Source organism: Cryobacterium frigoriphilum (assembly GCF_004403305.1).
Classification (GTDB): domain Bacteria; phylum Actinomycetota; class Actinomycetes; order Actinomycetales; family Microbacteriaceae; genus Cryobacterium; species Cryobacterium frigoriphilum.
Genome location: NZ_SOHE01000036.1, coordinates 57,672 through 100,901 on the forward strand (window position 1 = coordinate 57,672; position 43,230 = coordinate 100,901).

Sequence of the window (43,230 nt, forward strand, 5' to 3'; positions counted from 1 at the left end):
CCCTGGACCAGGCCCAGAATGATCGCATTGATGATGTCCACGCGCGCTGCTTCCGCTTCGGTGTCGAACGAGTTGCCGGACGCTGATGCGCTAGTAGCTCGTGAGCAGGTCGGTCAGAACCTGCCTGCCAAAGACTAGTGCGTCGAGCGGAACTCTCTCGTCAACGCCGTGGAACATCGCCGGAAAGTCCAGATCGGCCGGCAGCCGCAGCGGAGCGAAGCCGTAACCCTTGATGCCGAGTTTGCTCAGCGCCTTGTTGTCGGTTCCGGCCGAGAGCAGGTAGGGCAGAACCGGCGCGCCCGGATCGTGGCGGCCGAGCGTGTCGACGACCGCATCGATCAGCGGACCGCTGAACTCCGTTTCGAGTCCCACGTCGCGGTGCACGATGACAATCTCGATGTCGGGGCCGACCAACTCGGCGATTTCGGCCAGAACCTGGTCTTCTTCTCCGGGCAGAGAACGGATGTCGATGAGAGCTTCGGCCGTATCGGGAATCACGTTGTGCTTGTAGCCGGCCGTGAGCTTGGTCGGGTTCGTGGTCGTGCGCAGGCTCGCCTGGATGAACCCCGACGCGGTACCGGTCGCGAGGGCGAGCTCGTCGGGGCCGACCCGTTGCGGGTCGACTCCCAGAATGCGAGCCAGTTCGGCGAGGAGCTGCGTCGTCGTGTTGGTCAGGCGGATCGGCCATTCCCGACGCCCGACCGCGGCGACGGCCTCGGCGAGGCGCGTCACGGCGTTGTCGTGAATGAGGCGGGAACCGTGGGCGGCGCTGCCGCGCGCGACGAGCTTGATCCAGATCAGTGCCTTCTCACCCGTCTGCAGCAGGTACGCTCGCTGGCCGCCGAGGGTGATGGAGTAACCGCCGACCTCGCTGATGGCCTCGGTGGCACCGGCGAAAAGTTCGGGCCGCGAGTCGACGAGGTAGTGCGAGCCGAAGACTCCCCCGGCCTCCTCGTCGGCGAAGAACGCGATGACCAGGTCCCGTTCCGGAGCCTGGCCGGCACCCACGATGTCGGTGAGCGACGCGAGGATCATGGCGTCCATGTTTTTCATGTCGACGGCGCCGCGGCCCCACAGCAGGCCGTCCTTGATCACGCCCGCGAAGGGGTCGACCGTCCAGTTGGTCGGATCGGCCGGTACGACGTCAAGGTGACCGTGCACCACGAGGGCCGGCTTGTCGGGGTTGCGGCCCGCTACCCGGGCGACGACACTCGTTCGGCCCGGTTCGGAGTCGTACAGTTCTGGACTGAGCCCCAGGCCGCGCAGCTTTTCGGCAACGTACTCGGCGGCATCCGTTTCACCGTTGCTGCGCCCCTCGCCGTAATTCGTGGTGTCGAATCGAATCAGGTCGCGGGCGATTCGCGCCGTCAGGTCGAGCTCAGTCGGGTTCGCATCCTCGGAAAGCGCGGAATCCTGCGGGACGGACGTGCCGGCGGAGCTGGTGTCGGTGGGAGTTGAAGGAGCCATAAGTTCACGCTACCCGGCGCGCTTGGCCCGGTGTGTACAAAGCGGGGTTCTAAGCGTGCTAGATTCTTCTACGGCAGCCAGAACAACGGCGGCCATCATCACCCGGTCCGGGTGGCGGAATTGGTAGACGCGCTGGCTTGAGGTGCCAGTGCCCGTTAAGGGCGTGTGGGTTCAAGTCCCATCTCGGACACGGAGATTGCACCAGTAACTGGAGCAGTTAACGAGAACTGGTTGAGACAGTTCACAAGATAAGGCCGAATCGAAAGATTCGGCCTTTCTTGGTTTAACGCTCACCCTGCTGTGATCACCAATCACGAGGGGTGCACTCACACGACGTTGATGTGGGCGCGGGCTAGGCTCGGCCCATGAATTCTGACACCCCGGCTGTTCCCATTCTGCTGGTGCACGGCATCCGTGCCTCCAGAACCATGTGGGCGCACCAGGAGCGGCAGCTGACCGCGGCCGGCCACCCAGTGCTCGCGATCGATCTTCCGGGCCACGGCGAGCGGATGGGCGAGGAGTTCACGGTGCGCGGCGCCCTCGCCGCCATCGACGCCGGGGTCAACGCCCTCGGCGGCCGGGTGCTGCTCGTTGGTCTGTCTCTCGGCGGCTATTACGCGATCGCCTATGCGGCAGAGCACCCCGATCGGGTCGCCGGGCTGGTTGCTGCCGGCTGTTCGGCGGTGCCGCGCGGCGTCTTACTCTACGGCTATCGGCTGCTGGCGCGGGGCATCCGTCGCCTGCCCGATCGTGGCCTGTGGCTGCACGAGACCATGGCACGCCGACTGTTGCCGCCTGACGGGGCGAGAGACGTGCTCGCCGGCGGCGCCGCGCTCGACGTGATGGACTCCGGCCTGCGCGCCACGTCGACCCTGACCCCGCTGCGGAGCCTCGCCGCCTATCCGGGTCCGGTGTGGCTCGTGAATGGCGCCCTCGACCACTTTCGACTGAACGAACGACGCTTTCTGGCCGCCTGCCAGAACGGCCGAGTCGTGGTGGTCGCCGGGGCAACCCACCTGTCCAGCCTCGCTCAACCCGATCGTTTCACGGCCGTTGTCGCGGAGATAGCCGCGCAGCTGCCCACCGACTGACGATGATTGTCGGTTCTGGGTGATTACTGGTATCGTTGGCCGTTGACTTGCGTGATGGGTCCCACCCCACACGATTATCGCCGCAGGAGCGCCCTCTACCGCTCGCGGCTGTCCAAACAAATTGTTCGGTGCAAACCGTGCAGAACCCAACGAAAGCGTAAAAAACGTGGCAAATATCAAGTCGCAGATCAAGCGAATTGGCACCAACAAGAAGGCTCAGGAGCGCAACAAGTCGGTCAAGAGCGAGTTCAAGTCCGCGATCCGCGTGACTCGTACCGCCATTGCCGCCGGCGACAAGGACAAGGCTGTCGCCAGCCTCGCCTTCGCTTCCAAGAAGCTCGACAAGGCTGTCAGCAAGGGTGTAATTCACCAGAACCAGGCAGCGAACAAGAAGTCGGCCATCGCGAAGGCCGTGTCCGCACTCGTCTAATCGCGTCGCGCTCCACGCGCTCAAAACAGCCCCCGTCACCGCGACGGGGGCCTTTTTGTACCTTTTCGGGGCGCACGAACACGGGTTGCCCCGCGAGAGCCCCCCGCTATACTGACCGCGTGATGAGCCCCGAGGTGTCCGAAATCGCCCGAACCCAACCCCAGCGCAGCCCCGAACCCGCGGGCGAACGATCCGACGCAGCGGCAGCATCCGCTCGGTTCCTGACCGGACTGGCGGCCGCCGCTGCCACGGTCGTCGCCGCGGCCCTGCTCGCCGAGCCCGAGATCATTCCCGCGGCGCCCTGGACGATTGTCGGGATTGTCGCGCTCGTGCTGTTTCTCGTCAGCCTCGTGGGGTTCGCCGCTGCGGCCTGGGGGCCGACGAGTCGACGTCGGCGCCTGATGCGGGTCGGCGGTCTGAGCGGCGTCGCCGGGCTCGCTGTCGTCTGTGTCGCCCTCGCGATGCGCCTGTTCCTGCCGTTGCCGCTGCAGACGGTGCTGGTTCAATTCAGCGATCTGGCCGGCCGCGTGCAGATCGAGTACTGCCCGACCCTCCCGCAGTCCTTCGCCGGCAGCGCGACGGCCGCCGAGCTGCAGGGCACCGCGGCCGTGGTTGCGGTGAAGGTGACCGGCGAGGTCTGCGGCAGCGAAGAATTTGCCGACGGCGTGTGGCTCTACCTGACCCGGTCGTCGATCACGCTCGGCGCCGAGTAGCGAGCCCCGCGAGAGCGGGTTAGAGTTCGCCGCGGCGCGCGATGACGCCGACGAGCCGCTCGAGGGCGAAAACCGGATCCCGAACGGCGCCCTTGACGCCGGCATCCGCTTCGGCCAGGGCCTCGATGCAGCGCGCCAGGCCCTCGTCGGTCCAGCCGCGCAGGTCGCGCTGAGCACGCTCCACCTGCCACGGGGCGAGGCCGAACTTGCTCGCGAGCTGAGCGCTGCCGCCGTGGGCACCGTAGAGCTTGGCCATGGTTCGAATCTTCATCGCGAACGCGGCAACAATGGGAACCGGATCGGCCCCGGATGACAGGGCGTGGCGCAGGGTGATGAGTGCCTCACCGCGACGCCCGGCAATCGCCGAATCGGCGACCTTGAAGGCGTTGGTCTCGACCCGGCCGCCGTAATAGCGGTCGACGGTGGCCTCGGTGACCTCGCTCGTGGCATCCGCGATCAGCTGCTGGCAGGCCGCCGACAGCTCCGCAAGGTCGTCGCTGAAGGCGCCGACGAGGGAGCGCAGGGCACCGGTGCTGACGCGCTTACCGCCGGCCCGAAACTCGGCCACGGCAAAGTCGTACTTGTCGGTGTCTTTCTTGAGTTCCGCGCAGACTACTTCGATGCCGCCGCCGAGGCCACCGCGCACGGTGTCGAGCAGTTTTTTGCCGCGCACTCCCCCACCGTGCCGCAACACCACGTAGGTGTCTTCGGCGGGGTTCTGCAGGTAATCGAGCGCCTCGGCGAGAAAGGTGTCACTGCACTTCTCGACCGCGCTGACTCGAATCAGGCGAGGTTCCCCGAACAGGGATGGGCTCGCGAGGGTCAGCAGCTCGCCGGGCGCATAGCTGTCTGCCTGAACGTCGCTGATCTCCAGGCTCGGATCTTCGAGCTTCAGAAAGTCCCGCAGCTGACGGATGGCGCGCTCGGCCAGAAAGGATTCGGTACCGGAGACGAGCACGATGGGCGCGGGACGCACCTGATGCCACGCCAACTGAGCGATCGTGGTCTTGGCGCTGGCTTTCGGGGCGGTCTTGGTGGCGGGTCGTGCGGCGGGTCGTGCGGCCACGGGTGTCCAATCGTTGATGTGCTCGAACCAGCCTATCCGGCACCCGCCCCGGCATCGACGGCACCGAGCGCGCCGGAGCGATGGCCTCGCTCGGGACGGTGCGGCGGTTGTCGGCGTGTTCGGTCCAGATGCGCAGGCCGCCGCTCGGAGCCGACGCGATCACGACTAGGCCCTGCCGGTCGGTGCGCAGGGCCTCGGTGCCCGCCGCAGCCAGCAGGTTCAGCAGCGACGCCGTCGGGTGCCCGTACCCGTTATCCGTCCCGACCGAGATCACCCCGACGCGCGCCTGAAGCTCGGTGTAGAACTCCGCGCTCTGGTCACCCGAGCCGTGATGAGCGACCTTCACCACGTCGACCTCGGGCAGCGTCCCCTGGGCCCGCAGGGCGCGTTGGGAGTCTTCGCCGAGGTCGCCGAGAAAGATCGATCGAATACCGCGCCCGTCGAATCCGATCGTGACGCTGCCGTCGTTGCCGACCTGCATCAGGCTGGAACCCCGCACCGGCCAATAGATGTCCCAGCGCAGGTCGCCGAGCATGCCGCTGTCACCGCGGGCCGCCTGTCGCACCTGGGCGCCGCCGTCGGTCAGACGGGTGTGGAGGGCCGCGTCCTGCGCGTTTTCGGGCTCACCCACGAGAACCGAATCCACCCGGCCGATGATCGCGTCAAGACCGCCAATGTGGTCGAGGTCGTAATGGGTGAGCAGCAGCAGAGCGATCCGACCGATGCCGAGTGTCTTCAGGCAGGCGCGCAGCGCTGCCGGGTCAGGACCGACATCGACGAGCGCGTACCGGGTCGCCCCGAGGGCGTCGGTGTTGCGCACCACGACGGCGTCACCCTGCCCGATGTCGCAGGCCGCGATCTGCCAGTCGCTCGGGAAGGCGAGGGCGCGGCCGACTCCCGCGCCGATGAGGGCGCCGGCGTACATGCCGAACCCGACGATGAGCAGGGCGAGGGTCGCGGTGCGCCAGAGCGGGCGCGGCGGGCGCGCGGCCGCTGTCGTCACCGACGGACTGTGTTCGGCTGGCCTGCGCACGGTCCGCCGACGTTCGGCCGGCGCCTGCCGATCCGTCGGTATCCGCTCTCGACCGGGGACGGTGAGCAGCAGTGCGAGCACGGCGGCCGTGACGGCCGCGATTCCGAGTGCTCCCGGCAGCCCACCGAGCCACGGCAGGGTGGTCGCCGGCAGCCCGGCAGTTGTCTGAGCGACCGCGGCGATCCAGGCCGAGGGCAGCCAGGCCGCCGACATCAGCGCACTGCCGACCGGCGGCAGGATCGGCAGCAGCAGGCAGGCCAGCAGGCCGACGACCGTCGCGATCGGCGCAGCGGGAGCCGCCAGCAGGTTCGCCGGCACGCCGTAGAGCGGCAGCGTCGGACTCAGCAGCACGAGCACGGGCTGGCACGCCAGCTGGGCGGCGAGGGGGATGGCGATAACCGCGGCGAGGGGAGCCGGCATCCACCGGCTCAGTACCCGGGCCAGGGGCCCGCAAAGCAGCAGCAGCCCCCCGGTCGCGAGCACCGACAGCGCAAAACCATAGTTGCGCGCAAGCCAGGGGTCGAGTGCGATCAAAACGATGACGGAGAGTGCGAGGGTCGGCACGCCGCGGCCGGGCCGTCCGACACCGACCGCCAGCAGCGTGACCGTGGCCATCACGGAGGAGCGCAGCACACTCGGCTCGGGCGTCACGAGCACAACGAAGCCCAGCAGCGCGATCAGCGACAGTGCGATGCGCCACGGTCGGCGCAGCCGCAGGTAGCCGCCGAGCAGCATGATGGCGGCAATCACGATCGCGCAGTTCGCTCCGGAGACCGCGGTGAGGTGGCTGAGCGAACTCGTCTTCATCGCGGTATCGAGGGAGGCACTCACCGACGCGGTATCGCCGATCGCGAGTCCCGGCAGCAGGTCGCCACCGTCTCCCGGCAGGGTCGAGGCGGCCTGCGCGAATCCGGCCCGCAGATCGCCGAAGAAGCCGAGCCAGCCGGGTGGCTCGCTCAGCAGCTGCGGGGGCCCTCGGCCGAACATGAGCGCCGCTGCGCCATCTCCCGGCTCGGTCAGGTGCAGGGTACCGGCCAGCCGGAGGGTGGTTCCGATCCGCATCCGCTTGGACTCGGCGAGCTCGGCGAAGACGACCACGGGCACCGCAACCTGCTCCGCAGCCGACGTGGAGTTGGCACGGTCGACGGTGATGGCGTCGAGCGTCGCCCGAAATCGGGAGCGCTCGCCGAAGGCCGCTCCGGCAGCACCGGAGCGCGTTGACGGCACCGGAGCCGAGGTGACGGTCAGCACTCCGGTCAGGTCGGCGTGTTGCTCGGCCGCGGCCCGCACCGCCTCCGGCAAGCGCTGCGGGGCAGCCACCGCGACGACGGAGGCCACGAGCGCCGCCGCCGCGCAGCTCACCGCGACGAGGGGCAGCAGCGTGACGACCCGGTTCGCGCGCAGCAGGCGCGAACGCCGCGGAACGTTTCGTGCAGCTCGTCGAGCCTGCACGAAGGCGACGGCCGCCGCGAGACAAGCCGTCGACCAGAGTCCCACGCCCACGCCCACGGCCCAGTCGGGGATGCCGATGAGCACACCCGCGACGAGCCAGCCGGCCACTGCCGGCACGGCGAGTCGCAAATCGACGCTCAGGCCCGTCGCCCGCGGAAGGCCCGTCGCCCGAGGATGGCCCGTCACCCGAGTCATACCGTCACGAGGTCTTTCAGCGCCTCGAAGGTCTTGTCGCCGATTCCGGTGACGTTGCGCAGGTCATCGGTCGAGGTGAAGGGTCCGTTCGCCTCGCGATAGTCGAGAATGCGCTGGGCCATCGCCGGCCCGATGCGCGGCAGGGTATCGAGATCGGCCACCGTCGCCGTGTTCAGGTTCACGATCGTGGCGGCCGAGCCGCCGGCACCGGCATCCGCACCGGCCGACACCCCGGGCGGCACTCCGGCCGGTACTTCTCCTACCCGCGGCAGGTAGAGCTGTTCGCCGTCGCTCAGCAGGCGGGCCAGATTCGCTCCGGCCGGATCGGCCGTGTCGGTCAGGCCCCCGGCAGCCGCGACGGCGTCGATGACCCGCGCTCCGTCGGGCAGTTCGAACAGCCCCGGCCGCTCGACGGCCCCGAGAACATGCACGAAGATGATCGCGCCCGCAGCCGATGCGGTGCCACCGGAATCGGCGGGTGCGTCGCTCGCCGCCGCTGCGCCCGGCTCGTCGTCCCCGAGCGGTACGGCGCCCGAGCCGGCAGCATCCGCTGCGACGACGCGGCTGCCGGACTGCTGACCGACCGCCGAGACGACGACGGTGATCACGAGCGCGGCCAGCAGAAGCACGATAGCCGCGCCGACGCCGACACGCAGGTGCACGCGTTGCGGTGGCCGCTCCGGCAGCCGGGCGGCCGGCACAAGAAGTTGGAGTGCGCCGGAGTCGTCAGGAACGTCGTCAGCGTCGTCGGGTGAGGGTGCGGCAGGCACGGGCATAGCGGCAGGTTAGAACGCCCCGGCCTCGGCCCGGGCCGCTAATGCCTAAATGGGGCATAACTCGCCGGCGCGCGGCCCTGTGGAGGGACCGCGCCCGGGCGAACCCGATGCTAGATCGCGCGCGTGACGAACGAGACGAGCCTGGGAGCCCGCACGATCACCTTGATGATCTGACGATCGCCGATCGAACGGATGATCGCCGCCGACTCCCTGGCGAGCTTCTCGAGGTCGTCGTTGCCGACCTTGGGGCTGACTTCGAGTTTGTCGCGCACCTTGCCGTCAACCTGCACGACCGCGGTGACCGACTCGGCAACGAGCAGGCTCGGGTCGGCCTTGCGCCACTGCACGAGGGCCACGCAGGGCTCGTAGCCGAGCAGCGACCACATCTCCTCCGAGGTGTAGGGCGCGAAGAGGTTGAGCGCGACCGTGGTGACCTCCGCGGCCTCGCGCACCGCGGCATCCGCTGCCCCGGCGCCGGTATCGATGACCTTGCGCGTGGCGTTGACCAGTTCCATCAGTCGGGCGACGACCACGTTGAATTTGAACGATTCGACGAGGGCCGGCGCATCGGCCAGGAACCGGTGCGTGACGCGGCGCAGCGCGGCATCGCCGGTGCTCCAGTCGATTTCGGGGGCACTCGTCACGTCGCGGGCCATGCGCCAGGCGCGGGCCAGAAACTTGGCCGAGCCGACCGGGGACACATCGTGCCAGTCGATGTCGTCTTCCGGCGGACCGGCAAAGGCCATCGTCAGGCGCACGGCATCGACGCCGTGGCGCTCGACCTCTTCGGTGAAGTAGACCAGGTTGCCGCGGCTCTTGCTCATCTTGGCACCGTCGAGAATGACCATGCCCTGGTTGAGCAGGGCGGTGAAGGGCTCGGTGAAGGTGACGTAGCCCTCGTCGAAGAGGAATTTCGTGATGAAGCGGGCGTAAAGCAGGTGCAGGATGGCGTGCTCGACGCCGCCCACGTACTGGTCGACCGGCGCCCATTTCTCGGCCTCGCGGGGGTCGAAGGCCTGGGTGTCGTCGTTCGGGTTGAGGAAGCGCAGAAAGTACCAGGAGCTGTCGACGAAGGTGTCCATGGTGTCGGGGTCACGGCGTGCCGGGGTACCGTCGATCGGGTTGGGCACGTTGACCCAGTCGGTCGCTCCGCCGAGCGGCGAGGTGCCCTTGGGCTTGAGGTCGAGGCCCTCGGTCGACGGCAGGCGCACGGGCAGCTGGTCTTCGGGAACCGGGATCTCGGCGCCGTCGGCGCCGTGGATGATGGGGATCGGGGTGCCCCAGTAGCGCTGGCGGGAGATGAGCCAGTCGCGCAGCCGGTAGTTCTTGGCGGCGCGGCCGGTGCCGGCAACGCTCAGCAGCTCGATGATGCGCTTGATCGCATTGTTCTTGCTGAGGCCGTTGAGGGTGCCGGAGTTGATCAGGCGGCCCTCGCCGGTCAGGGCGAGTCCGGTGCTGACCGGGTCGAGGGCGGGGAGTTCTTCGGTGCCGTCGAGCATCTCCTGGGTGATGACGGGGATGACGCCGGTCACGGCGGCATTGGTGTCGATGACCACGGTGACGGGCAGGTTGAACTTGCGGGCGAAGTCGAGGTCACGCTGGTCGTGGGCGGGAACGGCCATGACCGCGCCGGTGCCGTAGTCGGCGAGCACGTAGTCGGCCGTCCAGATCGGCAGGCGCTCGCCGTTGACCGGGTTGATCGCGTAGCGGCCGAGAAAGATGCCGGTCTTCTCGCGGTCGGTGGCCTGGCGTTCCATCTCGGTACTGCGCTGAACCTGCACGAGATACTCGCGGAAGGCCTCCTGCACCTCGGGCGTCGACCCCTCGGCCAGTTCACCGGCGAGGTCGGAATCGGGCGCGACGACCATGAACGTCGTGCCGTAGAGAGTGTCGGGGCGGGTGGTGAACACGGTGACGCGTTCGGTGCGACCCTCGATGACGAAGTCGACATCCGCTCCGATGGAGCGTCCGATCCAGTTGCGCTGCATGTTGAGAACCTTGGCCGGCCAGCTGCCCTCGAGCTGGTTCAGGTCATCGAGCAGGCGGTCGGCGTAGTCGGTGATTTTGAAGTACCACTGGGTCAGCTTCTTCTTCACGACGACGGCGCCGCTGCGCTCGCTCGTGCCGTCGGGCAGGACCTGCTCGTTGGCGAGCACGGTCTGGTCGGTCGGGTCCCAGTTGACCCAGCTGTCCTTGCGGTAGGCGAGGCCCTTCTTGTGCAGCTGCAGGAACAGCCACTGGGTCCACTTGTAGTACTCCGGGTCGCTCGTGTGCAGCTCGCGATCCCAGTCGAAGCTCGTCGCGTAGAGCTTCATGCTCTTCTTCTGCTGGGCGATGTTGTCGTAGGTCCAGCCGCGCGGGTCGATGCCCCGCTTGATGGCGGCATTCTCGGCGGGCAGCCCGAACGAGTCCCAGCCGATCGGGTGCAGCACGTTGAAGCCCTGCTGGCGCCAGTAACGGGCCACGACGTCGCCGAGCGCGTAGACCTCGGCGTGTCCCATGTGCAGGTCTCCCGACGGGTACGGGAACATGTCGAGCACGTACTTGCGTGGCCGGGTATCGGTCGGATCGCTCGTGGCGAACGGCTTGATGTCTTCCCAGACGGGAGCCCACTTGGCCTGGGTGGCGGCGAAGTCGTAGTGGTCGTCGTCGCGCTCGTCGCGCTCCTGGCCGGCTACGCGGTCCGCAGAAGAGGCGTCGACGATGGTGTCGGCGCTGATGGGCATGCTGTCGTGCTCGTGTGCCACGGGACTCTCATTCATTGCAGGAAATTTCAGTGCGGAAACAGTTTCAGTGCGAAAAACAGTGCGAAATCAGTAATCCGTGCGGGTGCGAAGCTCAGGCGGATGCGTGGCTGCGCGCCGTCCACCCCTCTAGATTACCCATCCCGGAGCCGCTCACCGGCTCCGGGGGCGGCGGAACGCCCAGCGCGCGCAGCAGTGCCGCGGCCTTGAGCCTCGTTTCCTCGATCTCCTCCGCTGGGTCGGACAGAGCGGTGATGCCGCCGCCGGTGCCGATGGAGACACCGTCAGGGGTGATCACGATACTGCGAATGACCATGGCCAGGTCGATCGCGCCGTCATGGCCGAGGTACCCAAAAGCGCCCGCATAGATGCCGCGCGCACCGCCCTCAAGCGAATCGAGAAGCGTCATCGCACTGCGCTTGGGCGCGCCGGTCATCGACCCGGCCGGAAAACAGGCTTCCACGGCATCGATACCGCGGATGCCCGCGGCGAGTCTGGCCTCAATGGTGCTGACCAGCTGGTGCACGGCCGGATAACTTTCGACGCCGAGCAGGGTGGTGACGCGCACCGAACCGAGCCGGGCGATGCGGCCCAGGTCGTTACGCATCAGGTCGACAATCATTAGGTTTTCGGCTCGTTCCTTGTCGCTCGCAAGAAGTTCGTCGCGCAGCGCCCGGTCACGTTCCGGGTCGGTACCGCGGCTACGGGTGCCCTTGATCGGTTTCGTCGTGACGACACCCTGCCGGGTGACGGCGAGAAACTGCTCGGGTGAGGAGCTCAGCAGGGACACCGTTCCGAACCGCAACAGCCCGCCGTGGTGGCTGGGATTCTCGGCGCGGAGCCGGGCATAGACCACGGCGGGGTCGGGGTGCAGGTCGAGGCTAATCTCGTTGGTGAGGCAGAGCTGGTACGCATCGCCGGCATGGATCGCGGCCTGACACCGCTCAATGAGCTTGGCGTAGGCACGTGGACCGTGACGCCAGCGGGCTGCCGATGCCGGTAGCCCCGGCTGTGACGGTGACGGTGGCACAGGTGGCACAGGTGGCACAGCATCGAGCAGTGCCTGCACCTCGACCGCCCAGGCCGCGACGCCCTCACGGGCCAGCAGCGTCACGGTTCTGCTCTGGTGATCGAATGCGATGGCGCGGTCGAGGTCGAGCAGGGCGGCATCCGTCGTGCGCGCTTCGTGCGCGGGAGCGCCCACGGCTCCGGCGCCGAGTTCATACCCGAGCCAGCCGACCCAGCCCAAAGCGAAGCCGTGGGATTGCTCGTTGACAACGGGCGAATCAGATTCGGCATCGGCATCACGCGCGTCGCTGTCGCTGCGGAGAAAGTCGAAGATGGTTCCCGGCATCGTGACGGCCGGTACCCCCGGGTCGCCGGGAACGCACACGGTGACCGTATTCGTCGGCACCGAGGCCGTCACGAAGCGTGATCGAGCGGATGCCGCCCCCAGGTAGCTCACGCCGGTCTGCGCGAACGGCCCAGCGTCAAGCCAGACGGCATAGCGATCGGAGCCGTACAGGGCAGCGAAGACGACTGCCGGATCGTGCCACTCACGCAATCGTTCGCGTTCAATGGAAGCGCTCACCTTGCCAGCCTAAGCTGTGACGAATGAATGACATCCTCAGCTGGATCCTCGACTCCGTCTCGAGTGTCGATCCCGTCGTTCGCACGATCCTGGCCGGGGTGGGTATTCTGCTCGAAACCTCGGTGCTGATCGGCCTCATCATTCCGGGCGACACGATCGTCATTGTCGCGAGCACCGCCGTCACCAACCCGACCGAATACGTCGCCCTCGTGCTGACCGTCATTGTCGGCGCGCTCTGCGGCGAGAGCATCGGCTTCGCCCTCGGCCGGCACTTCGGACCGGTCATCCGCCGCAGCAGGCTGGGGCGCCGCATCGGCGAGAGGAACTGGGTGCGCGCCGAGGTCTACCTCGACCGTCGCGGCGGCATCGCGGTCTTCCTGTCACGATTTCTGCCCGTGCTGCACTCGCTCATTCCACTGACGGTCGGCATGAGCAAAATGAGGTACCGCACCTTCATGACCTGGACCGTTCCGGCCTGCATTATCTGGTCGCTGGCCTACGTGACCGTGGGCGCCGCGGCGGCCGGCGGTTACCGGGAGCTCAGCGGTCGTCTGCATTTCGCCGGCTACATTTTCGTCGGCGTGATCGCCGCATTCGTGCTGCTGGTCTTTCTCGTGAAGAAGTGGGTGCACCGCCGCGAGGCGCGCCACATGCTCACCGACGACACGCCGACCGGTGACGGCTCCGTCAGACCGGACTGACGATCTTTTGTCTGCTGTTCCCCAGCAGATGAGCGCTCCGGAGGGTCATTTCTAATTAAACGGAATATATTGCGTTTAATAGGAGGATACTCGCAAGCAACAAGCAGGAGATGTGCATGGAGGTGCCGTAACACGCGCTGCCCAACGCGGTTGGGCAGCCGTCCTGCTTCTCACATGGGGACGGTATGGATTCTCTCTCGGTTGATCAAAATATTCCGGCAGCAGACATTGGAGCAGGGGGGACGCGCAGGAGTTTCCGTGAGGAACTCGATACCAAGCGCTATCACGTGGTGGATGACCACTGGGCCGGTCGGGTTCCGGCGCAGTACGGAGTCGCCCCGCGGGTGCGGATCGGTCAGGGCAAGTGGTTCAATCTGCTCTGGTTGATTCCCATTGGTCTCGTGCTGCTCATCACGGCCATCGCCATCGCCCAGGGCCTGCGGGAGATTCCCGCGGTGCAGGATTTCCTGAGCCGGTATCCGGGCGAATCGGCTCTGCCCGCCAACGCACCGGTCGGGTTGCCGGCCTGGGTCGGCTGGCAGCACTTTCTGAATCTCTTCATGATGGTATTCATCATCCGTTCCGGCGTCAGCATCATGGCCGACCATCCCCGGTTCTACTGGACCAGGCACTCGACCCCGGGCAAGGACTGGTTTCGCATGCAGAAGCCGGTGCCGAGCGATCCGCTCTACACGGCCAAGGAAGACTCGATCACCCTGCCGGACGGCGTCGGTCTGCCCGGTCGCCGGCACTCGATCGGGCTGGCCCGCTGGTGGCACCTCGGCGTCGATACCGTCTGGCTGCTGAACGGAGTCCTCTTCTTCGTGCTCATTTTCACGACCGGGCAGTGGATGCGCCTGGTCCCGTTGCGCTGGGATGTCATCCCCAACGCCGCCTCGGCCGCGCTGCAGTATCTCTCGCTCGACTGGCCGGTTGAAAACGGGTGGACCAACTACAACAGCCTGCAGCTCATCGCCTACTTCATCACGGTCTTCATCGCGGCTCCGCTTGCCCTGATCACGGGCCTGGGCATGTCCCCCGCCCTCTCCACTCGTTTCCGCCGAGTCAGTACGATCTTCAACATTCAGGTGGCCAGGTCGCTGCACTTCTTCGTGCTGTGCTGGTTCGTCATGTTCATCGTCGTGCACGTGACCCTCGTGATGACCACCGGCGCGCTGCGCAACCTCAACCACATGTACGCGTCGCAGGACAATGATTCCTGGGTCGGGTTCGGTATTTTCGCGGCCTCGATGGTGCTCGTCGTCGTCGGCTGGCTCGCCGCCACGCCCTTCACCTACCGGCATCCGCGCACGGTGCAAAAGGTGGGCTTCGCACTCATCGGTCGCGCGGAGCGCCTGTTCGAACACATCGATTCCAAGCCGGGCCAGTACACGGAGAAGGACATTTCACCGTACTTCTGGCACAACGGAAAGTACCCCGACTCCGAGGAATACCAGACACTCCAGGCGGGAAACTTCGCGGACTACACGCTGCGAGTCAACGGGCTCGTCGAGAACCCGGTCGAGCTGACCCTCGCGCAGGTGAAGGCGCTGACTTACCACGATCAGATCACCCAGCACTTCTGCATTCAGGGCTGGTCAGGGGTCGCAAAATGGGGTGGCGTCTCGATGCAGACGATTCTCGATCTGGTGCAGCCGAAACCCGAAGCGAAATGGGTGATCTTCTACTCCTTCGCGGACGGACCCGACGGTGGTGCCTACTATGACGCCCAGCCCATCGAGCAGATGAGCTACAAGCTGACCATGCTTGCCTACGACCTGAACGGCGAAACCGTGTCGTTTGGGCACGGCGCTCCGCTTCGGCTGCGCAACGAAACTCAGGTGGGCTTCAAGATGGTGAAGTGGATCAAGGGAATCGAATTCGTCGAGGACTTCTCCGAGATCGGGGCTGGCTTCGGCGGTTACCACAACGACCACGAGTTCTTTGGCTACCGCCAGGCGATCTAAGCGGTCAGCATGATCGCGGCGGCACCGTACCAGAAGGGTGGGGTGCCGTCGCCAGTGGCATCAGGCGTGGATGGCCGCGAACGGAAACAGGGTCACGCGGCTCGTGATGAGCTCTTCGGGCACGGGTGTGTGTGAGATCAGCAGCACCGCACGCCCGTCGGTCGCCGCGAGGGTGAGAATATCGCGCACGAGCCGGTCGCCGCGGTCGGCGTCCACGTTCGCGGTGGGCTCATCGATGATCAGGATCGGAAAATCAGCCAGCAGGGCGCGCGCCAGCGCAATACGCTGGGCCTGCCCGCCGGAGACGAGCGCGCCGCGCTCCCCCACCCGGGCGTCGAGCCCGCCTCGTGCCTCAGTCCATTCGGCGAGGCCGACCCGGTCGAGCACGGCCAGCAAGTCCGCATCCGTCGCCGTTTCCCGCGCGAACAGCAAGTTCTGGCGGATGCTGTCGTCGAACAACCACGGGCGCTGCTCGCACAACCCAACCACCCGACGAACGGCGGCCGGGGACAGGGTGCGCGCCTCGACCCCGCCCAGGGTGTACGAGCCGGTGTACTCGAGAAAGCGCACGAGAGTCTGGGCGAGCGTGGTCTTGCCCGCGCCGCTCGGCCCGGCGAGGTGCACCCGGTCCCCGGGCGCCAGGCGCAGCGAGACGTCGGCATAGGCCGGGCGCACGGCACCCGGCCAGGACGCCCCGGCCCCGGACAGCTCAAGAACGGGTGCCGGCGAGCCGGCGATCGAGGTCGCGTTGTTCTCGTCGACCGTCGGTTCGCGGGGGATCTCCGCGGGCACGATATCCGGCACGGCCGTGGCCACGCGTTCGGCGCTCGTGCGTACCTGGCGCCAGGCGCTCACGGCGAGCGGCACCATGCCGAACACCTCGAAGACCGCCATCGGCACCAGCACGGCCACGACGAGCGCGGGGCCGGTGAGACCGATCTCCCCGACGAGGATGCCGTTGACCAGCGTCCCGGGTGTGCCGAGTTGGGGCGCGCCCCAGACGAGGGCTGCGAGGGTCGCCGCGCCCGCGAACAGCGACGTCACCCCCGTCTGCACCCCGACGCCGAGAGATCGGCGCAGCGCGGCGCGGCGCAGGCGGTCGTCGGCACGGGCCAGCGAGGCCAGCCGGTCGTCGAGGGCGCCGAACGCGGTCAGCACGTCGAGGTTCTCGACGACCTCGAGAACCTCGTTGGCCAGTTCGCCGCGCAGCGGGGCGAGCAGACGTTCCGAACGGGCCGAGAGAACACCGGTGATGAGAGTTCCGAGCACCCCCGCGAGGAGAAGGCTGATGAGCAGGGTGAGGCCGGCACTCGGCAGCAGGTACCAGACACCGGCGACGCTGAGCGCGGCCGTGAGCCCGGCGATCACGAGCGGCTGCACGACACGCAGGGGCAGGTCCTGCAGGTCGTCGACGTCACGCACCAGGCGGCTCAGCAGGTCACCGCGGCGGGTGTCGGTCAGGGCGGCTGGGGCGAGCGGCACGATTCGCTCGAACACACCGACCCGCAGTTGCGCGAGCTGGGCGAAGGCCGCGTCGTGGCTCAGCAGACGTTCCAGGTAGCGAAACGCCGAACGGCCGAGCGCAAAGGCCCGCACACCGACGACCGCCATGCCCAGGAACAGGATCGGCGGCATCTCCGCCGCGCGGGTGATCAGCCAGGCCGAACAGGCGAGCAGCAGCACGGCCATCAGGGCGCTCGTGAGGCCGGCGGCCAGTCCGGGCAGAAAACGCCGGGCCGGCGGCTGGGCGAGGCGCAGAATTGCGCGTCTCGGGTGAGCGGACCCTGCCCGATTGGCCCCGGAGCGCGTGGCCTCAGACAAGGCTCGCCTCCCGCAGCTCGAGAACCTGATCGGCGGCGGCGATGAATGCCGGCCGGTGACTGACAACGATGACGATGCGTCCTTCCGCGGTGAGCCGGCGCAGGCCGGCGATGAGGGCAGCTTCGGCGACCGCGTCGAGGGCCGAGCTCGGTTCGTCGCAAATCACCACGTGGCATCCGCGTTCCCGGCTGCGGTAAATGGCACGGGCGACGGCGACGCGCTGCGCCTGTCCACCGGAGAGCCCGTCACCGTTCACGCCGAGCGCGGTAAACGGGTCGAGTTCGCTCGCTCCGGCCCAGTCGAGGGCCAGGGCGAGCGCGCCGGCGTCACGTTCGACGACGGATGCCTCCCCCAGCGTCACATTGCTCTCGATCGTGCCCGCAAACAGGCCAGGACGCTGCCCGGCCCAAGCCAGCCAGTCGCGCCGGTCGCGTGCCGTGATGGGGAGGTCGCCGAGGCTGATCGCGCCCTCGAAGGCGACAAAACCCTGCAGGGCCGCCACGAGGCTCGACTTGCCGACCCCGCTCGGGCCGCTGATGACGCTCAGCTCGCCCGGTTCAAACTGCGCATCGAGGGGAGGAGGGGCATCCGCTTGGCCGCGGGCAACGGACACGCCGCTGAGCCGAAGCGCACCGCCACGCGGCGCCTCCGGATCGGCCGGTGCACGCTGTGCGACGGGGTCGTGATCATGATCATGATCATCGAGGATCGTGAAGACCTCCTCGGCGGCGGCGAGACCGTCGGCGGCCGCATGGAACTGCGCGCCCACCTGACGCAGGGGCAGAAAGGCCTCGGGGGCCAGCAGCAGCACGAACAGCCCGACCGAGAGGGCCAGCTCGCCCTCGACCAGGCGGAGCCCGACGGAGACGGCGATCAGGGCGACCGAGAGGCTGGCCGCGAGTTCGAGCACGAAACCGCTCAGAAAGGACACCCTCAGCACCTTCATGGTGCGTGCCCGATAATCCTCCGTGATGGTGCGCAGCCGCGCGCCCTGACGGCCTTCGCGGCCGAAGATCTTGAGCGTACCGAGGCCGCCGACGAGGTCGAGAAATCCGGTGCTGAGGCGCTGCAGGGCCTCCCATTGCTGGCGCTGCACGACCTGGGTGGCCTTGCCGATGAGAATCATGAAGACCGGAATGAGCGGGAGCACGATGAGAACGGTAATTCCGCTCGCCGCATCCTGCCAGAACATGACCGCGATGAGAATCGGCGTGGCGATCATCGTGAGCAGCAACTGCGGCAGATAGCGGGCAAAGTAGTTGTCGAGGGCGTCGAGTCCCGACGTCACGACGGTCGACAGCCGGGCGCTCTGCTGGCCGGCCACCCAGTCAGGGCCCCGGCGGGCCAGTGCGCCCAACACCCGGGTGCGCAGCTGGCTCTTGACCTGGGCTGCGCCCCGACTGGAGGCGACCTCGAGCAGCCAGACCAGCAGCATCCGCACCACGATCGTGATGGCGAGGCCCAGAATCAGCCCCGAGAGCTCGGGCACCGAAAGGCCTTCGAGGGCGCCGACGATGGATTGGCTCAGGAACCAGGCGAAAGCGATCACGGTCAGGGTTTGCAGCAGCCCCAACACGGCTCCGCCGACCAAAAATATTCTGGCGGCGGAGGCGTATCGAAGCAGTCGAGGATCTAGTGGGCGCACGGCCTTCATTCTACGGCGCCTAGTGTACGGCGACCTCGGGAGCGAGTTCGTGGTCTTCGATGTGGCTGCGACCGATGCGCTTGCGGAAGACCCAGTAGGTGAAGCCCTGGTAGAACAAGATCACCGGAGCGGCAATCACGGCCGTCCAGGTCATGACCATGAGCGTGTACGGGGTGGATGATGCGTTCTCGATGGTCAGGCTGTTGGCCACATCGTTGCTGGCCGGCATCACGTCGGGGAACAGCGACGCGAACAGGGTCAGCACGGCGAGGCCGATCGTGACGGCCATCAGGGCAAACGCCGACCGCTCCATGCCGCGCAGGTTTGCGAAGAACGAGGCGATCAGCGTCACGGCGGCGACCGCGGCGAAGATAGCGGATGCCAGCGTGCCATAGGCGAAGGTCGTCCAGACCAGGAAGGACGCGGCGACCACGATCGTGACGAGGCCAGAGCGCACGGCGAGCTTGCGGGCCCGCAGCCGGATGTCGCCGACCGTCTTGAGCGAGACGAACACGACGCCGTGAGTGAAGAACAGCATCAGGGTCGTGACGCCGCCGAGCAGCGCGTAGGGGTTCAGCAGGTCAAAGAACGTGCCGATGTAGTTGAAGTCGGCGTCGAGTGGTACGCCGCGAACGACGTTGGCGAACGCCACCCCCCAGAGCAGGGCGGGAACGGCCGAACCGACCACGATCATGCCGTCGAACCACTTCTTCCACTCGGATCCCGGGCGCTGGTGCCGGTATTCGAACGACACACCGCGGGCGATGAGCGCCAGCAGGATGAGCAGCAGGGGCAGGTAGAAGCCGCTGAACATGGTGGCGTACCACTCGGGGAAAGCCGCGAAGAGCATGGCGCCGGCGACGATCAGCCAGGTTTCGTTGAGGTCCCAGACCGGGCCGATGGTGTTGATGAGAACGCGCCGGTCGACGTCGTCCTTGCCGAGGAACGGGAGCGACATGCCCACGCCGAAGTCGAAACCGTCGAGCACGAAGTACCCGATGAACATGAAGGCGATGATCCAGAACCAGATCGTAGAGAGTTCCATCGGGGGCTCCTAGTAGACCGTTGTGGTCTGTTTGATTTCGCCGGACTCAGAATCGACCGCCGGAGCATCGTCCGGGCCCTTCTGAACGGCACGAAGGATGAGACGGAATTCGACCACGGCGAGGGTGCCGTAGAGCAGCGTGAAGGCGATGAGCGAAATCAGAATCTCGACGCCGCTCACGCCAGGGGATACGCCGTCCTGGGTGCGCATGAGGCCGAAGACGATCCAGGGCTGGCGACCCATCTCGGTGAAGACCCAGCCGACGCTCATGGCCAGCAGCGAGAACGGGAAGCTCCAGATGGCGACCTTCCACATCCACTGTGCTCGCGGCAGGCGTCCCTTGCGGGTGGCCCAGAGGCCCACCACGGCGACCAGCATGTGGGCGAGGCCCAGGCCGATCATCCAGCGGAACGACCAGTAGGTGATCCAGATCGTGGGGGTGTAGTCGCCGGGGCCGTAGGTCGCGACGTATTCGGCCTGCAGGTTGTTGATGCCCTCGACGGTGCCGTCGAAGGTGTGGGTCGACAGGAACGAGAGCAGGTAGGGAATGCGCACCGAGAACAACTCGCTGACGCCGTCGGGGGTACCGAGCGTGAAGACCGAGAATGATGCATTCGCACCGGTCGCTGTGGTGTATAGCGCCTCGGCGGCGGCCATCTTCATGGGCTGAGCTTCGACCATGACGAGGCCCAGCTGGTCGCCGGCGAGCGTCGTGGCGATGCCCGCGATGACCATCATCCAGAGGCCGAATTTCAGCGCCGGGCGCATGGTTTCGAGGTGCTGGTTGCGGGAGAGGTGCCAGGCGGCGACCGAGATGATGAGACCGGCCGAGACCATGAAGCAGGCGAAGATCGTGTGCGGGAATGACGCAAGAGCGATCGGGTTGGTCAGCAGCTCACCAATGCTGGTCAGCTCGGCCCGACCCTTCTCCTCGTTCATCTGGTAGGCGACCGGGTTCTGCATGAAGGCGTTCGCGGCGAGGATGAAGTAGGCGGATGCCGTCGAGCCGATGGCCGTGAGCCAGATCGTGGCGAGGTGCAGGCCACGCGGGAGCTTGTCCCAGCCGAAGATCCACAGGCCGATGAAGGTGGCCTCGAGGAAGAAGGCCGTGATTCCCTCGAAGGCGAGCGGCGCACCGAAGACGTCGCCGACGAAGCGGGAGTAGTCCGACCAGTTCATGCCGAACTGGAACTCCTGCACGATTCCGGTGACGACGCCCATGGCGAAGTTGATCAGAAAGATCTTCCCGAAGAAGTGGGTCAGCTGCAGGTACTTGGCCTTATCGGTGCGGTACCAGGCCGTTTGAAAGATGGCCACGGTCAGCGCGAGGCCGATCGTGAGCGGAACAAAGAAGAAGTGGTAAATGGTCGTGAGACCGAATTGCCACCGCGACAGGAGTAAAGGATCCAGCCACTCGTTCATGTGCCCTCCAGCAATAACGTTTCTGTGCCCGTGCCATCTCTGTGCACGTGCTATTTCTACGACGTGTAGAACATTACTCTTCTACATCGCGTAGAAAACACAGGAGAACGGCGTAAAGTTAATTTCATGGGAAGTTTGGGTGTTTTGGAACGGTTGATCATGGACATCCTCTGGGATTCGACCGGGCCGCTGTCGGCGAATGAGCTGCGGGATCTCTTACTCGACCCCACGACATCCGCTACCGCCAAGAAACCCCTCGCCACGACCACGATTCTCACCGTGCTCTCGCGCCTCGAGATCAAGGGCTTCGTCTCACGCGACCGCAGCAACCGGCCCCACGTCTACACCTACGCCATGTCCCGGGCCGATCACACGGCCGAGCTCATGCACCAGGTACTCGGCACGGTGCCCGACCGCACGGCCGTTCTGGCCCGGTTTATCGGGGATGTCAGCCCCCAGGAGGCCGAGACCATGCGCCAGCTGCTCGGCGCGGCGGCGGCCCCGGAATCGCTGTCAACCGTGCAGGAGTGACCAGCCGGATCGTCGTAGCCCGGTGACCGCCGCCGCCGCCGTTCTCGCGGTGATCGCGCTCATTCTGGCGGCACCGGCGCCCATTCTTCTGGCCAGGGCCGACTGGCCCACGCGGGCACCGGGGGTAGCACTCGTGCTCTGGCAGTCGATCGCCCTCGCCGGCGGGGTGTCGATGATCGGTTCGCTGCTCACCTTCGGGCTCGTTCCGTTCGGCGATTCGGTGTTCCGCGGCACCCTCGAACTGGGGCAGTATCTCGCGGGAGCTTCCCTGCCGCCCGACACCCTGTTCACGCACGGTCTGGCCCTGTCGGGCGCGGCGATCCTCACCGTGCACCTGCTGCTCAACCTCACGTCGACGTTTGTCAGCGCGGAGCGCCAGCGCCGGCGCCACCTGCACCTCATCGGACTGCTGAGTGATCCGCTGCAGGGTCGGCCCGGCCTGCGCGTCATCGATCACGCCGCCCCGGTAGCCTACTGTCTGCCGGGCGGGGCGGAATCGGCCACCGTGCTCTCGAACGGGCTGCTGCGTATTCTCGATGCCCCGCAGCTGCGCGGTGTCATCGCCCACGAGCGTGCTCACCTGCAGCAGAAGCATCACCTCGTGCTGTTGGCCTTCAAATCGTGGCACAGCGCGCTGCCGTGGTTTCCCATCGCCAACCGCGCCGAAACCGCCGTCGCACTGCTCGTGGAGCTGCTCGCCGACGACCAGGCCCGCCGCGTGGTCGACGACCGCGTGCTGGCCACCGCGATCGCCCTCGTGGCCTCGGCGCACACGAGCACCGTCTCACCGGTTGGCGCGCGAGCGGATGCCCCCCGGCCGGCCCCGGGGCGCACCACCGTCGGCCCCGCGCCGGGAAGCCCCGCCAACCGGGTCGAACCCCGGGTGCGACGACTCGTCATCGCGCAGCCGCCGCTGCACCCGGGCATGCGCGCGGGAGTGCTCGCGGCATCCGCTTCGCTGCTGGTGACGCCCGCCCTGCTGCTGTTCGCCGCCTGAGACCGCGCCGGAAGCCGGTGAGCGTCGACCGCCCTACCGGTCGTCTGGCACACTGATGGCCGCGGTCCCGCAGATGCGGGGCCGCGGCCATCAGTGTGCGTGGTGGTTTAGAACAGGTTGGCCTCGGCGAGCCAGTCGGTCGCGATCTTGTCGGCCGATTCCTGATCGTTGGAGCTCTTGGCATTGAGCTCGACCAGAACATCCGCGGACAGTGCGGCACTCACGGTGTTGAGAATGTCAGCGGCACCCTCATCAACCTTGTCGGAGACGACGGGCACGACGTTGTCCGGAAAGAACAGGTTGTCGGGGTCGTCGAGGGCAACGAGGTTACCCTCGGCAAAGGCCGGGCTGGCCGTGTAGATATTGGCGATCTGAATATCGCCATCCTGGAGGGCCTTCACCGTCAACGGGCCGCCGCCGTCCTCGACCGGGGTGAATCCCGCGATCGCGATGCCGTACATCTCGGTCAGGGTGCTGGGGCCATAGGGGCGCGACTCGAGCTCGGAGTTTCCGCCCACCTGAATGGGTTCGGGGACGGAGGCAAGCGAGGCGATGTCGGTCAGGTCGTACTGCTCTGCAAAGTCCTTCGAGACGGTCCACGAGTTCTGGTCCGAGGCTTCAGCCCGATCGAGCAGCGCCAGGCCATCGGGCAGAACGCCCTCAAGCTCCGTGTAGACCTCGTCGGCGCTTCCGCCGGCCGCGTCGGGCTCCAGCGCCTGCAGCAGGCTGCCGGTGTATTCCGGGAAGACATCGATGCCGCCGGCTTCGATGTCGCTGAGGTAGACCTCACGCTCGCCGATCTTGAACTGACGGTCGACGGTATAGCCACCCTCTTCGAGGGCCTGCGAGTAGATCTCGGCCAGAATCTCGTTGGAGTAATAGTTTGACGAGCTCACCACGAGCGTCTCGCCCGCGGAATCTCCCGAGTCTGTCGCCAGGGGATCACCGGTTGCACACCCTGCAAGGGCTATGACGGCCCCAACCGCGACCACGCCGAAAAGCGCGAGCCGGCCTTTGTTTGCTGTGAACATAGAAAATATTCCTTCCTCGATGGCGGAATCCATCTTCGGGAGCGGCGTGATTACCGCACCCGAACAACTCTGGAGCGGCTCGAAACAACACCGCGTGGTACCACGAACCTTTGGATCGTAGCGAAAATTCCCTCGAGCGCGAGGGCCAGCAGAATTACGAGTATCGAACCGCCGAGCATTTCGGCGTAGTCGCGGGTCTTGAGTCCGGTGAACAGGTAACGTCCGAGCCCGAAATCGGCGAGGTAGGCCGCGAGGGTGGCCGTTGAGATGACCTGCAGTGCCGCCGAGCGGATGCCGCCGATCAGGAGCGGCAGCCCGAGCGGCAGTTCCACGCCACGCACGATCTGGCCCTCCGACATGCCGACGGCTCTGGCCGCGTCGATGGTGCGGCGGTCGATGGCCTCAAACCCGGTGTAGGCCCCGGCGAGAATCGGCGGGATGGCCAGGATCGTCAGCGCGACATAGGGCGCCCCGAGACCGATTCCGATCGACAAGGCCACGAGGGTCAGGAGCCCGAGCGTGGGAATCGCCCGGAACGCCCCCGAAATGGAGACCGCGAGGCCACGCCCACGCCCGGTATGCCCGATGAAGAAGCCGGCCGGAATGGCGACGGCGGAGGCGATCAGCAGCGTCGCCACGGTGAACCCCAGATGCTCGAGCACGCGTAACGGAATCGCGTTGCCCCCGACGTAGTTCTGCGGGTCTAAAATCCACTGGATCGACTCGATGAGCAGGTTCATCGAGTCACCGGCGTCGTCGGCGTGGTCGTCGGGGTGAGCGGGGTCGGGGTGAGCGGGGTCGGGGTGAGCGGGAGCATAACCCGGGAGCTGGACTTACGGGTCCAAGGCATGAGCAGTCGTCCGAGAAGCACGAGGGCGCCGTCCAGGACCAGCGCGAGCACGACCGTGGCGACGATGCCCGCGATGATCTCGGCCTGGATGCCGCGCTGAAAACCGTCGGTGAAGAGGCTGCCGAGGCTCTGCACGCCGATCACCGCCCCGACCGTGGCGAGGCTGACCGTGCTCACGGCGACCACGCGCAGGCCGGCCAGCAGCACCGGTCCGGCCAGGGGCAACTCGACCTGCCAGAATTCTGACCAGCTGGAGAAGCCCACGCCCGCGGCCGACTGGCGCACGTCCGGATCAACCGAGGCGAGGCCATCCGCTACCACGCGCACCATCAGGGCGACGCCGTAGAGGGTCAGCGCAATGATCAGGTTGAGGGGCGAACGGGCGCTCGTGCCCACGATCACGGGCAAGACGATGAACAGCGGCAGCGAAGGAATGGCATAGAGCAGGCCCACGGACGAGAGAATCGCCCCGCGGCTGGCCCGATAGCGGTTGGCGAGGGCACCGAGCGGCACGGCCAGCAGAAAGCTCAAGATGATCGGCGGCACGCTGAGCACCAGGTGGTCGAGGGTGCGATCCCAGATCAGATCACCATTCGACCAGATCCAGCTCACCGGCCGGCCCTGCCCTGTGCAGCGGCGCCGGATTCGGTATCGCGGGTCAGGACTCCGGCCAGCCGGCCCTCACTGTCGACGACGAGTTCGCCGCCGCCGTGGTTCTCGAGGTGAAGAGCCCTCTTGCCTCGGTCAGCACCCACGAAGCTCGCGACGAATTCGTCGGCGGGACGTGCGAGGATCTCGGTCGGTGAGCCAATTTGGGCCACGAGTCCCCCGGTGCGCAGGATGACGACCTGGTCGCCGAGCAGAAAGGCTTCATCGATGTCGTGCGTGACGAAGACGACGGTCTTGTCCAGCTCCTGTTGCAGCCGCAGCAACTCCTGCTGCAGCTCGGCCCGCACGATCGGGTCCACGGCACCGAAGGGTTCGTCCATCAGCAGGATGTTGGGGTTGACGGCGAGGCCGCGCGCGACACCCACGCGCTGCTGCTGGCCGCCTGACAGCTGGCTGGGATACCGGTCGGCGAGGGTGCGGCTGAGGCCGACGGTATCGAGCAGTTCGAGCGCCTCGCGCCGGGCCTGCTTGCGCGGAACCCCGCGCAGCAGGGGAACCGTTGCGACGTTGTCGACGACCTTGCGGTGCGGCAGCAGCCCCGAATTCTGCATGACATAGCCGATGCTGCGGCGCAGTTTCACGGGTTCCAGGCTGGCAACGTCTACACCGTCAATCTCGATCGACCCGCTGGTCGGGTCGACCATACGGTTGATCATGCGCAGCAGCGTCGTCTTGCCGGAGCCGGATGACCCCACGAGCACCGTGATCTTGCGGCTGGGCAGCACCAGACTGAAGTCGTCAACGGCGACCACGTCCGTGGTGAACCGCTTCGTCACTGAACGGAACTCGATCATATCCAGGGCTCATTCCTTCAGTGGGGTCGGATCAACAACCCAATCACTATTCGGAACCCTTGCCAAGTCGGATTGGCGATTTTGTCCGAGCGACGTTAAACGGCGATGGGCGGCGCGACCGGCACGGCGACGGCCGCCCCGTAAAAGCTCGCGAGGTAGTCATGCACGACGCGCCGGCACTCGTCGATGAAGCGGTCATCGCCCAGGGGATCGTTGAGAAAGGCCCGGCAGAGCAGGGAATTGGCCATCTCGACGGCTATCTCGACGCGAAAGATCAGTTGCGGCTCGTCGGGCAGGCCGAAACGGTCCGCGAGCACGATCGCGAGCCGCGTTGCGAAGAACCCCGACTCGACGTTGACGCCCTCGGCGGCATTCGCTCGTTCTCGGTCAGCGAACTGCATGATGCGAAAACCCGGTTCCGAACGGTACAGGCCGACGAACGCGGTCACCGCGCAGTCCACCACGTCCCACCAGGACGCCGGGGGGCTCGCCTCAAATTCCTCGACGACACGCTGGCGAAAACGCAATACGGTGCGCTCGTGCAGGGCCTGAAGCACCGCGACCCGATCGGGGTAATAGCGGTAGACGGTACCGATCGACGCCCCCGCGCGTTCGGCAATCATCGCGGTCGTGATTCGATCGAACCCCACGGCATCGACCGCCTCGGCCGCCGCATCGAGCAGGGTGGACAGGCGCTCGGCGCTTCGTCGTTGAATCGGCTCGGCGCGCACCTGCTGCCCCGTGGCTGCAGAATCAACATCGAATAGACCGGCTAGCGACACGAATGTCCTCCTTGAAGTTAATTCACTATCCTACGGTGCTTCACGCATGTATTAACACACGAGCGGATGCGCTGCGCCGCAAGCCGGGCTCACATGGCAGACTGGAGGAGTGCCAGAGTCCCGCGACAATATGTTTCCAGACAGTACGGCCCCAGACCGTGCGGCCCCTGATAGCGCGGGCCCCGATGGCGCGGCCCCGGACAGTCTGTCGACCGCGCTCAATCCCGCCCGCCTGATGCACCGTGCCGCTCGCATCGAGGATTGGCTGCACGAACGGCGCGAGACTTTCGCACGCAAGCGTGGCCACCGCGCGACGGTCATTCCCTTCTCGGGCTACGGGTCCACCGGATGGGTGCGCATCCTCTGCCGTGTGCTTTTGGCCAAACCCGCGAAGCCCGGCAAGACCGTGCGCACCAAACGCCCCCGCAGCGACGGCCGCGACGCCGGAATTCGGGGCTGGCGCAGCTTCACGAGCGTTCCCGTGAAAAACGTCATGGTGACCATCGAAATCGACGGCCAGACCCACCTCGTGCGGGCCGACCGCGGCGGAGTCGTCGACACCGTGGTGCCCGTACACCTGGCACCAGGCTGGCACACGGCGCGGCTCTCCGCCGAGTCTTCCGCGGTGCAGGACGCCCCCATCCTCGTCGTCGCCCCCGCCGTGCGCCACGGCATCGTCTCTGACGTCGACGACACCGTGATGGTCACCACGCTCCCCCGCCCGCTGCTCGCCGCCTGGAACACGTTCGTGCTCGATGAGCACGCTCGCGTGCCGACCCCAGGAATGGCGGTACTGCTCGAACGCCTGGCCGCGGCGACGCCGGGCTCACCAGTGATCTACCTGTCAACCGGCGCCTGGAACGTCGCCCCGACCCTGTCGCGGTTTCTGTCCCGCAACCTGTACCCGGCCGGCGCGCTGCTGCTCACGGACTGGGGCCCGACCCACGACCGGCTGTTTCGCAGCGGCAAAGAGCACAAGCGCGAGAACCTGCGCCGCCTCGCCCAGGAGTTTCCCGACATGAGCTGGATCCTGATCGGCGACGATGGCCAGCATGACGAGACGATCTACAGTGAGTTCCAGCAGGAATTTCCCGGCAGCGTCGCGGCCGTCGCGATTCGCCAGCTGTCACCGAGCGAGGCCGTACTGGCGGGTGGTCGCTCACAGGCATCCGTCGCCGGCACCGCCGACACACCCTGGGTCTACGGGCCCGACGGTTCGAGCCTCGCCAACCAGCTCGCGGAACACGGTCTGCTCTGACTCTCCGTTAGTCCCCGGGCGCGCCAGCGCGGCACGCTGCGCTACAGCAGGCGGGCGAGGCCCCGGTTGATCTGGCGTGCCCAGAGCGGACCGCGATAGAGAAAGGCCGTATAGCCCTGAACCAGGGTTGCGCCGGCGTGCAGGCGCTCGGCCACCTGTTCGGCGGTTTCGACACCGCCGACCGAGATGACACAGAATTCTCGCGGCACGACCGCGCGAATGAGTCGCAGCACGGCCAGGGACCGGTCATGCAGCGGCGCCCCCGAGAGCCCGCCGGCACCGGCGGCCGTGACGATCGCGGCATCCGTCGCGAGCCCCGCACGTGAAAGCGTCGTATTCGTGGCGCTGATGCCGTCGAGGCCGAGTTCCACGGCGAGGCGCGCCACCCGCGTGACCTCCTCATCGCTCAGGTCGGGGGCGATTTTCACGAGCAGCGGCGTGCCGCCGGCGGCCGCCTTGACGGCGCGCAGCAGCGGGGCGAGGCGATCGATCTCCTGCAGCCCGCGCAGGCCCGGAGTGTTGGGCGAACTGACGTTCACCACGAGGTAATCGGCCAGCGGCGCCAGCAGCCGGGTGCTGTCGAGGTAGTCGGCGGTGGCGTCGTCGACGGCGGTCACCCGGCTCTTGCCGATGTTGATGCCGAGCACCGGTCGACGACGGGCGGTGCGCAGTTCGGTCAGCCGCAGGCGAGCGGATGCCGCACCCCGGTTGTTGAAGCCCATCCGGTTGATCACGGCGCGGTCGGCGATGAGCCGAAAGAGGCGCGGCTTCGCGTTGCCCGGCTGCGCCAGCGCGGTGATGGTGCCGACCTCGACGTGGCCGAAGCCGAGCTGGCCGAGGCCCAACACGGCTTCACCATCTTTGTCGAAACCGGCCGCCACGCCGAACGGCGACGCGAAGCGCAGGCCCAGGGTCATCACTTCGAGTCGGGGGTCTGGCCGGGTGAAGCGATTGACGCCCCGCCCGACCCCGAGCGCCGGAAGGCGCCGAATGACGGAGAAGGCCAGGTGATGGGCGCGTTCCGGGTCGAGGCGGGACAGCACGAGAGAGAAGAAGAGGGGATACATAAGGTCCGGTGGGTAGGGCGGACTACAGCGACGCCGACGCGTCGCCCTGGGACGCGCGCAGGCGCGCGATGGCCGCTTCGAAGTCTTCGAGGGAATCGAAGGCCTGGTAGACACTCGCGAAGCGCAGGTAGGCGACCGTGTCAAGCTCGCGCAGCGGCGGCAGAATCGCCAGTCCGATGTCATTCGCCTCAACCTGTGAGGCACCGGTCTGCCGAATGGTTTCCTCGACTTTTTGCGCCAGCAGGGCCAGATCGGAGTCGGTCACCGGTCGGCCCTGACAGGCCTTGCGCACGCCGGCGACGATCTTCTCCCGGCTGAAGGGCTCGACCACACCGCTGCGCTTGATGATGTTCAGGCTCGCGGTCTCGGTCGTGCTGAAGCGGCGACCGCACTCCGGGCACTGACGACGACGACGGATGGAAAGTCCGTCGTCGCTCGTGCGCGAGTCGATGACTCGGGAATCGGGGTGGCGACAGAACGGGCAGAACATGGTGTTGACAGCCTAGCGCCCGCGACACCCGGCATCCGCCCCACCGGTGCCGGCGCACAGGAGGTCAGGCCGAAAACGCGGCTCAGGCCTCGTCGACGAACCGAGCCGTGACGGCGTCGCCGTGGGCGGGCAGTGCCTCGGCCTGGGCAAGTGCCACGATGTGGCCGGCAACGGCGTGCAGGGCATCCCGGTCGTAGCGCACGACCTGCTGCGGACGCAGGAAGGTGTAGGCGCCGAGCCCGGAGGAGAAGCGTGACTGGCCGTTGGTCGGCAGCACGTGATTGGACCCGGCGACATAGTCCCCGAGGCTGACCGGTGAGTGCGCGCCGAGAAAAATCGCGCCGGCGTTCTCGATGCGCTCGAGTACGGCATCCGGGTCCTGAGTCTGAATCTCAAGGTGCTCGGGGCCGAAGGCGTTGCTGAATGCCGCCGCGACGGTGAGGTCGTCGACGAGCACGATGGCCGACTGGGTGCCGCCCAGGGCGATCGTGACACGTTCGCTGTGGGTCGTCGACACGGCGAGTTCGGTCAGGCGGGCCTCGACCCGACGGGCCAGACTCACGGAGTCGGTGACCAGCACGGCCGCGGCAAGCTCGTCGTGCTCGGCCTGGCTCACCATATCGGCCGCCACCAGCAGCGGGTCGGCCTCGTCGTCGGCAATCACGAGAATGTCGGTGGGGCCGGCCTCCGAGTCGATGCCGGCCTGCCCGCGAATGAGGCGCTTGGCCGCTGCGACGTAGACGTTGCCGGGACCGGTGACCAGTTGCACCGGAGCGAGGCCGATATCGGCCACACCGTAGGCCAGGGCCCCAATCGCGCCGGCACCGCCCATGGCGTAGATCTCGTCGATGCCGAGCAGCCCGGCCACCGCGAGAATGGTCGGGTGCACGCGTCCGTCGAACCGGCTCTGGGCAGGCGAAGCAAGCGCGAGCGAGGCCACACCGGCGACCTGCGCCGGAATAACGTTCATGACGACACTGGACGGGTAGACCGCCTTGCCCGCGGGCACGTAGAGGCCAACGCGGCTGACGGGCTGCCAGCGCTGGGTGACGACGGCACCGGCGGAGATGGTCGTGGTCACGCCCGCGGGCACCTGGGCGGCACTGGCCAGACGCACCCGACGGATGGTTTCCTCAATCGCGGTGCGCACGCTCGGGTCGAGCCCGTCGAGGGCCTCCTCGATGTGAAAGAGCGGCACCCGCACGTAGGCCGGACGCACGTGATCGAGCCGTTCGGCCTGGTCGAGCAGTGCCTCTTCGCCGCGCAGGCGCACGTCATTGATCAGGTCGGCGGCGACATCGCTCGCCGTCGCCACGTCGGTCAGGGCGCGTGGCACGGCGGCCAGGAGAGAGGCCGGAGTTGGTCGGGTGCCGCGCAGGTCAATAGTCTGAATCATCACGGTTCAGCCTATCCGCGAACGTTCCCGGGAATACCCGCGGTCATGAACGGTTTTACTGAAATAGGGGGTTCCGCTCGTGAGCGGCTTCCCTCCCTGCTGCAGCACAGACGATTGAGGCTCACCGCATGACCGACAACTCGAAATCGCGCCTCGCCGACGCCCTCCCCGCAACCGCCGCACCCGTGCCGCCCCTGGAGGCCGACCCGAACGCTCCGGTCGACCTGGCCGCGTTCAAACATGCCTTTCGTCGTCATGCCGCCGGGGTCGCCATCGTCACCTCTCGTCGCTCCGACGGAACACTCGTCGGCTTCACGGCCACCTCGCTCGCGTCGCTGTCGGCGGTTCCCCCGCTCGCGACCTTCAACATGGCGCGCACGGCCAGCGCCTGGCCCGCGATCCTCGAGAATGACCACGTCATCATCCACATGCTCGGCGCCCGCAACCGCGGTGTGGCCGAGATCATGTCGGGGCCGCGTGAGCATCGCTTCGAGGGCGGGCACTGGCACCCGGGCCCTTACGGGATTCCGGTCATCAACGATGTCACGAGCTGGATGGTCGGCCGCATCATCGAGCGAGTCTCCGTGCACAACAACGCCGTGGTGGTTGTGCAGATCGAGGAGGGCGGCATGGGCGCAGACGACGAAGCCCTGCTGTACCACGAGCGCAGCTACCGGGTACCGAGCGCCGAACTCCCCCGCGACCAGGCCTAGCCTCCGCGGTCCCCCGCAGCTGACCCCCGCCCCGCGGCGGCGCCCGGCGCGCCCCCGCGAGTGAACACGCTTCCCCGGCTCTTCCCGGGTTCGGGAAGAACAAGCAGTGCGCACTCACGCAGATGCGGGCTCTTCCTCCGAGCCGGTCGCGACCTCGGCTCCCTGCCGGCGCGCGGGACTACGAAGAGCACATGAGGTGCGGGCACGGTGCTCTCAACCGATACACCGACACCGACACCGGCACCACGCGATGGCGCTGGTCCTCGAGTTTGTCGACCCGCGCAGTGACAGGCAACACCCTGTGCGGCGCTAACGCCATTGCGCTGGGGCTGCGCACGGCACCGTTGGGGAGCTGCGCGGGTTGTCTCGACGGGCTCGACAACCGGCGCCGCTACGCGGGTGCTGCGCCAGGGTGGGGTTCTGGTGAGTTACGCGGGTGATACGCCGCTGCGCGGGTGGCACGCCTACCGCGCAGCGGCGCACTACCCGCGCAGCTCCCGCCCGAGGGGATGAGGGGTCTCGTTGCGCGGGCGCTGCGCCGCTGCGCGGGTGGCACGCCTACCGCGCAGCGGCGCAGGACCCGCGCAGCTCCCGCCGGAGTGGATGAGGGGTGTCGTTGCGCGGTACTTGCGGGGGCTGCACCGCGTCGAGGTAAGTGTGCGTGCCATTCGTGCATTGACGCAGACACTCAATACCCGCCCGACCCAGAACCCACACTTGCGACCCCGAACCCTGACCTCCCCCGCACATCCCGCGAGCCGCACAACTCTCTCCGCACTCGGCAAGAGCAAAAGTACTCACTCGCGGGTTGTGGCGGTCGCTGCGGCCTCGGTGGCTTTGCGGCGCTTGCGTTCGGCCTCGGCGATCGCCGCCTGCTCGGGGGTTGGGGCGGTTCCGCCCAGGTGGGCCGGCTGCCACCATTGGCCGCGGCCCTGCGCCGGATAGGTTGCCTGCAACTCGTCGACGAGCCCCTGCAGGCTGGCGTGGAGGGCGAGGGTCAGGGCGGCGGCATCTGCTTGCCGCGGAACCGGGATCGGCCTGCCGATCGCGAAGCGCACGGGCACGCGATAGGCATCCCGCAGGGAGGGCTTGTGATTCTTGGTCAGCAGGCGGTGACCGCCCCAGACGGCGACCGGGATGATCGGCACGCCGGCCTCCGCCGCCATGCGTACGGCGCCGGTCTTGAGTGCGCGCACCGTGAAGGAGGCGTTGACGCCACCCTCGGGAAAGACGCCGAGCACCTCACCCTGTCTCAGCGCCGCAACGGCCTGCGAGTAGGCGAGGGCGCCATCGGTCATGTCCACGCTGATGTGACGCATGCCACGCAGCAGTCGCCCGATCACCGGGTGCCTGAACGCGCCCTTCTTGGCCAGAAAACGGATGTGCCGGCGATTCTTCTGCCACATCAGCCACTCCACGAGGGCGAAATCCAGGTAGCCGAAGTGGGTGATGGCCAGTACCGCTCCACCGGTGTCGGGCAGACACTCGAGCCCCGTGGTGCCGGGCTTCACCCGCAAGAGACCGAAAATGCTTCGTCCGGTCGCGATCGCGGTGGCGTAAATCGGCTCGGCCTGGTGTCGATCTCCCGACCCGGAACTGGTTTTCATACCCCCACAGTACGACGACCTAGCTGCGCACCGCCCGACAACTTCGCCGGCCACGGCCCCACCCTTCCGCGAGAGCGGCCTTGCACAAGAGCACGCTTCCGCGAGAGCGGGTGAATCGCCGCTTCAGTGAAGTCAGAACGACATGTCACCCGCTCTCGCGGAAAGTTGAGTGACGCGGTCGTCCGGGAAGGAAAGTTGAGTGACGCGGTCGTCCGGGAAGTTGAGTGACGCGAGTGGAGCTAAGTTCTACCTAATGTAACTGCGTTCTAGTGCTGGCTTAGGTGAGGCAGTACGGGCCGAGCAGGCTCTTGAGCTCACCGAACAGGTCTGCGCTCACCTTCACCCGGTACGGCAACTCGAAGACACGCGCGGTGTTGCCCTTCACGATCAGCTTCAGCCGCACCTCGGCGGCACCGATGTGCCGGGTCAGCACCTCACTCAGGGCCTGCACGGTATCGGTCGTCGCCCGGGTCTCGCTGATCGTGATCGCGAGGGTGCTCTGGTCGGCACCCTGTCCCAGATCGGGGGCGAAGACGCTGAACGCGTGCAGGTTCATGCCGTCGTCTCGCAGGCTCACTCGCCCTCGCACCACGACCACGGAGTCGCTGATCAGCTCGCTCGAGAATTCCTCGTAGGCCTTGCCCATGAACATGGCGGTGATCTCACCGCCGAAGTCCTCGACCTGGATCATGCCGTACTGGTTGCCCGACTTCTTGGCGATGCGGTGCTGCACGCTCGTGATCAGGCCGGCCACGGTGACCGTGTCGCCGTCTTCGGTCGACTCCGAGGCCAACAGATCGGTGATCGAGGTACTCGCGTGCTTGGCGAGCGGAATTTCGAGGCCGGCGAGCGGATGGTCGGACACGTAGAGTCCGAGCATGTCGCGTTCGAACGCGAGCTTCTCTTTCTTGCTCCACTCCGGGCGTTCGGGCACCTGCTCGGTGTCCTGGGGTTCGTCGTAGAGGCTGGCAAAGTCAAAGCCGACATCGCCATTGCTCTCGGCCCGCTTGGTCTTGACCGCGGATTCAACGGCCGATTCGTGGATCTCGACCATGGCCCGGCGGGTGGAACCGAGCGTGTCGAAGGCCCCGGCCTTGACGAGCGACTCGATGGTGCGCTTATTGGCCACCGGCAGCGGCACCTTGTGCAGAAAGTCGTGAAAGGACTCGAAGCGGCCCTGCTCTTCGCGGGCGCCGCGAATCGCTTCGACGACGTTGAAGCCCACGTTGCGCACGGCACCCAGCCCAAAGCGGATGTCGGTTCCGACGGCCGCGAAGAACCCGATCGACTCGTTCACGTCGGGCGCGAGCACCTGGATTCCCATGCGACGACACTCGTTGAGGTACAGGGCGAGCTTGTCGCGGGAATCGCCGACGCTCGTCAGCAGGGCCGCCATGTACTCGGCCGGGTAGACGGCCTTGAGGTAGGCGGTCCAGTAGGAGAGCACGCCGTAGGCGGCCGAGTGAGCCTTGTTGAAGGCGTAGTCGGAGAACGGCAGCAGGATGTCCCAGACCGTCTTGACGGCATCCATCGAGTAGCCGCGGTCCTTCATGCCCTGCGAGAAACCCTCGAATTGTTTGTCCAGCTCTGACTTCTTCTTCTTACCCATCGCGCGCCGCAGCAGGTCGGCCTCACCGAGCGAGAAGCCGGCCAGCACCTGCGCGATCGACATGACCTGCTCCTGGTAGACGATCAGGCCGTAGGTGTTGCCGATGACGTCTTTCAGGGGCTCTTCGAGCTCCTTGTGGATCGGGATGATCTCCTGCTGGCCGGTCTTGCGCAGCGCGTAGTTGGTATGCGAGTTCGCGCCCATGGGGCCCGGGCGGTACAGCGCGATGACGGCCGAGATGTCTTCGAAGTTGTCGGGCTTCATGAGGCGCAGCAGGGCCCGCATCGGCCCACCGTCGAGCTGGAACACCCCGAGGGTGTCACCGCGGGCGAGCAGTTCGTAGGCGGCCGGGTCTTCGAGACCGAGGTCCTCGAGGATGGGCCGATGGCCGCGGTTGACGGCGATGTTGTCGAGGGTGTCGTCAATGATGGTGAGGTTGCGCAGCCCCAGAAAGTCCATCTTGATCAGACCCAGGGCTTCGGAGGCGGGGTAGTCGAACTGCGTGACGACCTGGCCATCCGCTTCGCGCTTCATGATCGGAATGATGTCGATGAGCGGGTCGGAGGACATGATCACGCCGGCGGCGTGCACGCCCCACTGGCGCTTGAGGTTTTCGAGGCCGAGGGCCGTGTCGAAGACCGTGCGGGCCTCCGGGTCGCTCTCAATGACCGCCCGAAAGTCGGCCGCTTCCCGGTAACGGGGGTGATCCTTGTCGAACATGCCGGTCAGAGGCACATCCTTACCCATGATGGCCGGCGGCATTGCTTTGGTGAGCTTGTCACCCATGCCAAACGGAAAGCCGAGCACCCGGCTCGCGTCTTTCAGGGCCTGCTTCGCCTTGATCGTGCCGTAGGTGACGATCTGGGCGACGCGCTCCTCGCCGTACTTCTCGGTCACGTATTTGATGACCTCACCGCGGCGACGCTCGTCGAAGTCGACGTCGAAGTCGGGCATGGAGACACGGTCGGGGTTGAGGAACCGCTCGAAGATCAGCCCGTGCACGAGCGGGTCGAGGTCGGTGATGCCCATGGCGTAGGCGACCATCGAGCCGGCACCGGAGCCACGGCCGGGACCGACCCGGATGCCCTGTTGCTTCGACCACATGATGAAGTCGGCGACCACGAGAAAGTAGCCGGGGAATCCCATCTGCACGATGATGCCGATTTCGTAGTCGGCGCGCTTGCGCACGGCGTCGGGAATCCCGTTCGGGTAGCGCCCCGCCAGCCCGACCTCGTTCTCCTTGATGAACCAGCTCTCCTCATTCTCGCCCTCGGGGCAGGGGAATCGAGGCATGTAGTTGGCCTTGGTATTGAAATCCACCTGGCACCGCTCGGCGATCAGCAGGGTGTTGTCGCAGGATTCCGGGTGGTCCCGGAAGATGTGCCGCATCTGCGCGGCGGTCTTCAGGTAGAACTCGTCTGAGTCGAATTTGAACCGGTTGGGGTCGTCGAGAGTCGATGCCGACTGCACGCAGAGCAGTGCCGCGTGAGCGGTCGCGTCGTGGGCGTGGGTATAGTGCAGGTCGTTGCTCGCGACGAGGGGCAGGTCGAGCTCTTTGGCGAGCTTGAGCAGGTCGGTCATGGTGCGGCGCTCGATGTCGATGCCGTGGTCCATGATCTCGCAGAAGAAGTTCTCCTTGCCGAAGATGTCCTGAAAGTCACCCGCAGCTTTTTTGGCCTCGGCGTACTGGCCGAGGCGAAGCCGGGTCTGTACCTCGCCTCCGACACAACCGGTCGTGGCGATGAGGCCCTTGCCGAATTGGCTGAGCAGTTCGCGGTCCATGCGCGGCTTGAAGTAGTAGCCCTCGAGGCTGGCCTTGGACGACAACCGGAAGAGGTTGTGCATGCCCTCGGTGTTCTCTGACAGGAGAGTCATATGGGTGTAGGAGCCGGCGCCACCGACGTCATCACGGTTCTGGGCGCCGGTCCCCCAGCGCACCCGGGTCTTGTCCCTGCGGTCGGTACCGGGCGTGATGTAGGCCTCGGTACCGATGATCGGTTTGATGCCGGCCTCGGTCGCACTCTTCCAGAAGTCGAAGGCACCGAACACGTTGCCGTGGTCGGTGATCGCGACGGCGGGCATGCCCTGCTCGACGGCCGCTTTGATCAGCGGTTTGACCCGGGCTGCCCCATCGAGCATCGAGTACTCGCTGTGTACGTGCAGGTGGACGAAGGAATCGTCACTCATACGGCATCAAGATTCATGCGGGGGTCCTCAGTCGCCGCGGAGTACGCTCAGCGCGTGCTCCAGGTCCGGCGGGTACTCGGCGTTGTAGGTGACCCACTCGCGTGAGTCGGGGTGTTCGAAAGCCAACTGGGTGGCGTGCAGCCACTGCCGGCCGAGGCCGAGGCGTGCGGTGATGCTGGGGTCAGCGCTGTACATGGCGTCGCCGACACAGGGATGCCGCTGGGCCGACATGTGCACCCGGATCTGGTGGGTGCGGCCGGTCTCCAGGTGAATCTTGAGCAGGGTGGCCGCGCGGAACGCCTCGAGCGTTTCGTAGTGCGTGATCGAATTCTTGCCATCGGCGATCACCGCGAACTTCCAGTTGTGGTGCGGGTGGCGTCCGATCGGTGCGTCGATGGTGCCGCTGGTCGGGTCGGGGTGTCCCTGCACGACGGCGTGGTAGACCTTTTCGACCTCGCGGTCGTGGAAGGCACGCTTGAGATGGGTGTACGCCGCCTCCGACTTCGCGACGACCATCAGCCCGCTCGTGCCCACGTCGAGGCGGTGCACGATGCCGGCCCGTTCGGCCGCGCCGGAGGTCGCGATGCGAAAACCGGCCGCCGCGAGGGCGCCCGGAACGGTTGGACCCGACCAGCCAACGCTCGGGTGGGCTGCCACTCCGGCCGGCTTGTTGACGACGACGATGCTGTCGTCATCGTGCACGATCGTGAGGCCGGGCACCGCAATCGGGTCGATGCGCACCGGTTGCTTCGGCTGCCAGGTCACTTCGAGCCAGCTGCCGGCGTGCAGCCGGTCAGACTTTCCCGCGACGGTCCCGTCGAGAATGACCCCGCCCTGCTCGGAGACCTCCGCGGCGAAGCTGCGGGAGAAACCGAACAGTTTGGCGAGGCCCGCATCGACGCGCACGCCTTCGAGCCCTTCGGGCAGCGGCAGGGCACGGGTTTGGGTGGTCACGGAACGATCTCGGCCTTCGGTTCGTCTAGGGGCGGTTCTTCGGCCGTCGGGTTCTGCTTTTTCGGTGTCTCGACCACGCGTTCGCCGTCGAGGCCGATGCCCCGAATCGTCAAAATCATGAAGATGACCATGCTCGACACGATGGACATGTCGGCCACGTTGTAGATGGCGGGCAACAGCCAGGGCGTCGACAGAAAATCGACGACGTGGCCCAGACCGAAGCCCGGCTCGCGCAGCAGGCGGTCGGTCAGGTTGCCGAGCACACCACCGAGCAGAAGCCCAAAGACAATGCCCCACGCGAGGGAACGGATGCGGCGGGCGAACCAGACAATGAAGACCACCACGCCGGCGGCGATGATCGAAAAGACCCAGGTGGTGCCGCTGGCAAGCGAAAAGGCCGCTCCCGGGTTCCGAACGAAGTGCAGTTGCAGCACCTCGCCCAGAACCCGGACGACCTCACCCTCGGCCATCAGATCGACGACCAGGATCTTACTGATTTGATCCAGCGCGTACACGCCCAGCGCGATGAGCGCCAGAACGATGAGCGCGCGGGAGCGCTTCTCCGTTCGGACCCTAGGCGCCAAAGCCCTGGAAGGACGACTTCGGAGCGGAATCGCTGCCGACGCCGGCGCCGACCGGCGACGTGGAGTCGAGGTCGTGGAGCTGGCCTTCGATGTAGCTCTTCAGCTTGACGCGGTACTCACGCTCGAACGTGCGGAGGCCCTCGATCTTGCCCTCGAGAACGGAGCGTTCCTTGTCCATCTGCTGGTTGGCGACCCGCTGCTTCGCTTCGGCTTCGGCAACGACGCGAGCGGCGGTGGCGTGACCTTCGGCGATCAGGGCGTCGCGCTTCTCGGCGCCTTCCTTGACGTGCTCTTCGTGCAGGCGACGAGCGAGCTGCAGCAGGTTCGTGGTACCGGCGGTCTCATCGATCGGCTCGGCGGCGACGACGACCGGCGCGGCGGCCTTGACGGGCTCCGGAACCACGACGGGCTCGGGCTCGGCAGCGGCCGGAACGGCGGCGACGGGCGCGCTGACGGCTTCAGCGATAACGCCGCCGTCTGCGGTGATGCGCGCGCGCAGCTCCTCGTTGTCTTGCGTGAGGCGGCGCAGTTCAACGACGACCTCGTCGAGGAAGTCGTCAACCTCGTCCTGGTCGTATCCCTCACGGAATTTCGTTGACTGGAACCGCTTGTTGACTACATCTTCCGGAGTTAGCGCCATGGCTTTCCACCCTTAGAACTTGTGTTGCGAACAGTTGTATGACACCCAAACTCGGGCGCCATCGGACAAGAATACATGCCGCGCCGGGTGCGGCGCGGGCCAAGCTTGAGAAACACGGAACGAGCTTTAGAAAGTCGCCCGCAGAAAGGATGCGATCGACATTCCGACGATGCAGCAGAGCATCGTGATGGTGAACCCGAAGTCGAACTGGATGGGTCCAATCGACAGCGGCGGTATCAGCTTACGAAAGAAGCGTACCGGTGGGTCGGTGAACGTGTAGACCAGCTCGACGAGAACCAGAGTGAATCCGGTCGGACGCCACGAGCGGTTGACGCCACGCACCAGGTCAATGATGAAGCGTCCCCAGAGCACGAAGAAGTACAGGAGAAGGGCATAGTAGGCAACTGTGGCCAGGAGATCGACAAGCACGCTCTAAGTCTATGACTGGGCGAAGAAGGACGCTTCCGCGTCCGGCTCTTCGGTGCTGTTCTCGCCGGACACGATGACGTGTGACGGGGACAGCAGGAAGACCTTCGCGGTCACGCGCTCGATCTTGCCGTACAGGCCCTGTGAGAGGCCACTGGCGAAGTCGATCAGGCGGCGGGCGTCGGCATCACTCATCTGCGAGAGGTTGATGATGACCGGGATTCCGTCACGGAAGGACTCCGCGATGACCTGCGCGTCGCGATACTGACGCGGGTGGACCGTGAGAATTTCATTCATTTCGGAAGCAGCCACATTCTTGGGGGTTTGCGTCTTGCGCAGCGGAGTCACCGGAGCACGGCCGGCGTTGTTCTGCGCCGATCCGCTATGCGCCGAACCGGCATGGGCGGCGCTGGACTGGGCCGCTGCGGCGGCGTGAGCCGACGCGTTGGACGTGTGGGACGAGTTGGAACGCTCAGCGGGCGCCGGCACGGCCGCTACGTGAGCGGTCGCGGGGGCCTCGTAGTGCAGCTCTTCGTCTGCCAGCCCCAGGTAGACCATGGTTTTCTTGAGCGGGTTGGACATGTCGACCTCCGTGTAAGTAATTCTTCTCTAAGAGATTAACCGTGTAACGGGCGAATCCCGGTGATTGCGGTGCCAATTCTTAGGTGTGTCGCCCCTTCGGAGATGGCCGCCTGGTAGTCCTGGCTCATTCCGATCGACAGTGCGGTGGCCTGCGGGGCAATCGAGCGAAGCGAGACGCTGAGCGCGCGTACGGCAGCGAACGCCCGCCGAGGCTCACCCTCGCGCGGTGCGACGGCCATCAGGCCCAGCAGGCGCAGGCCAGAGGTGGCGAGAACCTGTTCGGCGAGGGCCTCGAGATCGCTCGGCTGCGCACCGCCGCGCGCCGGATCATCCGTCAGATTCACCTGAATGAAACAGTCCCGCACCGGCGCGTCGGTGCCGGGGGCGTCGGGCGCCGCGAGAGCCGTGACGAGCGAGGCTCGGTCGAGGGAGTGAATGACATTGGCGTAGGCGCGCACCTGACGCGCCTTCTTGCCCTGGATCTGGCCGATGAAGTGCCACGTCAGGTTCAGGTCGGCGAGTTCTGCCGCCTTGCCCTGGGCCTCCTGATGCCGGCTTTCACCGACGTCCGTCACCCCGAGGGCCGCGAGCTGCGCGATCAGGCTCGCGGGATGAAACTTCGTGACCACTACCGTCGTGATCTCGCTCGGGTCACGCCCGGCGAGCCGGACCGCGTCAGCGATTCCGGCCCGCACCTGCTGCAGACGCTCGTCGAGCGTGTCGATCACCCCAGCACCCGAGGGACTAGCCGGATTACTTGAGGAAATCGGGGATGTCCAGGTCGTCGGGGTCTTCCTCGAAGGCCGGGTCGACGACAGTGGCTCCGCCGGCGGTTGCGTCATTGCTGGCCCAGACCGAGGAGCCGGCGAGCTCTTCGGCGCTGAACTGGCTGGCGTCGGCGGTGACCGACGGGGCGGCGGCTCCCGCGGCTGCGGTGCCAACCCCGCTGGCAATGCCGGCGGCGACGAGGTCGGCACGGCGCACCTCGACGGCCTTGGCACCGGGTTCTCCGCCGTCGAAGCCGGCGGCGATGACGGTGACGCGCACCTCGTCGCCGAGCGTGTCGTCGATGACGGCACCGAAGATGATGTTGGCCTCGGGGTGCACTGCCTCTTGCACGAGACGGGCGGCGTCGTTGATCTCGAAGATTCCGAGGTTGGAACCACCCTGGATCGACAGCAGCACGCCGTGGGCCCCGTCGATCGATGCCTCAAGCAGCGGGGAGGCCACGGCCAGTTCAGCGGCCTTGATGGCCCGGTCGGCGCCCCGCGAGGAGCCGATGCCCATGAGGGCGGAACCGGCGCCCTGCATGACCGACTTCACGTCGGCGAAGTCGAGGTTGATCAGGCCGGGAGTCGTGATCAGGTCGGTGATGCCCTGCACGCCGGCGAGCAATACCTGGTCGGCGGTCGCGAAGGCCTCGAGCATGCTGATGCCGCGGTCGCTGATTTCGAGCAGGCGGTCGTTCGGCACGACGATGAGCGTGTCGACCTCGTTCTTGAGCGAGGCGACACCGGTCTCGGCCTGGGCCTGGCGACGCTTGCCCTCGAAGCCGAACGGCTTGGTGACCACACCGATGGTGAGCGCACCGATGGACTTGGCGATGCGGGCGACGACGGGGGCACCACCGGTGCCCGTTCCACCGCCCTCACCCGCGGTGACGAAGACCATGTCGGCCCCGGCAAGGGCCTCTTCGATCTCCTCGGCGTGGTCTTCGGCTGCGCGGCGGCCGACCTCGGGGTCTGCACCGGCGCCGAGGCCCCTGGTCAGGTCGCGCCCGACATCGAGCTTCACGTCGGCGTCGCTCATGAGCAGCGCCTGTGCGTCGGTGTTGATCGCGATGAACTCGACGCCACGGAGGCCAAGTTCGATCATGCGGTTCACGGCGTTGACGCCGCCACCGCCGATACCGACGACCTTGATCACGGCTAGATAATTCTGATTGTTTGACACGTCCGGCCTCCGGTGGAACTCTCAACCTCTAGTCGAGGCTTAAAGTTATGCTGAGTATGCAATTCCTGATTTAGAAGTTATGCGCCACGGCGCGCCCGCTGGGGAGGCGCGCCCGCGTGTCGCGAAGTCCCGGCCAAACTCACCGCAACACCGCGCTCACCGCAACACCGCGCTGTCGGGTGAGGTGACGTCGTATTCGTTGACTGTACCGACGGGGTGACCGACCATGAGCGCCCCGAGCACGACCGCCTTGTATTCTGATTCCTCAGAACTGCCCCAGACGACCCGCGCTCCCCCGACCAGGTTGAGGGTCACGTCGTCCTTCGTCTCCGCGCCGACGGTATCGAGCTGCGAGCGGATGCTGTCGGGCAGGGCGCTGACGACGGCCGTCACCGCCCGAAACCCGGCGCTCTCGACGCCCTTGTCGGCCTCGATGAGCGGGTACCCGGCGGGGCGCTCGGGGCTCGACTCGATCACCACTCCGGCGGCATCGACCAGATCGAAGCCGGCCGCGGACGCGAGGGCACCGATGGGCTCACGCTCGACGATGCGCACCACGAGCGTACCGGGCGGACGGCTCTCGGTGACGTAGCTCTGGATCAGCATGAACTCCGAGAGCTCGTTCTTGACCAGGCCGAAGTCGATGAGCGGCAGCGGGGTACCGACCTGGGAGTCGAGGGCCGCCACGAGAGCGTCCGCCGGTACCCGGCTCGCGCCCACGACCTCGATGGTGCGCAGGGCCATCAGGGGCGAATAGCCGGCGCCAACGACCGAGAGGGTCATGACCGCGACCGCTCCGAGCGACACGACCCAGTTGGTGCGCCTGCGGCGGGAACGCCAGGTAAACCGACGCACCTCCTGACGCTCGTAGCGCCTGCGGGCGCGCTTGGCCGCGCGCAGCCCGGCCCGCGCCGCACCGCCGGTGAGCTTGGCGCCGGCCGTCAGCGTCGC

The 43,230-nt window shown here is 66.7% G+C and carries 37 protein-coding genes, 1 tRNA gene and 1 pseudogene (1 of these 39 cut by a window edge); 10 read left to right on the top strand and 29 right to left on the bottom strand.

All coding sequences use genetic code 11. The annotated features are described in order from the left end of the window. Nucleotides 1–41, bottom strand: partial view of an undecaprenyl-diphosphate phosphatase gene (locus E3T55_RS07655; protein WP_134518981.1) — the start only. Its footprint begins 814 nt before the window's first position; the window shows 41 of its 855 coding nt (coding positions 1–41); it begins with the start codon at nt 39–41; its stop codon lies beyond the left edge, outside the window. Nucleotides 42–90: 49 nt separating this feature from the next. Beyond that, nucleotides 91–1,467: a M20/M25/M40 family metallo-hydrolase gene (locus tag E3T55_RS07660; RefSeq protein WP_134518982.1), complete on the bottom strand. Its 1,377-nt coding sequence runs from the start codon at nt 1,465–1,467 to the stop codon at nt 91–93. A gap of 105 nt (nt 1,468–1,572) precedes the next feature. Between E3T55_RS07660 and E3T55_RS07665 the strand changes: the two genes are divergently transcribed. From E3T55_RS07665 to E3T55_RS07680, 4 genes are all read left to right on the top strand, one after another. Next, a tRNA-Leu gene (locus E3T55_RS07665) sits at nt 1,573–1,657 on the top strand. 175 nt (nt 1,658–1,832) lie between these two features. After that, complete coding sequence (locus E3T55_RS07670) at nt 1,833–2,558, top strand: alpha/beta fold hydrolase (protein ID WP_134518983.1); 726 nt, start codon at nt 1,833–1,835, stop codon at nt 2,556–2,558. Nucleotides 2,559–2,724: 166 nt separating this feature from the next. Continuing rightward, the gene (gene rpsT, locus E3T55_RS07675; protein ID WP_119973823.1) at nt 2,725–2,988 is read left to right on the top strand and encodes a 30S ribosomal protein S20; all 264 of its coding nucleotides are present in this window, start codon (nt 2,725–2,727) and stop codon (nt 2,986–2,988) included. 119 nt (nt 2,989–3,107) lie between these two features. Then, complete coding sequence (locus E3T55_RS07680) at nt 3,108–3,701, top strand: hypothetical protein (RefSeq protein ID WP_134518984.1); 594 nt, start codon at nt 3,108–3,110, stop codon at nt 3,699–3,701. A 19-nt stretch (nt 3,702–3,720) separates the two neighbouring features. Here E3T55_RS07680 and holA read toward each other — a convergent pair whose 3' ends face one another. From holA to E3T55_RS07705, 5 genes and pseudogenes are all read right to left on the bottom strand, one after another. Further along, complete coding sequence (gene holA / locus E3T55_RS20725; protein WP_134518985.1) at nt 3,721–4,767, bottom strand: DNA polymerase III subunit delta; 1,047 nt, start codon at nt 4,765–4,767, stop codon at nt 3,721–3,723. A gap of 412 nt (nt 4,768–5,179) precedes the next feature. Then, nucleotides 5,180–7,447, bottom strand: a pseudogene (locus E3T55_RS21080) (ComEC/Rec2 family competence protein); the annotation flags it as partial. After that, nucleotides 7,444–8,223 carry a ComEA family DNA-binding protein gene (locus E3T55_RS07695; RefSeq protein ID WP_134518987.1) on the bottom strand — a complete coding sequence of 260 codons (780 nt, stop codon included), beginning with the start codon at nt 8,221–8,223 and terminating at the stop codon, nt 7,444–7,446. The gene E3T55_RS07695 and the pseudogene E3T55_RS21080, both read right to left, overlap by 4 nt. 110 nt (nt 8,224–8,333) lie before the next feature. Next, complete coding sequence (leuS, locus tag E3T55_RS07700) at nt 8,334–10,985, bottom strand: leucine--tRNA ligase (RefSeq protein WP_166791710.1); 2,652 nt, start codon at nt 10,983–10,985, stop codon at nt 8,334–8,336. Between the two features lie 76 nt (nt 10,986–11,061). Then, nucleotides 11,062–12,558, bottom strand: a complete 1,497-nt coding sequence (locus E3T55_RS07705; RefSeq protein ID WP_134518988.1) for an anthranilate synthase component I family protein — start codon at nt 12,556–12,558, stop codon at nt 11,062–11,064. Between the two features lie 23 nt (nt 12,559–12,581). Here E3T55_RS07705 and E3T55_RS07710 point away from each other — a divergent pair, with 23 nt between their 5' ends. Then, nucleotides 12,582–13,259, top strand: coding sequence for a DedA family protein (locus E3T55_RS07710; protein WP_134518989.1), 678 nt, complete (start codon nt 12,582–12,584; stop codon nt 13,257–13,259). Nucleotides 13,260–13,549: 290 nt separating this feature from the next. After that, nucleotides 13,550–15,226, top strand: coding sequence for a molybdopterin-dependent oxidoreductase (locus tag E3T55_RS07715; protein ID WP_241992937.1), 1,677 nt, complete (start codon nt 13,550–13,552; stop codon nt 15,224–15,226). A gap of 60 nt (nt 15,227–15,286) precedes the next feature. On the opposite strand, the gene cydC is transcribed toward E3T55_RS07715, so the two are convergent. From cydC to E3T55_RS07735, 4 genes are read right to left on the bottom strand one after another with little or no spacing between them, the layout of a single operon-like run. Further along, entirely contained in the window at nt 15,287–17,047 is a 1,761-nt protein-coding gene (gene cydC, locus E3T55_RS07720; protein ID WP_134518991.1) for a thiol reductant ABC exporter subunit CydC, read from the bottom strand. Beyond that, nucleotides 17,040–18,692: a thiol reductant ABC exporter subunit CydD gene (cydD, locus tag E3T55_RS07725; RefSeq protein ID WP_420897984.1), complete on the bottom strand. Its 1,653-nt coding sequence runs from the start codon at nt 18,690–18,692 to the stop codon at nt 17,040–17,042. The genes cydC and cydD overlap by 8 nt, the downstream gene beginning before the upstream one ends. 19 nt (nt 18,693–18,711) lie before the next feature. Next, nucleotides 18,712–19,737, bottom strand: coding sequence for a cytochrome d ubiquinol oxidase subunit II (cydB, locus tag E3T55_RS07730; protein ID WP_134518993.1), 1,026 nt, complete (start codon nt 19,735–19,737; stop codon nt 18,712–18,714). Between the two features lie 9 nt (nt 19,738–19,746). Further along, nucleotides 19,747–21,159 (bottom strand): cytochrome ubiquinol oxidase subunit I, encoded by a 1,413-nt coding sequence (locus E3T55_RS07735; RefSeq protein ID WP_134518994.1) that lies wholly within the window; start codon nt 21,157–21,159, stop codon nt 19,747–19,749. A gap of 126 nt (nt 21,160–21,285) precedes the next feature. Between E3T55_RS07735 and E3T55_RS07740 the strand changes: the two genes are divergently transcribed. Together E3T55_RS07740 and E3T55_RS07745 are read left to right on the top strand one after the other, a co-directional pair. Then, nucleotides 21,286–21,690, top strand: a complete 405-nt coding sequence (locus E3T55_RS07740) for a BlaI/MecI/CopY family transcriptional regulator (protein WP_134518995.1) — start codon at nt 21,286–21,288, stop codon at nt 21,688–21,690. A 22-nt stretch (nt 21,691–21,712) separates the two neighbouring features. Further along, nucleotides 21,713–22,687 (top strand): M56 family metallopeptidase, encoded by a 975-nt coding sequence (locus tag E3T55_RS07745; RefSeq protein WP_166791711.1) that lies wholly within the window; start codon nt 21,713–21,715, stop codon nt 22,685–22,687. Nucleotides 22,688–22,794: 107 nt separating this feature from the next. On the opposite strand, the gene E3T55_RS07750 is transcribed toward E3T55_RS07745, so the two are convergent. The 5 genes from E3T55_RS07750 to E3T55_RS07770 all read right to left on the bottom strand — a co-directional run bounded on the left by E3T55_RS07750 (nt 22,795) and on the right by E3T55_RS07770 (nt 26,813). Further along, on the bottom strand, nt 22,795–23,583 hold the full coding sequence (locus tag E3T55_RS07750) for an ABC transporter substrate-binding protein (RefSeq protein WP_338145122.1): 789 nt from the start codon (nt 23,581–23,583) through the stop codon (nt 22,795–22,797). A 185-nt stretch (nt 23,584–23,768) separates the two neighbouring features. Next, entirely contained in the window at nt 23,769–24,458 is a 690-nt protein-coding gene (locus E3T55_RS07755; protein ID WP_134518998.1) for an ABC transporter permease, read from the bottom strand. Continuing rightward, a complete protein-coding gene (locus E3T55_RS07760) occupies nt 24,455–25,180 on the bottom strand; it encodes an ABC transporter permease (RefSeq protein WP_134518999.1) in 726 nt (241 codons plus the stop codon). The genes E3T55_RS07755 and E3T55_RS07760 overlap by 4 nt, the downstream gene beginning before the upstream one ends. Next, complete coding sequence (locus tag E3T55_RS07765) at nt 25,177–26,031, bottom strand: ABC transporter ATP-binding protein (RefSeq protein WP_134519000.1); 855 nt, start codon at nt 26,029–26,031, stop codon at nt 25,177–25,179. The genes E3T55_RS07760 and E3T55_RS07765 overlap by 4 nt, the downstream gene beginning before the upstream one ends. Nucleotides 26,032–26,126: 95 nt before the next feature. Continuing rightward, on the bottom strand, nt 26,127–26,813 hold the full coding sequence (locus E3T55_RS07770; protein WP_134519001.1) for a TetR/AcrR family transcriptional regulator: 687 nt from the start codon (nt 26,811–26,813) through the stop codon (nt 26,127–26,129). 235 nt (nt 26,814–27,048) lie between these two features. Between E3T55_RS07770 and E3T55_RS07775 the strand changes: the two genes are divergently transcribed. Next, nucleotides 27,049–28,071 carry an App1 family protein gene (locus E3T55_RS07775; RefSeq protein ID WP_134519002.1) on the top strand — a complete coding sequence of 341 codons (1,023 nt, stop codon included), beginning with the start codon at nt 27,049–27,051 and terminating at the stop codon, nt 28,069–28,071. 41 nt (nt 28,072–28,112) lie between these two features. Here the strand turns inward: E3T55_RS07775 and E3T55_RS07780 are convergent, their stop codons facing one another. The 3 genes from E3T55_RS07780 to hisD all read right to left on the bottom strand — a co-directional run bounded on the left by E3T55_RS07780 (nt 28,113) and on the right by hisD (nt 31,024). Further along, nucleotides 28,113–29,138, bottom strand: coding sequence for a quinone-dependent dihydroorotate dehydrogenase (locus E3T55_RS07780; protein WP_134519003.1), 1,026 nt, complete (start codon nt 29,136–29,138; stop codon nt 28,113–28,115). Nucleotides 29,139–29,160: 22 nt separating this feature from the next. Beyond that, on the bottom strand, nt 29,161–29,628 hold the full coding sequence (gene nrdR / locus E3T55_RS07785) for a transcriptional regulator NrdR (RefSeq protein WP_134519004.1): 468 nt from the start codon (nt 29,626–29,628) through the stop codon (nt 29,161–29,163). A gap of 82 nt (nt 29,629–29,710) precedes the next feature. Next, entirely contained in the window at nt 29,711–31,024 is a 1,314-nt protein-coding gene (hisD, locus tag E3T55_RS07790) for a histidinol dehydrogenase (protein ID WP_134519022.1), read from the bottom strand. A 128-nt stretch (nt 31,025–31,152) separates the two neighbouring features. On the opposite strand from hisD, the gene E3T55_RS07795 reads away from it, so the two are divergent. Further along, nucleotides 31,153–31,737 (top strand): flavin reductase family protein, encoded by a 585-nt coding sequence (locus E3T55_RS07795; protein ID WP_134519005.1) that lies wholly within the window; start codon nt 31,153–31,155, stop codon nt 31,735–31,737. Between the two features lie 797 nt (nt 31,738–32,534). On the opposite strand, the gene E3T55_RS07800 is transcribed toward E3T55_RS07795, so the two are convergent. The 10 genes from E3T55_RS07800 to E3T55_RS07845 form a co-directional block, all read right to left on the bottom strand. After that, nucleotides 32,535–33,344 (bottom strand): lysophospholipid acyltransferase family protein, encoded by an 810-nt coding sequence (locus E3T55_RS07800; protein WP_134519006.1) that lies wholly within the window; start codon nt 33,342–33,344, stop codon nt 32,535–32,537. Nucleotides 33,345–33,621: 277 nt separating this feature from the next. Continuing rightward, nucleotides 33,622–37,140 (bottom strand): DNA polymerase III subunit alpha, encoded by a 3,519-nt coding sequence (gene dnaE, locus E3T55_RS07805; RefSeq protein WP_134519007.1) that lies wholly within the window; start codon nt 37,138–37,140, stop codon nt 33,622–33,624. A gap of 27 nt (nt 37,141–37,167) precedes the next feature. Next, nucleotides 37,168–38,094, bottom strand: coding sequence for an RluA family pseudouridine synthase (locus E3T55_RS07810; RefSeq protein WP_241992938.1), 927 nt, complete (start codon nt 38,092–38,094; stop codon nt 37,168–37,170). After that, nucleotides 38,091–38,678, bottom strand: coding sequence for a signal peptidase II (lspA, locus tag E3T55_RS07815; protein WP_134519008.1), 588 nt, complete (start codon nt 38,676–38,678; stop codon nt 38,091–38,093). The genes E3T55_RS07810 and lspA overlap by 4 nt, the downstream gene beginning before the upstream one ends. Further along, complete coding sequence (locus E3T55_RS07820; RefSeq protein ID WP_134519009.1) at nt 38,668–39,318, bottom strand: DivIVA domain-containing protein; 651 nt, start codon at nt 39,316–39,318, stop codon at nt 38,668–38,670. Before E3T55_RS07820 ends, lspA begins: the two co-directional genes overlap by 11 nt. Nucleotides 39,319–39,444: 126 nt before the next feature. Continuing rightward, nucleotides 39,445–39,747 (bottom strand): YggT family protein, encoded by a 303-nt coding sequence (locus tag E3T55_RS07825; protein WP_134519010.1) that lies wholly within the window; start codon nt 39,745–39,747, stop codon nt 39,445–39,447. A gap of 9 nt (nt 39,748–39,756) precedes the next feature. After that, nucleotides 39,757–40,326 (bottom strand): cell division protein SepF, encoded by a 570-nt coding sequence (locus tag E3T55_RS07830; protein WP_134519011.1) that lies wholly within the window; start codon nt 40,324–40,326, stop codon nt 39,757–39,759. Between the two features lie 35 nt (nt 40,327–40,361). Next, nucleotides 40,362–41,054: a YggS family pyridoxal phosphate-dependent enzyme gene (locus E3T55_RS07835; protein ID WP_241992939.1), complete on the bottom strand. Its 693-nt coding sequence runs from the start codon at nt 41,052–41,054 to the stop codon at nt 40,362–40,364. A gap of 25 nt (nt 41,055–41,079) precedes the next feature. After that, the gene (ftsZ, locus tag E3T55_RS07840) at nt 41,080–42,279 is read right to left on the bottom strand and encodes a cell division protein FtsZ (protein WP_134519013.1); all 1,200 of its coding nucleotides are present in this window, start codon (nt 42,277–42,279) and stop codon (nt 41,080–41,082) included. A 156-nt stretch (nt 42,280–42,435) separates the two neighbouring features. After that, a partial coding sequence (locus E3T55_RS07845) for an FtsQ-type POTRA domain-containing protein (protein WP_134519014.1) occupies nt 42,436–43,230 on the bottom strand: 795 nt, incomplete at its 5' end.

Bases quoted from the DNA above. Each gene is read 5' to 3' on its own strand.
- E3T55_RS07660 (WP_134518982.1), bottom strand. From the start codon at position 1,467: ATGGCTCCTTCAACTCCCACCGACACCAGCTCCGCCGGCACGTCCGTC.
- E3T55_RS07670 (WP_134518983.1), top strand. From the start codon at position 1,833: ATGAATTCTGACACCCCGGCTGTTCCCATTCTGCTGGTGCACGGCATC.
- E3T55_RS07695 (WP_134518987.1), bottom strand. From the start codon at position 8,223: ATGCCCGTGCCTGCCGCACCCTCACCCGACGACGCTGACGACGTTCCT.
- leuS (WP_166791710.1), bottom strand. From the start codon at position 10,985: ATGAATGAGAGTCCCGTGGCACACGAGCACGACAGCATGCCCATCAGC.
- E3T55_RS07710 (WP_134518989.1), top strand. From the start codon at position 12,582: ATGAATGACATCCTCAGCTGGATCCTCGACTCCGTCTCGAGTGTCGAT.
- cydB (WP_134518993.1), bottom strand. From the start codon at position 19,737: ATGGAACTCTCTACGATCTGGTTCTGGATCATCGCCTTCATGTTCATC.
- E3T55_RS07735 (WP_134518994.1), bottom strand. From the start codon at position 21,159: ATGAACGAGTGGCTGGATCCTTTACTCCTGTCGCGGTGGCAATTCGGT.
- E3T55_RS07740 (WP_134518995.1), top strand. From the start codon at position 21,286: ATGGGAAGTTTGGGTGTTTTGGAACGGTTGATCATGGACATCCTCTGG.
- E3T55_RS07755 (WP_134518998.1), bottom strand. From the start codon at position 24,458: ATGAACCTGCTCATCGAGTCGATCCAGTGGATTTTAGACCCGCAGAAC.
- E3T55_RS07765 (WP_134519000.1), bottom strand. From the start codon at position 26,031: ATGATCGAGTTCCGTTCAGTGACGAAGCGGTTCACCACGGACGTGGTC.
- E3T55_RS07775 (WP_134519002.1), top strand. From the start codon at position 27,049: ATGCACCGTGCCGCTCGCATCGAGGATTGGCTGCACGAACGGCGCGAG.
- E3T55_RS07780 (WP_134519003.1), bottom strand. From the start codon at position 29,138: ATGTATCCCCTCTTCTTCTCTCTCGTGCTGTCCCGCCTCGACCCGGAA.
- nrdR (WP_134519004.1), bottom strand. From the start codon at position 29,628: ATGTTCTGCCCGTTCTGTCGCCACCCCGATTCCCGAGTCATCGACTCG.
- hisD (WP_134519022.1), bottom strand. From the start codon at position 31,024: ATGATTCAGACTATTGACCTGCGCGGCACCCGACCAACTCCGGCCTCT.
- E3T55_RS07795 (WP_134519005.1), top strand. From the start codon at position 31,153: ATGACCGACAACTCGAAATCGCGCCTCGCCGACGCCCTCCCCGCAACC.
- E3T55_RS07800 (WP_134519006.1), bottom strand. From the start codon at position 33,344: ATGAAAACCAGTTCCGGGTCGGGAGATCGACACCAGGCCGAGCCGATT.
- dnaE (WP_134519007.1), bottom strand. From the start codon at position 37,140: ATGAGTGACGATTCCTTCGTCCACCTGCACGTACACAGCGAGTACTCG.
- E3T55_RS07820 (WP_134519009.1), bottom strand. From the start codon at position 39,318: ATGGCGCTAACTCCGGAAGATGTAGTCAACAAGCGGTTCCAGTCAACG.
- E3T55_RS07830 (WP_134519011.1), bottom strand. From the start codon at position 40,326: ATGTCCAACCCGCTCAAGAAAACCATGGTCTACCTGGGGCTGGCAGAC.